This is a genomic window from Pseudomonadota bacterium (assembly GCA_026388275.1).
Taxonomy (GTDB): Bacteria; Desulfobacterota; Syntrophorhabdia; order Syntrophorhabdales; family Syntrophorhabdaceae; genus JAPLKB01.
On sequence record JAPLKB010000058.1, the window covers coordinates 116,019 to 173,689 of the forward strand.

Genomic DNA, 57,671 nt, shown 5'->3' on the forward strand with positions numbered 1-57,671 from the left:
GGTTGTTTTGGAGGCGCAACAAAAGCTCCCTTTGATATTCTCGGGGACACCCTGAGGGGGACACGCGCTGCAATGATGGACATGTATCGGCGTCCGGACATGGTTTTGAAAGCTGTTGAAAGGCTCACGCCCCTTGCTATCAGCCAGGGTGTGAGAGGTGCAACGATGCAGGGCTGTCCGGTTGTGTTTATCCCTCTACATAAGGGTGCTGACGGGTTTATGTCGGATGCACAGTTCAGAGAATTTTACTGGCCTACTTTAAAGGCAGTTATCCTTGGGCTGGCAGCCGAGGGGTGCGTGCCCTTCCTGTTCTGTGAGGGGTCATACAACACTCGGCTTGAGTATCTGAAGGAACTCCCGGAGACCTCCTGTATGTGGGTATTTGATCGCACAGATATGGCTGTAGTGAAAGAAAAGATTGGAAAGAAGTTATGCATTGGCGGAAACATTCCATCAGGGTTGCTGCTGACCGGCACCGCTGACGATGTAAGGGCATATTGCAAAAACCTTATCGATATAGCAGGAAAAGGCGGCGGATATCTTATGTGCACAGGGACAGCTATGGATGAAGGTAAAGCCGAGAATGTCCACGCAATGATTGATTTCACAAAAGAATATGGGGTATACAAATAAAAAATGGGGTAGGGACCCTGATACCGGAGGAGAGACTATGATATATAAGACGATCAGGTCTCTCCTCGCTGTAGTTTAAAATACCCCTTGTTATCTTGTCAGTGTGAAACCCCCTAATTTATGTCATAAACATGTTGGGCAGCATTGGTGGGATTAATTTGATGACAATTGTTTTTTTGCTTTTTACTGAATAAATTATAAAGGAAGGATATATGCAAATCATCGGAGAAAAAATCAATGGTACGCGCACGCAGGTCCGTACTGCCATAGTCAACAGAGATGTAGAATTTATTAAAAGCCTTGCAAAAGATCAGGTCAACGCAGGAGTGGACTTACTGGATGTGAATGCCGGTACGACTCCGGACAGGGAACCCGATGATTTAGTCTGGTTAGTGACGATGGTGCAGGAAGCAGTCGATGTCCCTTTGTGTATAGACAGCACCAACGTTGTTGCTTTAACCGAAGCGTTAAAGTATGCAAGGCAGGTGCCGATGATCAATTCTATAAGCGGTGACCCTGAACGGTTGGAAAATATGCTTCCTATTGTTGCAAAGCATAATTGTGCAGTCATTGCATTGGCTCTTGACGAATCAGGTATTCCGAAAAGCGTAGAAGACCGCATGAAGGTATTAAAAAGGGTTTTCAATGCTACTCGTGATGCAGGAATATCCGACGAAAAGATTTATACAGACCCTTTGATTATGACTATCGGCACTGATACACGGGCTGGATTGATAGCGTTGGAATCGATGAGGGCTATTAAGAGGGAGTATCCTAAAGCACACATAACAAGCGGTCTGAGTAACATATCATTTGGTTTGCCGGGCCGTGCCTTAATTAACAGAACTTTTCTGACATTGGCACTGGAAGCCGGTCTTGATTCTGCCATAATGGACCCTACGAACCAGGGTCTTCGTGAATCTCTGCTTGTATCAGAACTTTTATTGGGAAAGGATTCCTTCTGCAGGAAATATACACAAGCCTTCAGAGCAGGTTTGATAGCAAAAAACAAATAAGTATTATGCAAGAAAAAAGATTGCAACAGCAGATTTTTAAATGGATTTCCAGAAAGTGTTCACATGAACTATGCCGGAAGATGCCCTGAAGACTATTGAAGCAAAATTAGCTGAATTTTCAATAGGACCGAAGTTTTGACGAGTTCTTTCTCGTTATTATCATAACCCGTATTAATACTGCCATTAGCCCATATTTTCGATTAAATTAAGTATAGGTGTCGGTCCGCCAATGATATATCCTGGATTATTTAGTGCGGCCATTATTTCGTTGACACAGAAGGCCGCCGGTTGTATAATTCCCGACATAGAAGGAGTGTTTCCCGTAATATTTCCAAAATGAAAAGATACTATTTTTTCTATCAGGCATTGATCTGCATTGCCCCAGTGCTATTGTTGATCCTTTTCCATAAACCTGTTATTGCGTTTTCTCCAGTAACAGACACTCCAATATCTGTCAATGATGCCGCAATGAAGCTGGTGCAATTTTGTGTTGAACCAAAAGCAGGTCTTGACGAACAAGCTGTTGCCGTCCTCGTAGACTATGTTCTTGGTTCGAAGCAAAGCAAGGAATATGCTTTACCGAAATCCATGGACAGTACCGGGGCTTATTTTGAATTTGACACAAAAATATCTTTCCCCCGATTTATAGAATATTCATATCACCCCTTTATCCCGCCAGTGGTCACAAGACCGTCTTCTCTTCGGTATTCTATCTGGACAAACTCCCGAGGTGAATCTCAGAAGTTGCCGAACAGTTGGAAGCCGGTTCCTTCCGGTGGAGTTCCGGTTGTTATTCACGGCATACAGCATGAATCAGACACACCAGACCTCAATACCGGCATCTACCATGAATACGATTTGAAACGAACTTTTATCTTACTCAATTACAAAGGACGACAGGTAATGGTCTCCGTATCAAAACAGATCAGTAAATCCAATGTAGGAAAAAAAGGGATTATTCTGGGCAATGACAATAGCTGGAACTACTACTACTCTGGAGAACCGGGTTCTGCAAGAACAGGTCTTGGATGGGTCAAATCATATATTTACGATTTTTTTTCAGTTGGTGTCTATGTAGAATCAGGTGCTGCGCCTGTCATGGTCAGGACCGGTGTTTTCCAGTGGTTACGCGCCGGCTGGTCAGGAATAAATTTTGTTAAACCAAATCATATTATTGAAGGGTTAAGACGCTTTTCGCGTGACTGCAGAATGAACCTTGAATCCCCTCGTATGCCTGCTCCGAACCAGATAGCTTCCGTCTACGAATGGCTTTCTAATATGCCGGCAGAAGATTTAAACAAAAAATATGCTTCCCTACAGCAGGAGCAGCGGTCTTTGGCTGTCCAGACAGGTAAAATCAGCAAGCCTGAATCAGATGAACAAATTTCTTTTGCCGCCAATATACCAAAAGAGCAGATGCTTCAAGAGCTTATGCTGGAATACCTCAAAAAAATATTTGGAAAACCAACATTGTTCGGCATGAACTTGAGCGATACCGGAACATAAGACTATATCCCTTAAAAACTGTTGTTATAAAATAAATTCAAGGTCCCTCTTCGACAAGCAAAGGGTCCTGTTTGCTATTATACCATCTTACCACCCGTCCGGCTTCAAAATCGACGTATGAGAATCCATAGCTCCACCTGCTTCCTGAAATTTGTGTCGGAGTCCCCTGTATTGCCAGTACATCGTCCGTTGTAGAGCCTAATGTAAAGTATTCTTTTTGTATGTCAGGTGTCTTGAGGGGCGCCATCTTGATATGCAGGGGTTCAAGCTTGCTGTTATACCATCTTACCACCCGTCCGGCTTCAAAATCGACGTATGAGAATCCATAGCTCCACCTGCTTCCTGAAATTTGTGTCGGAGTCCCCTGTATTGCCAGTACATCGTCCGTTGTAGAACCTAATGTAAAATATTCTTTTTTTGCTAATATATTGTTTTTCATTTTAGTAGTAGTTGTTTTGACTGAAGGTTTACCATGAACCGCTGGTTTTACGGTTGATGGTTCAACGACATCGGATTTGGAAGATTTTATCTGATCCGGCATTAAAATAGCGGGGGATGTATTGGACTCAGGCCGTTTATTTAGATGGATTATTACGATAATTGTCAGTATGACCAAAACACAAATTACCGTAATCCATGCTAAAAGACTATAATCTTTGGCGTTGGTTCCGGTATTGCCAATCTGTGCCTCAGGATATTGCTCAGCAATTACTTCTTCCTGTGTTGCATCTGGATAAAGATGTGTGTCTAAAGTGTTATTCTTGTTTTCATAAAAGGATAATAGCTTTTCATAAGCGATATTTATTTCTTTGAGTTTTTCGGTTGCTTTTTTCTGTAAGCGGGGGTTTTCAATAAATCGGTCAGGATGCCAAACCCTGGCCAGGTCCTTATATGCCTGTTTCGTCTCTTCAAGTGAAGCATGTATGGAAATTCCGAGAACCTGAAAATATTTCTTAATCAGTGGATCCAATTTATTCCCTGTACTTGAATATGTTTCCTTTTTTTAAAGCAGTAGACTTATTATACATTATGGTGTTATTCGTATGACGATTCTTTAATCCGGTTTTTTATTTGTTCGAATATATGTAAAATAATCCAGGATAATTTGAGGGTGATCAAAGGCGATATTCACGGGTAATTCATTTTCAGAAAATGCTTCTGCTTTTTTTGCATCATCCTTCCCCTGAAGATCACCTTGTCCATTACCGATGAATACCACTGAAACGGTGTGGAAACGGGGGTCTCTGCCAGGTTTTGAGTAAACATGGAATTGTTCGGTTAATGTTACATCAAGGGATGTTTCTTCCTTTGCCTCCCTAATTGCCGCATATTCAACAGATTCACCGATTTCAACGAACCCTCCAGGGAGTGCCCATCCCGGCGGAGGGTTTTTTCGTTCAACAAGGACAATCCCTCCTTTATATCGAATAATTATATCAACGGTCAACAAAGGGGTTTTTAAATCCATTATTACTCTTTTTCAAGGACTTGCGTCCGTTTTTTTATATAGTTTGTTATTCATAGCGTTAAAGAAATGCATTGTCCTTAATAAAATACACAAAGGATCGCCGGCTCTTCTCCGGGCTATGCAAAGCTTTACAACACAATATCATTTATGCTATGCATCTTTCAACAATGAATTTTGAGATTATCATAGACAGTCATTCACACTGGGGACCTTCTATATCAATGAGCATAGATGTAACCACAGAGGAACTCCAAAGACAGCAAAAAGAATCGGGTGTGACGCATGTAGTTATCATACCGTTCCCGTCTACTGCAATTGCGGATAATGGGATTAATGTGAAGCTTCTTGACGAGACTAAGAGAATTTCAAAGTTCATACCCTACCATTATATAAGGGAAGATTATGATAAATATGGTTTTGATCCCATACCTGACTCATATTCCGGAGGAAAATGGCACTGGATGAGAGGGTGGCAGGATATGGCTTCAAATTATGATGTTCTGAATGATGAGTTTCTTCCCGGACTTATAGAAAAAATTAAAATGATAGGAAAACCTGTTATTATTGAGGAAGAGCTTAACTTTACAGAACGTTTCGTTGAGATGGCAGAGGGGATTTCCCTTATCATTCCGCATCTTGGCATGCTCGATGGTGATCCTCATTCGTTTTTGCGGAGCTTTAAAAACAAAGACAACATATACTTTGACACAGCCCTTGCTTCTCAGGATACGATTTCAAGGTTTGTACAAACAATAGGTCCGGAAAGAGTTCTCTTTGGTTCAGATGTACCTTTTGGCTCAATGAAAAGCGAGCTTTCAAAGGTGCTTGCATTGCCGATATCTTATGAAGAAAAGGAACTGCTCCTTTATAAAAATTTTATAAGGCTAACGGATTACAAATTAGAACCGTAAGTAGCCATTACCCTTCTTGATTTTTTCAAATATAGATACCATGCCGATGCATAAAGAACAGTCAGCAGGCTGTTCAATACATTATTACCGGAAATGCCTTTGATTGTTTCCGCCTGGAGACCTACCAATGTGGGGATAAATATTGAAAAGATCGAATAGAGCGAAATAGCAAGGAGATATTTTTTTGCAGTGGTTACTGCATTGGGAAGGATTTTCCATAAGGATAACCCTGCATATACACTGAAAACTGCCAATCCTATGCTGCATATCCCGTTTATGAGTACCATCTTTAATAACTCCGGATGTTTATTAAAAAAAGGTTTTGTCAGATTGGTTATAATAATAAGATTTAAAAAGATAGAGGAAGGATCAAGAATTGTCAGGCTTATGCACATAAGCAAGAGCCAGCCTTTTACGCCTTTTAGCTGCAAGTTTATTTCGTCCAACAGATTAAAACCTCATTCAATATGTATTTCATAATATCAAATTCTGAGGATCTACTTCTTCCCGCAATATCCTGAGTTCTTCAGAAGTCGGCCTTGCTGCTTCCACTGCTCTTGAAGTATCAATGTAGAAGCCTGTGTTTTCAGCGATGCTGTTGATGCTTATTCCGGGATAATATTCGGCAAGATACATCTGCTTTGTCTCTTTGTCGAATTTCATAATACAGAGATTTGTGACTACCGCCAGTGTCCCGCCTCTTTGCAGTCCGAGCCTTTCCCGTGAATCGCCTCCTTTATACCAACCAATACTTGTCATATAGTCGAGTTTTTCTACAAATCTCATTTTATCATGCTGCATAAAAACAATAACTCCTGATGCCAATGAAGCGACATCACAAGCGCCGCCGCTTCCGGAAAATCTTGTTACAGGTTTATGGTAGTCCCCTATAACAGTTGTATTTAAATTACCGTATTTATCAATTTGGGCAGAACCGAGAAAGGCAATGGTGCGGAGCTTTCTGTGTCCCACAATCGAAAAGGCCTCAATGAGCCCGGAATTTAAACAAGTTCTACTCATAACCCTTAAGTCAGATACAGCCATAGGGATTTCATCAAGGGTAGGGTCAATACCGCCTGTTTCAAAGAAAATAACTGCCTTCGGGGCACTGATTTTTTTTGCCGCAGTAGCAGCAAGCATTGATAAACCTGTTCCGGCAAATATAATGTCTCCATCTTTTATAAGCCTTCCGGCGTTGATTGCCATTATTTCATTATCGCTGTAATCCGCCATATTTATTCAATCTCCACTATCTTCTGTCAAGACCAGGTGCATACCCGAGTACAGGATTGGCTTTAATCCTGAGAAGTGTTGAAATGCCGATTTTATCAAGATATTCATCGTGCGAAGAGATGCTATACACCCATTCGTCAAGATATTGTCTGAAAAGATCGTCATCTTTTGCAGCTTTTTTGAAGATATTCAGGTGTTTAGGATCATAATCATAAAAGCCGTAACATGATGTTGGGTGTGCACCATAGGGTATTTTTACGATTGCATCAACAAAGAAAGGCGGCAGCGAATTCTGGTCCGGATCTGTACGGATGAATGTTGCAGGAACAATCTCCTCGCATGTGACGATAACAATATCTGCAGATTTAGCTTGTTCTATATCGGCAAAGGTTAATCCTTTAATGCGGACGGTGCCGTCATCCCCCACATATTGGGCATGAATTAAGGCGACATCAGGATTTAATGCAGGGAGTAGCACTATCTTATCATCATCTTCGTTAAAAGGATTTTGTGCAATAACCAGTTTCTTTTTTGCCACCTTTCTTTCTTTTCTTGTTTCTTTTGAAAATCCTTCCAGATTGACTATGTCGGTGCCTAGTCCGGATTTTGTCGCCATAAAAGGAATTCCGAGAGCGCCTGCAAAAAAACGCAAACTCATCTGATAATTTGAATAATCCTCAACTTCAATTTCGCCTTTTTCAACCGCATTCTTGAACCTTATACAGGTAGGCGCATACCTTCCATTGCCCCCGTATGCAATCTCCAGCCTCTTTACGCAGCCTGCACCAATAAGCACATCAAGCGCCTGACCATTGGAGTGGCACACAAGATGTATATTTTTTATATGTTGTCGGGTGATCTCGTATGAAAGGGCCATCGGATTCCTTGATACTGTAAACCCTCCAATAGCCAACTGGCAGCCGTCTTTGATAAACCTTGCAACGGCTTCTTTCAGAGTCATAAGTTTATCGGAAATATCATGAAAATTATCCATGTTATTGTATATACACCTTTATATCGGGGGGCTGTTTATTTAAAAGGCCACGCTCCATCATTTTCCGGTGAAGCGTGGCCTTTTATTAAAGATCAAAGTTGAAAATAATTAATACTGATAAGCAGTAGGAATTTTCTTAGCCTTTTCCTGTTTTGTCCAGTATTCGATGCGCTCTTTTACAAATTTTATCCAGCCGTCAATCTCAGCAGCCTTAAAACCCTTGGAAGTCAGATCCTTCTTATAGTCTTCGATAACAGGCTGAGCGGCCGCTATCCATTTACTATTTTCTACTTCATTGAGAGGTATGATTTTGCCGCCCTGTTTGAGAAAATATTCTTTGCCTTCAATGTCTATATTATTCCACTCAACAGTCCAGCGTTCAGTAAACTCTTTGGAAAACTCGGTAATGGTCTTCTGCACGTCCGGGGGAAGACTGGCCCATTTCTGTTTATTCATGACAACATAGAAACAATATGCACTTCCTACCCTCCATGACGCAGTGCTGTATCTCATGACTTCGCCTGTTTTAAAACCTTTCAATGTTTCAAGCGGTAGCAATGCGCCTTCAATGACACCCTTTTTGAGCGAATCATACATTTCTGGCGTAGAAACAGGAATTGGAGTGCCGCCAAAGGCTTTTACAATATCACCGAGTCTTCCTGTGCCCCTCAGTTTTAATCCTTTGACGTCTTCCGGTGTATTAACAGGTTTTTTAACAGTCTGGACTACATTTATCGGAGATGTACTGAGCATAATCACCTGATATTTATCAAATTCTTTTGGTTTATATTTGCTGTAAAAGTCATTGGCCACATGACCCGCAATCCAGGCGCTGGGAAAACCAAGAGGCAGTTCCATGATTTCCATAACCGGAAAACGTCCCCTTGTATAAGATAGATTTGAAAGTCCCATGTCGGCAATACCGGTTAGTACCCCGGCAGCCATCTTATCAGCGCTGAGCAAGGTGCTTCCTGTATACTGTGTTAACTCCACTTTACCGGCAAGCTTTTTATTAAGCTCCTCACAGTACTTACCCATCATTATTGAATTCATATGCATAGGGGGAAAATAATTAGCCATTTTAAGCTTAATGACATCGGCTGAAGCATGTGTTGAAAATAAAAACAAAACGATAAAAATAAGTAATATGCTCTTCCTTTTCATTGTGCTGCCTCCTTATAGTTTATTATATTTACTGTATTGTAACACATTGCCGCCTTTGTTCAAGTATATCTAAGTAACCACTACACTGCAACTTATGACTTTCTTAATGCTCATCTCTTTTATTTATAAAAAAGTGATGGCAGCCAGAGGGCGAGTTGAGGAAAAACAAAAAGAAGTCCCCAGACAGTTACAAGAGAAAGCAGAAACGGTGTTACACCCTTATATATCCGGCCCATAGGCTCCTTGGTTATGTTCTTTACAACGAATACACAGACAGCTACGGGCGGAATAACCACGCCGATCATGACAACAACGCCGATTACTATGCCGAACCATATAGGATCGAAGCCGAGCTTTTGTACAGCCGGGTAAAAGATAGGAGTTGCAAGGATCATAAATGCCAGGTCATCTATAAAAGACCCCCCGATCTCGTAAACAAAGCAAATCATAATCATGATAATATAACGGTTCAAGGGCAGCGACACAAGCCAGTCTGCTGTGTTTTGGGGAATATTTGTAACAGCGATAAAATGGCCAAGTATCACAGAGCCGGTTATGAGCATGAGAATCATCCCGGCAGTACGAAGAGCGTCTGAGACGGATTTGACGTATCCTTTAAAATTTAAGTTTCTTTTAGCTATTGCCAGAACAAGCACAGCAAAGGTGCCCATTGCCCCTGCTTCGGTGGGTGTGAAAAAACCTGCCATGATTCCGCCGACGACAAGGCAAAAAATAAGCAATATCCATGCAACCTCCGGCAGTGAGCGTATTCTTTCCTTCCATGTTGACCGTTCCGACATGGGTGCGATCTTTGGATTAATCTTTGCCCATGCATAAATAATCCCGAGAAAGAAAAAGGCTATAATGAGTCCAGGTATTATCCCGGCCAGGAAAAGCTTTCCTATGGATTGTTCGGTAATAACGCCGAATAGAATGAGCACTACACTGGGTGGTATGATGCACCCCAGCGTTCCTACTGTTGCGACTATACCTGTTGATAATCTTCTGTCATAACCGTAACGGTCCATCTCAGGGACCGCAACGCTGGCAAAAGTGGCCGAGGTAGCGGCAGAGGATCCGCAAATGGCCTTGAAACCGGTAGCCCCAATTACAGTGGCCATGGCAAGACCGCCGGGTATGTGGCCGACAAATTTATGCGCAGAATCGTACAATCTTACTGCAATGCCTGCGTTAAAACCTATTTGACCCATAAGGATAAAGAGAGGAAAAACCGTATATCCATAACTCGTTATGACGTCATAAATATCTCTGCCTACGAGTTGCATGGCAGGCTGGAAGCCGTTTAAGTAAGCGAAACCTGCAAAACCTATTAAGGCCATTCCGAAGCCAAGTTCTATACCTGTTGTGAAAAGAAGGAGCAGTGCAACCAGTGCTATAATACCTGCGGTGATTTCATTCATATTGACCCCCCCAGACTTTCACGATGTCGGAGATAAAGACCAGGCACTCGACAAAGCAGCATATTCCCACGGTGTATGCAATGGGGAAAAAGGGTATCTTGAGCGTGGATGAGACTTCGCCTGATGCATGAAATTCGTTGCCGACCATGAAAAGGTTATATCCTATAAGGGCAAATAGAAAGATGCACAGAACCCGTGAAAAGGTGTTCATTATGGCCTTGCCATTCTTGGGTAGTCTATCCAGGAGAATTTCCATATATACATGCCCGCGATCCAACGATACCTGGGGGATGGTAAAACCGATCACAATCGCAAGCAATAAGGACACTATTTCGTATGTGCCCAGGATGGGATGTTTGCCGGCTCTCATGAAAATATCAGAAACGGTCAAAAACATCATTAAAGTAAGAGCTGTACCGCCTATAATGTTTAGGACTTTACTCACTTTTTGAAGAATTTTATACGCTTGATCCATTATACCTCCTTATTCCTTACATTTTATCCGTATAAATGCATAGAAGCAGCCGAAAAGCATAACTGTTTCTTTGGTAATGATTCATCATATTGCTGTTATCGAGATATTTTGATATGGATATCAAATAAATTTCCTCAAAAACATAGATGAGTGTATTGTTCTATATAAATTGATCACAATCTTAATATGTTTAGTTTTAAGAAAAGCAAGGCCGCTTGTCAAGAGATATTTGTGAAATCTAAACTTAGACAAAATTATATTACCTACCCTAATGTTATATTATAACGCGCTCGGAAAGCATATCGTTGAATGAAATAGTCTTTCATAGAATGATATTACCTATGCCAAAAGATTGTCAAGTAAAAAAGAGGAGTTAGGAAATTGTCAATGAAATTAACAGGTAAACAGATACAAAAGAAAATTGTAAAATAAATATATGAAAATTAAACAAATTTAAAAAAATCATTTACTCTGCTTTTTCAGAATAACCTAATTCTTTAGAAATGATCATAGCTGTTGCCATGACCTCTTTTACTATTATCTTAAGGTCTTCTGAATCAGCAGATGATGAGATAAAACCAACTCCTAAAGAAGCCACAACATTTCCATTAAAATCACGAATCGGAGCGGAAATACCATTAATACCTTCAAAAACTGTTTCATTATCAAAAGCAAATCCTTGTTTTCGTACCTTATGAAGCAATTTTATGAATTCTTCTTTATTTGTAATGGATTTTTTTGTAAAGGCCGTCAAAGGATTCTTTTGCAAGAGTCGTTCGATTTCTTCATTGGGCAGATATGACATTAAAACTAACCCCATCATACCCCAATATGGAGGGCGGCGTGTGCCCATTTCCGAAGTGAAACGAATTGGGTTTCTCGGGTCGTCCCTTTTGTCTAAATACAGTACTTCATCACGATCAAGAATCCCCAGAAATACTGTTTTGCCCAGACTCATCTGTAATTTATTTATATGTGGAGATGAAATATTTCTAAGAGATAAAGAGTTAAAAACGATACTTCCCAATTCGAACAATCTAAAACCGAGGGAATATTGCCTTGATTGCTGATCCTGTCTAAGGAAACCATATTTTACAAGTGTTGAACAGAGTCTTAAAACTGTAGCTCTGGGTAGACTGAGAATATTAGAAAGCTGAGCCAGAGAAAGTGCATGTAAATTGTTATTAAAAACAATCAGTATCTGCAATGCTCTTTCCAATGACCTGTTGTAAAAAGCTTCATCCCTGGTTGATTGCATTATTTCACTAATTAAATAATTTGTTTACAATTTGCAATACAATTACCGGATTGTCAACAGGAAAAACAGCAGTTGTAGGTTAAGTTAATTTTTCTTGACAAAAATTTTCGAAAAGGTAATATCATTCCATGCACATCTATTTCATACACTGATATTTATTCTGGGTGTTTATTTTGTGGAAAATCACGAAGTTCTTCGGACCCATAAGGAGACGCTACGAGCAAATTCAGGCAAGGAGGTAGCTTTATATGGCGATAGAAGGTTTTACGGAATATGCAAAGGAAGACCGGGAGAAGTACAACAGATTAAGGTGGTGGCTTGGAATGACATGGGGAGATATGTTTGATAAAGCCACAGACCTTTACCCTGATAAAATTGCTCTGGTTGACGATGTGGGCCGTTGGACATATAAGGAACTACGGGAAAAGGTTGATCGCCTTGCAATCAGTTTGATGAAACTTGGCATAAAACCTTGTGACCAGGTCATGCTTCAGTTTCCTAACTGGCACGAATATATTCTGACATTTTTTGCCATGCAGAAAATTGGCGCTATTACAGTGCTTCTCATTCCGAGGCATAATCAGTTAGAGATTAACCATCTTGCCAAATTAACAAAACCTGTGGCCTGGATTCTGCCTCAAAAGTACGGTAAGATCGACTACCAGCCGATAATTGATGACGTATTGAAAGAAAATCCACAGATTAAGCACATAATCCAAGTCCGGACAGAGAAAAACAACAAATATACAACTTTAGATGCATTGATCGAAGAAGCGGAGCTGACCGAGGAAAATCTTAAAGCGTTAAATGATCGGAGGCCTGACCCTGATGAGGCCTCCCATATAATGCCTACAGGAGGAACAACGGGATTGCCGAAGGCAAGTGTACGGACACACAACTGTTATATATGCAACATAGAATATCATTCGAGGGCATGGGAAATCACAAGCAATGATACCATTATGGTCATAACGCCCGTAACGCACAGTATGGCTATGCACTGGGGAATTGGTGCGGCAATATTTAATTATGCAAAGCTTGTCCTGCTTGATTCGGTACAGGCCGAAGACATTTGCGAACGTATTGCGTCGGAAAAGGTTACGGCTATGCCTTCTGTTCCAGCCCTGATTGCCAGGATAGTTAACATGGAAAACCTCGAAAAGTATGACCTGAGTTCGTTAAAGACAATATCTGTCGGTGGTTCACCGAGTACTCCGGATCTGGTCATGGCTGTATATGACAAGTTAAAGTGTATATTTATAAACGGATTTGGTTCGTCCGAGGGCACTAATACAGCCACAAGGCCGGGGGACAGTATTGATATCATATGCAATAGTGTAGGCAGAAAAGTCTGTCCTTATGATACGATCAAAATCATTGATGAAGAAGGAAACGAAGTATCGACAGGAGTGGAAGGGGAACTTGTCTCAAAAGGTCCGGGTATTTTTACAGGTTACTTTAAATCCCCGGATGAAAACAGCCTGATATTTACCGATGACGGGTTTTTCAAAACCGGTGATAAAGCAAAGAAAGATCAATATGGGAACATTACCATAACGGGCAGGTTTAAAGACATCATCAACAGAGGCGGTGAAAAAATAAGTGCTTTAGAAATTGAGAATCTAATGAGCGCAAACCAGTATATTCGAGAAACCGCTGTGGTTGGTATGCCTGACAAGATACTGGGTGAGAGGATCTGTGCCTATGTTACCCTGAAACCAGGGATAACGCTCACCTTCGAAGAGATTATTGCCTTCCTGAAGGAAAAGGGCGCATCCGTACAACAGCTTCCCGAGAGGATCGAATTCGTTGAGATGCTGCCTTTGACAAAAGTGGGTAAAGTTGACAAGAAAGTTCTCAGAGAAGACATTAAGAAACGGATAGCAGAGTAGAAATAGAAGTTTTATAACGTTTACATTCTATTTAAGTGATACAGAAAAAATCCAGACGATTCGAGGCTGCTTGTGAACATGTGGGCCTCTTCGAGTGTATTGCCCTTTGCAAAACTGCCATGTCCTCGAACAAGAACTATTTTATGGTCTTTAAGGCATTCACTGACCATTTCTGCAGCTTCTTCCGAAGCGATAGTGTTTTCAGGAGTTGTGACAGGTATTTTTTTAAAAAGAAAAGAGCCTTCCGAATCAATCGGTGTAAGCTCATCTTTAATCATGGAGAATAGGGTAGCATAAGGCGGGTGTGCATGTATGATTGCGAGAGCGCTGGTGTTTTTGTATATAGCCCAGTGTACAACTGCCTCCGATGACGCAGAAGACAGGCCAGGATCATCCCTTTCAAGTTCCAGTTCAATGATATCACTTAATTTTAAGCGGCCCATCATAGAACCTTTTTTTGTAATGTATATCTTGTTGCCGATGCGCATACTCATATTTCCAGCATGAGAGCTTATCAAACCCCTTAAAAAAAATCTTTTCCTGTATCTCTGAATGTAGCGAAAAGGATGTTTTTCGGCAAATCAATCACCCAAACAAATGTTTATAAACAACTTGTCTGTTAAAAACATTATTTTTTATGCGGTTCTATAATTACCTTCAGGCAGTTTTTTCCTTCGCCGGCAGCTTTAAATCCCTTGGCAATATCTTCAAGACCGAATCTGTGTGTAATCATATCTTCGACATGAACATTCCCGGCCCTGATCAATTCCATGGCTTGTACATTATCGAGCGGGGCAGCGCCGTAACAGGTTTTGAGGTTTACGTCGTTTCTCCAGAAAGGATTGAAATCTATATTAAGCGTTTGTCCCGGATTAGGTACGGCAAAAAATAAAACAGTACCGCCCCGGTCAACAGACTGCAAAGCCTGCTGTGCAGCGGACAAAACCCCTGCGCAGATAATAACTTTATCTGCCAGTCGGCCGTGATTTACCTTTTGTATCAGTCCAGGTATATCTCCATCAGCATGTATTGTATGTTCAGCGCCGAATCTCTTTGCAGCTTCCAGTCTGTAATCATCAATGTCCGTTGCAATGATCCTCCCGGCGCCAAGAGAATGGGCAAGCTTAATCATAAGCAGACCGGCAATACCGCAGCCAAGAACCAACAAGGTGTCTTCGGGCTTCAGGGCAACAGCCCTCAGTCCCCTGACTATTGTTCCTAAGGGTTCAACGAATGACCCTTGCTCATAGGTCATTTCATCAGGAAGGAGCAGTGTGCCGGTATCGATGCTTTTCCCTGATACCTTCAGGTATTCTGAAAATCCGCCCGGATCAAAATTATTTTTCGTTTGAAATACCTGGCATGCTGTCTGATGGCCGGTGAGGCAGAAATGGCATTCGTCGCATGGCACATGGTGTGTTGCAAAGACCCTGTCGCCTTTTTTGAATTTTAAAACCTCTTCCCCGACCTCAACTATTTCGCCGGTCAGTTCATGCCCAAGCACTAAAGGCGCCTTTTTTATACGGTACCATTCCATGATGTCGCTGCCGCAAATGCCGCTTGCCATAACCTTAATAAGGATATCCCTTTTGCCCACCACGGGGATCGGCAATTCTTCTACCTCTACTTTGCTGTTGCTATAATACATTCCTACGCGCATGACCGGTTTATCCCTTCTTCGCTTCGTTCTTTTCGGTCAGGAAGAAATCATAAGCTGCCTTAGGATTTTCTCCTTCATGAACAACCTTCCTAATTGCTTTAATCATGGCAACAGGCGATTCTGATTGAAAAATATTACGGCCCATATCTACGCCAGCCGCACCGTCCTGGATGGCATTGTAAGCCATTGTCAAGGCCTCAAGTTCAGGTAATTTTTTGCCTCCTGCAATAACAATAGGTACCGGACAGGCGGCTACAACAGTATCGAAACCTTCAGGCACATAGTAGGTTTTTACGTATGTTACTCCGAGTTCTGCAATGATGCGGGATGCCAGACGCATGTATTTTGCATCCCGTGCCATTTCTTTGCCTACTGCGGTAACACCGAGCGTGGGAATACCGTAGCGGTTGCCCATATCCACAAGGCGGGTCATATTGTGTACCGATTGCGTTTCCATCTGTCCCCCGATGAAAACCTGAACAGCCATAGCTGAAACATTCAAACGGATGGCTTCATCAATATCTATTGCAATTTGCTCATTTGAAAGCTCGTTCAAAATGCTTGGTCCTCCGCTTGCTCTCAGAACTATTCCTTTGTCAAAGTCGGGTGGGATAATTGTCCTCAAGATGCCACGGGTAAGCATTAGCGTATCTGCATAGGGTAAAAGCGGCAGGATAGTTACATCAACACGTTCCAGGCCTGTTGTTGGGCCTTGAAAATATCCGTGGTCGATAGCAAGCATAACTGTTTTACCGGACTTAGGGTTAAATATCCTGGACAAACGGTTTTTCATCCCCCAGTCTATGTTGTTGGAGCCCTTCAGAAAAAAAGGCTCACTTTTGGCAGGTATGTCTATATAAAACTGCTTTTCCTTTTCAGATTCGTCAACTTCCGGCATAGTTATTAGCTCCTTTCAGTATTTTTTGATAATACATCCTAATCTCTGCAGGTGTTTTTTGTCAATGGAAAATCAGGGGATTTGATCATCTCTATATTCTGCTCATCGCCAATATCGGAAAGAAACTCTTTAAGCTGTTTTCCATATATTGGATGAACGATTGCAGGTTCAATTTCAATACATGGAATAATGGCAAATTTTCTCTTATGAAGCTCAGGGTGGGGTATCTTTAATAACGGTGTATCAAGCACCAGATCTCCAAAGAGCAGAATGTCAAGGTCTATTATTCTCGGACCGTTTTTTAAAACTCTTTTTCTGCCCATTGTTTTTTCTATATTGCTAAGAAAACGTAGCAGGTCAAAGGGCGAGCCATTCCACATGACACATGTTGCACAATTAATAAAGTTGTTTTGTTCTATTGTTGATACCGGTGATGTGGAATAAAGGGAAGATATGGAAATTAACCTGACCCTCTTGTCTTCTGCTAATTTCATTATGCTTAACTTGCAATTATCTGTGATGTTGCCGATATTTGAACCAATTCCTATAAACGCTTTTTGTTCCACGATGATTATTAAGAAGACTTGTCGTTAATTTTACTGTCTTTAGGGGGGGATATATCTATTGCGTCAGGTTCTTTATATGTTTTCTTGAAATTCTTAATGCTTTTACCGATTGCCTCACCTAAGCCGGGGAGCTTACCTGCGCCAAAGATGATGAATATTATAACAAGTATAATTATAAGTTCAGGAAATCCGATACCAAACATGATTCTAAAATATCACTACATGTCCGGAATAGTCAATGATATTCGTAGTAATTAATTGATGGACCAAGTTCATGTACTAATATTGTTGTTGCAAGAAAAAAAGAGGCAAGGTTGGGGGGTAACCTTGCCTCTATCTATGATAAGGAGGTATTTAAATCTTGTTTACTCTTTTTCTTATGACTCCGACTCCCATGAGTCCTGCACCTAAAAGATATATTGCAGGTGGAACAGGAACGGTGCCGGTGGTAACTAACATATCCTGTCTCTCATGGCCACTCACTCCTGCAAAGCCTTGTTCCCACAATGTTGCAACCATTACAGGATATTCACGAGTTAACCCGTTGAAATTATTATCCTTGGCATTATACTCGGTTCCAAACTTTTCCATAACCTGGTGTCTGAATGTATTGCCATCGCCAGGGTCAGATACTTCTCCTTCGAGCCACCATATCGTATTCTGGAGAGCGCTGGCAGAATTGTGTCTGCCTGCTTCTGTATTATAATCGTAAGAGCCTAAAGTACCCTGTGAAAAATAGTAATAGAGCCATGCCGCACCTTTAGACAATGAATCGCTACCGCCTGCTGCACCTCCTCCACCATATACCGCTGCATTACTGAGAACCACACTGTTAATGGTGTTTCCCCAAATGTGTTCGGGATATTCCAAACAAAAGCTTTGGAGAGCATAATTTCCGCCTATGTAGATCTTTGCTAACAAGCTGTAATTGTTGAGAAGCGGTTCTAGACCATCACCAGGCTGTAATGTAAATTCTCCTCCTTGCCCTGTCTGATACGGCCCATAGCCATTATAGCCATACAATGTTGCATTCGTGTTGCTTCCGGTAGTTGTAAGCGTATAAGCCATTGCCGTACCTGACATAAATATAGAAGCTACTAAAACCAATATTATTAAAATAGAACCCTTTAACCTCACGAATAACCTCCTTTTAGAATCTTTTATTTTTTGGTCGTTTTTTGTTATTAATAAAATGTTATACAATATGTTATACAATGTACAACAATTTAGATTCTTTGTATGTAGGATATGTACGACAGTTTGTGTAGGAAAAGTTGGAATAATTTTGTAGTTTTCAATTTTTAATTCTATTGGATGACAATACGTAAAATATTGGCTAATTATATTTATATGGATGACAAGGCTGAGATAAAATATGTAAGACTATGATTTTACAGTGGAGTTAAGTTTGTTCTGGAAAAATAATAAATTGTATTTTTCGGAGAAAAATAGAAAAACTATCACATTCAGGCAAATATTTATGGAAAAATTGATTATTCAAATGTTTACCTTGGCAAAATAAACAAAGTTATATAAATGAAGACGAATTGATACGCTATCAAAGTGCACGAAGAAGCTCTTCATAGTTTTTAATTACATGATCAGGTTTTGCAGTCAGAATATCATCCTTTACATTTTCCCCTTCTGTAATGATTATTACCCGAAGACCTGCATTTCTTGCAGCATTGATATCATCCAGACTGTCGCCCATAAAAATGGTCTTATCTTTTTTTGCCCTCAGCCATTCCATTGCCATATTTAACCCATCAGGGCTGGGCTTAAGATTCAGGACATCATTGCGGCTCAGGGAAATATTAAAAAGCCCTTCCAGGCCAAGTTTCGATAAAGCCTTTGTAAGGGTCTTGCCTCCTACATTGCTTACAAGACCGGTACGAACCCCCTTTGCTCTGATTGCAAGAAGAAAATCTTTTGCACCGGGTCGTAATGCCCAGCGTGTCAGGGCATCTTCATCGTATTGATCATAGATACAACCTATCTTCTCCTGCACTTGATCAGGATCCAAACCTATTTCAGTTGATGCCTGCATGGCCTCTTTCATCAGAGTGGAGTATCTTCTGCTTTTAATACGGTCTTTAGCAAAACCAACATCCAAGAGCATCTTCAGAGTTGTTTCAACTGCTTCGGAAAGTTTCCATTGAAAATCGACAAGGGTCCCTTCATAATCAAAAAGCATTGTGTCAATGTCATCAAAACGTATATTCATGATTACCGCACCCCTTTGAAGTATGTTCTTATAATATGTTGCAAATTAATTGCAAATCCCGATAAGGATCATATTAGTACGGCATTTTTTAGCCGGAAGCGGCCGGCACTATGTCCAGAGCTTCAAAACAGTATAACAAGTTTAGCTTGTTTACACCAAATAAAAATGTGATATAATCAGTAATATGGTATATATCAGAGAACCGGCTGTAAGTGGAATGTTCTATCCGGGCAACCCGGAAATTCTACGGAGAGATTTAGCAAAATATATGGAAAATGCGGTCTTTGATGCCGTCGAAGGAGAAGTTATCGGCATGATTTCTCCTCATGCAGGGTATGTTTATTCGGCCCCGGTGGCTGCTTACGGTTATAAGTCGTTGCTTGGCAGGATCTATGATGCTGTAATTATTATAGCACCGAGCCATAGAGTGAATTTTGAAGGAGTTGCAATACAAAACAACGGTGGTTACAGAACGCCTCTTGGAATAGTAGACATAGACGAGGATTTATCTGAGGAGATTTTAAAAGAAGGTAGTGCGGTAAATATAAATACCAAGGCACACATAGGAGAACATTCCCTTGAAGTCCAACTCCCCTTTCTGCAAGTTGTTCTTAATTCATTTAAACTTGTTCCACTTATAATGGGAACACAGGACCTGTCAGTATGTGAGGAATTGTCGAGATGCCTTTATGAAGTGCTAAAAAAGAGCGGCAAGCATTTCTTAATAGTAGGAAGTTCAGACCTTTCCCACTATTATCCATATGACGAAGCAGTAAACATTGACAAAGTTATTGTTGAGCATCTTGAAAAATTCAACACACAGGGACTGGCCGAGGATTTTAGCCGGAATAAATGCGAAGCTTGCGGTTTTGGTACGATGATAACAACTATGATGGTATCTGAAAAATGTGGTGCAACAGGTTCAAAGGTTTTGAAATATGCAAATTCTGGCGAAGTATCAGGTGATAAAAGCGGGGTTGTAGGCTATGTTTCAAGTGTATTCTATAAACCTTCTGAAAATAAGGAGAACCTTAATTGAGTCTTTCTGGAGAAGAAAAGGCAGAGCTTAAAAGGTTTGCAAGAAATGCGATAGAATCTGTTTTATTCGGAAGGCCGGAAGAGGTCGTACAAATCCCGGAAAGGTTGAAGGAAAAAGGTGGTGCCTTTGTTACAATTAAAAAGAAAGGTGATTTAAGAGGATGTATCGGCTACATAAACGCTATATTGCCTATTTTTGAGACTGTGAAAGAGACAGCGATACAAGCGGCATTTCATGATCCGAGGTTTGATCCTGTTGATATAAAAGAATGGGAGGATATCAATATAGAAATTTCTGTTTTAACCCCCATGAAAAAGATCGAAGATATTGCAGAGATAGAAGTTGGCATTCATGGTTTATACATCGAGAAAGGATACAATTCCGGGCTTCTGCTCCCACAGGTGGCTACGGAATATAACTGGGACAGGATGACTTTTCTTGAGCACACATGTTATAAGGCAGGTCTTCCAAAAAACGCCTGGAAATCAAAAGACACTATTATTTATATCTTTTCAGCAGATGTTTTTTAACTTAAATGGAATTGTCAGAAGTAACATGAAAATTGATGAATGGCATAAGAAAATAAGCGCATTAAGTTGCAATCCGTGAAAATACCCCGCAAAGCGGGCGAGAGGGGAAGTATCTTCGAGCCGGGGCACCCGCTGCGGGTCGTGAAGAGGGGGCGACCGAGTACCCGCTTGCGGGTGTCCCAGTAATAGTAAGGAGTATAAAAATGATTGATAAAAACATGTCTATTGATGATGTCGTAAAAAAGTATCCTGAGACAATCCGGGTATTTGAACAGCATGGACTTGGTTGTATCGGATGCCAGGCTGCCCTTTTCGAGAACATTGAACAAGGAGCTGAAATCCACGGGATCGATGTAAGTGTACTGATCAGCGATCTCAATAAAGCAGTAGCAAAAACCCTTTGACAGAAAGGCAGCTTTAGCTGTTAGTTTATGGCAGAACATGCAAAAAATATATACGGTAATATTGGCTGCCGGTACTTCAAGCAGACTTGGTTTTAATAAGCTTACAGTAAAAATAGACGGTCAGTCGGTAATTGCCAGGACTGTTGAATGTTTTTGTATAGAAGGTATAGAAAAGATATTTATTGTTACCAATCCTGAAAGCCTTGAAATTAAAAAAGAGCTTGAAGACTTTTTTCTCTCCTCTTCCATATCTATTGTACTTGTTAACAACCCTGATTACAAAGATGGCATGTCCTCATCAGTAAAGGCTGTGCTTCCCTTTATTGAGGACGCTGATGGTGTCTTTTTCCATCTTGGCGATAAGCCTTTTATAAAAAGGGAAACAATAAGCAGTATGCTGGATATGTATTTGAACGAAGGTCCTCGAATGCTTATTCCTGAATATAATGACAACAAGGGACATCCGGTAATGGTGAAAATCAAGCTTTACATTGAGGAGATGAAGATACTCACAGGGGACAGAGGCTTAAGGGAAATCATAGATAAACATATGGAAGATGTGGTATTTATAAAGGGTGATGAGGGAAGTGTTTTCGACATAGATACTATTGAAACAATAAATCTTTTAAAAGAAAGGGGATACAGGATTGAAAAAGGTTAAAGTGGAGGATGCGCTCGGGTTGGTGCTTGCCCATGATATTACCGAGATTATCCCCGGAAAGAAAAAGGATGTGGCCTTCAAAAGGGGAAGGATTATCGAAAAAGATGATGTAGAAAAACTTTTAGATCTTGGTAAAGGGCAAGTATTCATTTTTGATAAGAAACTTAAGGGTATCCACGAAGATGAGGCAGGCATGAGGATTGCCCGATCCATCATAGACAGCAATATGGAGTCTGTTCCTGCGAAGGAAGGAAAAGCAAATATAGTAAGTAAGGTGAAGGGCCTTTTTTATGTGAATGAAAAACATCTCTATGAAATCAATAGAATTTCCGATGTGCTTTTGAGCACCGTCCCGAACAGATACCCGGTGAAAGAAGGCGATATTGTTGCAGCAACAAGGATTATCCCCCTTTACACGAATGAGAAGGTGTTGAAAAGGGCAGAGAGGGTAGGGAAGAAGGGGATTATTTCAATAAGCCCTTTTAAAGACCTTAAAATAGGCCTTGTAATTACGGGCAGTGAGGTCTTTAGCGGCAGGATACAGGACGGTTCTTATGTTGTTGAAGAGAAAATCAGAGGATACGGGCTGGATGTTATAGGCAAGACTCTTGTTCCGGATGATGTTGAAACTATAGGAAATGCCGTTAATGCACTGCTTGAAAAGGGCGCAGATATTGTTATAACAACAGGAGGTCTTTCTGTTGATCCGGACGATGTGACAAAGGATGGGATCGAATCAACAGGAGCTAAAGTTATATTTTATGGTACGCCTGTTTTTCCGGGAGCTATGTTCCTTGTGGCACGTATAAAGGATAAATATATTCTTGGCGCGCCTGCATGTGTTTATTACAGCAAGCACACCGCGCTTGATATATTCCTCCCAAGGATTATGGCAGGGGAGGAAATACGTAAAAATGATTCGGCTAAACTTTCATACGGCGGTCTTTGTCTGCATTGCAATGTTTGCCGTTATCCTGTATGTTTTTTCGGGAAGGGATTGTGATGAACAACAGAATTCAGGATTTAAAGATAGTTATAAAGGGTGCCGGCGAGATGGCATCAGGAATTGCATGCAGACTTTTTATGGCTAATCTTAAACAGATTGTCATGACCGAGATACCCAAGCCGCTTACTGTAAGAAGAACCGTTGCCTTTTCCGAAGCAATCTATGAAAAAGAATGGACGGTTGAAGGTGTTGTTGCAGGCCTGGCGATGAATGCGGATGTGATTGAGAAAATCTGGAAAGAGAATAAAATAGCAGTGATAGTTGACCCTGAATGGAAGATCGTAGAAGAACTAAAGCCGGATGTGGTTATTGATGCAATTATGGCAAAACGGAATATCGGGACAGAGAAAGGCGAAGCACCGCTGGTTATAGGTGTAGGTCCGGGTTTTTCAGCACCGCAGGACGTCCATGCGGTAGTGGAGAGCAACAGAGGGCACAACCTTGGGAGAGTTTTTTATAGCGGCGCAGCAGAGCCGTATACAGGGATACCTGGTCCTGTAATGGGTTATACTACTGAACGGGTGTTGAGGTCGCCGCACGAAGGTCTGATAAAACATGTCAAGACAATGGGAGATCAGGTAAAAAAAGGTGAGACAGTGATGTTTGTCAATGATACGCCCGTGCCTGCTCCATTCGATGCTTTACTTAGAGGGCTGATACGCGAGATCCATGTGAAGGCAGAAGAAAAGATAGGAGATATTGATCCGAAAGCAACAAAAGAATATTGTTTTATTATTACAGAAAAAGCAAGAGCAATAGGCGGTGGTGTACTTGAGGCGATTATGCACTTTTCCTTCGCATAACATACAGAGCTGAGCATTTTGTACATAAACTTCCGGTTTCCGACCCATTGAGGAGATGGATATGGATTTATATGGGACAATTGAACAATATATTAAAAACGGACAAAAAGGTGTGCTGGCAACAGTAATATACCGGGCCGGATCAGCTCCGAGAGATATCGGAACCAAGATGTTTATAGGCGATGATGGAAAATGTTTCGGTACTGTCGGCGGCGGCCGCCTTGAATTTGATGCGCACAGAGAAGCAATGCGTATAATGGAAACAGGAGGAATGAACGTAATTCATTTCAGGATGAATTCAAAGGAAGTTGCTGAAGATGGAATGCTCTGCGGAGGGAATGTCGATATTCTTCTGGAGCCTGTAAAAGAAAAATATTTGGAGCTTTACAGGAAGATTGGAAATCTATTACAGAAAAGAGGCAAGGGCGTTGTTGTTACAGTATTTGATGGGAATAATATACGTAAGACCCTCATTGAGCAGGATGCCGGCACAACCGGTGATATACTGGAAGAAAGAGAAATGCAAAAATTCTATAAATATATTCATGAAAATCAACCTGCTGTTATTGATGGGGTTATTGTCGAACCTTTAAAAGTCTTTTCTTCATTATATATATTCGGTGCAGGACATGTTTCGCAATTTATCTCTAAAATTGCGAAAATTGTAGATTTCTATGTTGTAGTTATTGATGACAGGGAGGAATTTGCAAACAGGGAAAAGTTTCCTGAGGCAGATGAGATCATTGTTGAAGATTTTCATACAATGTTCGAAAAATTGAAATTTACAGGACAGGAATTTGTCACGATTGTTACAAGAGGGCATAAATATGATGCGGATGTTCTTGCTGAAGCGTTAAAAAAACCTTTAAAATATACGGGAATGATTGGCAGTAAAAGGAAAGTAAAGATTGTTTTTGACTTTATGAGGGAATCAGGTTTCAGTGAAGAAGCAATTGGAAAGGTGTATGCTCCTATCGGTCTTTCCATAGGTGCAGAAACGCCGCAAGAGATTGCCGTCAGTATAGTAGCCGAGCTTATTAAAATAAGGGGAGAACATTAAAGGTTTGACAGAGAAAATCTTGATTGACGAAGATAAGGATATTTTTGAAGAGGCAGCAGGAGATGAAATCTTGATTGACGAAGATAAGGACGTTTTTGAAGAAGCTGCAGTAGATGAAATCTTGATTGACGAAGATAAGGACGTTTTAGAAGAAGTAGTGGAAAAAGGTCTCCCCATACCCTTTGACCCACTTAAAAAATATCTTGCAGAGGTATCAAGATACCCTGTTTTGTCAAGAAATGAGGAATTGGAAATTGCAGTAAAGATACATAATGACAAGGACAGGGATGCTGCGCAAAAGCTTGTTATCTCCAACCTCAAGCTTGTTGTAAAGATTTCCCTTGAATATTACAATACCTATCTCAACATTCTCGATCTTATCCAGGAAGGTAATGTGGGGCTCCTTCATGCAGTGAAAAAGTATAACCCGTATAAGGGTACAAAATTTTCAACATATGCTTCCTTCTGGATTAGAGCCTACATACTGAAATATATCATGGATTCATGGAGCCTTGTAAAAATTGGCACTACGCAGAGCCAGAGGAAGCTTTTTTATAGACTGAATAAGGAAAAACAGAAGCTTGAAGCCTTAGGTATATTTCCAGCCCCCCAACTCCTTGCAAGCACCCTTGATGTAAAAGAAGAAGAAGTCGAGGATATGCAAAAAAGGTTGTTTTATTCGGACATTTCTCTTGAAACTCCCCTTGGCGATGAGAGCGATGATACCATTCTGGATATGATAAAATCTGATGGCAATGTCGAGGAAATTGTTGCGAATAAGGAAAAAAATGAAATTTTGTCAATAAAAGTTGCTGAATTCAAGAAGACCTTAAACAATAAAGAGATATTTATTTTTGATAACCGAATTATGACAGATGAACCTCTTACATTACAGGATATAGGCACTAAATTCGATATATCACGGGAAAGGGTCAGGCAGATTGAAAACAAAGTGCTGAAAAAGTTTAAAGAGCAATTTAAGGGCGAATTGAAAAAGCTTGATTTCTGATTCCTAAAGCATAATAAATACTGATATTACAATGTGTTGTAATAAATATAGCATATATTACATTAGATAAGTTAGATAATATATTGTTAATATATGATAAAAAAATACTGTCAATAGCGGCTTCCAGAACATAGCATGATTCAGATTTTCTGTCTAATCTGAATTTATCACGGATATCATTGGCAAACCGACAAAGATACTTATCCTGATTGAGAACATGGGTTTATTTTTTAATATATATTTACTTAATAGGAGGAGCATGAGATGTCCTCTATGCAACCAAGCTTCTTGCCAGGCTTCTTTCTTATCTCTGAACCCATACACTTCTTGCAATATGGACTCAAGCTGAAATATGTATATTATGAAAGTAAGTGAAAAGAAGGTGGCTTTTAAAAAAATGGCGGAGGGAGTAGGATTCGAACCCACGGGGCGCTTGCACGCCCAACGGTTTTCAAGACCGCCGCTTTCGGCCGCTCAGCCATCCCTCCGGTCTAATCAATATTAAATATCATTTTTGAGTGATGATTTAAAGATATTTTAATGGTTAAAACGTATAATCAATACTCAAAACCTTTGTTACCACTTAATAAGGCTGCTGCCCCATGTAAGGCCACCGCCGAAGGCTGTCAGAAGAACAAGTTTGTCCTTCACTATTGTATTGTTTCTGACAGCTTCATCAAGGGCAATCGGTACTGTAGCGGATGAAATATTCCCGTATTTCTGTATAGTCAGATATACTTTGTCCATAGGTACCTTCAATTTTTTTGCCATAGCCTGGAGAATCCGGATATTTGCCTGATGCGGTATAATAACATCAACGTCATCTATCGTATAGCCGTTTGTTCCGGCAGCTTCTTCACATGCTTCAGCAAATCTTCCCACAGCTACCTTGAATGATTTATTCGCTTCAATCATCTTCAAAAAATGCAGCCCCTTATCAACACTTTCATGAGATATAGGGGTGGTCATGGAACCGCCGCCAGGCATTAAAAGTGTGTCGCCGCTTGCTCCATCGGTATGGATGTGTGTTGAAAGAATTTTAGCTCCCGAATCAGATTCTGTTATGACTGCTGCGCCTGATCCGTCACCCCAGAGAATACAACTTTCCCTCTCCTTCCAGTTTATCACTCTGCTCATGATTTCGCCTGCAACTACAAGGGCGGTTTTGTTTGTGCCCGATCTGACAAGTGTTTCAGCGACATGCAGGGCAAAAATAAAACCTGAACATGCAGCCGTTATGTCGAAAGATACGGCATTTTTGCATCCCAATTTGGCTTCGAGCCAGTTTGCCCCTGCAGGGCAATGCGTATCCGGCGTAATAGTGCCGAGGATAATCAAATCAATATCATCCGGCTTTACTCCAGCCACTTCCATAGCTCTTTCGCAGGCAATTTTGCACAAATCGGAAACTGCCTGGTTTTCTTTTGCAATCCTTCTTTCTTTTATACCTGTCCTTGAATAGATCCATTCGTCGGATGTGTCCAGGAATTTCTCAAAATCACAGTTTGCCATAATATGTTCAGGAACATATGAGCCTGTTCCTATAATACTGATTTTCTTCATTCAGAACCCCTATTTGTTAATATGGTGTAAGTTAAATGCAAATATAATTGAGTTTTAAGTATAAATAGAACAATAAAGGGCAAATAAAGTCAAGGAAAAGATACCTGTATCAATCAACCGTTATTTTCTTTAAACTCCCGATCCTTTTATGATATTTTATCTCAATGTTTGGTATAGGTTTCCCAGAACTTATCGTAATTATGATTGTAGCCCTTCTTGTAGTGGGTCCTGCAAAGCTTCCGGAGCTTGCCAGGTCAATCGGCAAGGCTCTCCTGGAATTCAGACGCATGGCTGATGAAGTTAAGGAAACGATAAATGAAGAGGTTATAAAAGAGGAAGAACCGAAAGAAGAAACCAGAAAGAATGAATTGCTCAGTAAAAAAGATACTCAAACTGAGGGGGAAAATAAACAGCACGATACGCAGCATGAACTGCATAATGAAGTATTAACGGAAAAAGAAAAATCCATTACGCATCACCTAAAGGGCTGACAGTAATGGCGGGCGGAACCGGGATAGATGAAAAACAGCCCTTTATTTCACATCTAATTGAATTACGCAACAGGATTCTCATTTGTGCTGCTGCTGTCGGCATAGCTTTTATTTTCACTTTTTATTTCAAAGAAAAAATATTTGATTTCCTTATGCAGCCCTTTATCAAGGTAATGCCCGAAAAAAGCTCTTTTATATTTACTTATGTTACAGAGGCATTTATTACTTATGTTAAGATATCGATTGTTGCCGCAGTTTTTGTGACATTTCCGGTAATCCTCTATGAATTCTGGATGTTTGTATCGCCAGGTCTCTATCAGAAGGAGAAAAGGTATCTCTTGCCTTTTATTATTTTCGGAAGTATCTGTTTCTTATGCGGAGCATCGTTCTGTTATTATGTGGTGATGCCCGTTATATACAGGTTTTTTGTAAGTTATGCCGGTGAGTATGTTATCCCCATGCCCGATTTAAAGGCATATATGAGTCTTACATTACGCATGGTTGTTGTATTTGGTTTTATATTCGAACTTCCTCTTGTTGCATACTATTTATCGAAGATAGGGATAATAAACCACAAACTCCTCATTTCAAAAAGACGGTACGCCATCCTTGGAATATTTATTTTAAGTGCCATTATAACGCCGCCGGATATTACAAGCCAGATATTAATGGCAATTCCCTTGTGCGGACTCTATGAATTGAGTATCATTATAACGAGAATATTTGGAAAAAAGGTGGTAAAAAATGAAAAAGCTTAATATTGTCATACTTGCTGCAGGTAAAGGCGAAAGGATGTTGTCGAAAAAACCGAAGGTCATGCACGAAGTTATGGGCAAGCCTTTGATAGGCCATGTTGTGGAAAGAGCAAAGGAACTTTCCCCTGTTGAAATTGTTGTGGTGACAGGCTTTGGCAGGGAAGAGGTTGAGGCATATCTTCAAAATCAGAACGTAAATATATCGGTTCAGACTGAACAGAAAGGTACGGCCCATGCTTTGCTTACTGCGGAAAAATTTATAAATGGAGGAGATGTCCTTGTTCTTTACGGAGATGTGCCTTTAATTGAAGACTCTACATTGAATGATTTTCTCTCCTTTTATAGTAATTTCAACAGCATTTCCTTTTTAACAACCCAGGTGGGCAATCCACAAGGTTATGGCAGGGTGATAATGAAAAATGATGAAATTCTGGATATTGTCGAAGATGCCGATGCTACTCCGGAAGAAAAGCTGGTAAACGAAATCAATACCGGTATTTGCATTATCCCCGAAGATTGTTTGCCCCTTCTCAAACTTATCGAACCGAACAATAAAAAGGGTGAATATTACCTGACCGACATCTGCAAGGTTGCAAAAAAGAAAGGCTTGAATATAAAAGGTTGCCGACATGGTGAATCAACTGAGGTTCTTGGCATTAATAATAAAAAAGAACTTCTTAATGCTAACATTACCATGCGGGACAGGATACTCGACAAGCATATGCTGAGAGGCACAACAATGCTTGGCAGGAATATATATATTGAGAGTGATGTAATTATAGGCAAGGAAACGACTGTTTTCGCGAACTCTTACATACTTGGCAGCACTATAATAGGCGATGACGTAGTAATAGGGCCGAACACTTTTATAAAGAATTCAAGAATAAATAGCAGCGTACGCATTGAAGGTTTTGCTTTCATAGAAAATTCCGAAATCAAGAAGGATACAGTTGTCGGGGTGTTTTCACAGATTAATCAGGACAATGTTTTATGAAAGCTTGTATGAATTGTATGTTTTATGTATATTGAAGACATCGTAATTATTAAAAATTTGCAGCAAATAGAGCTTCTGTATCAGTAAGGGATGTGTTAAGAAGGTTGTCAAAAAAGCGATATAATTATTTTAACGATGTTGACTTGGGGAACAAAAAACGTAAGCTAAAGATGCAAGAACAAATAAAATAAAAAGGAAAATATTATGTGTGGAATAGTTGGATATATCGGAAAAGAAGAGGCCTGCGACATACTCATCGAGGCCCTGAAAAAACTTGAATACAGAGGATATGACTCTGCCGGTGTAGCCATCTGGTGCAATAATAAAATAGCAACGGCAAGAAAAAAAGGCAAAGTTGACGAATTGAGGAAGGTCGTTTCTGAACATGTTTTTAGCGGTACAATGGGGCTTGCCCATACAAGGTGGGCTACGCATGGAATGCCTTCGGAAAAAAATGCACATCCACATAAAGCAGGCGACGTGGTTGCGGTCCATAACGGTATTATTGAAAACTATGTTGAGTTAAAGGAAAGGCTGAGAGGGGAGGGTCGCAAATTTCTGTCGGATACCGATACGGAAGTTGTTCCTCATCTGATTACATCTTACATAGAGAAAGGTAATGATTTTCTGGAGGCAGTCAAGTTAACCCTTAGAGAGCTAAAAGGTTCTTATGCTTTGGGCATTATGAGGGAGAAGGAAAGGGTAATTATTGCTGCAAAAAAAGAAAGTCCTCTTATAATCGGTATCGGAGACGGTGAATATTTTATCGCAAGCGATGCGCCGCCTATTCTCAACAGGACAAACAGGCTCATATTTCTTGAGGACAACGATATTGCTGTTTTCAAGGATGATACATTCATGATTATCGACCAGGATGGAAATAGTGTGGAGAGAAATATTCACCAGGTAAGCTGGTCAGGTGCTATGGCAGAGAAAGGCGGTTATAAGCATTTTATGCTGAAAGAGATATTCGAACAACCCAGAGCAATTGCTGAAACCCTGATAGGAAGGTTGGATGAGGAGAGAGGACAGATTGATTTTGATGAACTGAAGATGCCTGATTTGAAAAAGATAAAAAAGATATGGATGGTGGCCTGTGGTACTTCATACCATGCATGTATGATTGGTAAATACGTGATCGAAGCAAATTTACGCATACCCGTCGAGACTGATCTGGCTTCCGAGTTCCGTTACAGAGACCCTATTATAAGCAGGAGCGACATGCTTATCCTGATTTCACAGTCAGGGGAAACTGCAGATACTATTGCTGCCATGAAAGAAGGAAAAAAGAATGGCGCCTACACCTTATCAATTTGTAATGTCCTTGGCAGCACACTTGCCAGGGACGCCGACGGTGTAATATTCACCCATGCCGGTCCGGAAATAGGAGTCGCCTCGACAAAGGCGTTTACTACACAGATTTCTGTACTTTTCATGCTAATGCTTTATATGGGCAAAAAGCTGGGACTTATGGATAGCAACACTTTAAGGGAGAAAATAGGTGAAATTAAAAAGATTCCTCACAAAGTGCAGATAATTCTTGATAAATCAAAAGACCTTGAAGAACTTGCAAGGAAATATATTGGATTTAAGGATTTTCTCTATATTGGAAGGGGGATAAATTATTCAACAGCCCTGGAAGGTGCCTTGAAGCTTAAAGAGATTTCCTATATACATGCTGAAGCATATGCAGCAGGGGAGATGAAACATGGCCCTATTGCACTGATTGATGAGAATTTACCGGTTGCAATTATATCACCGAACGACTCAACATATCATAAGACATGCGGCAATATTGAAGAAGTAATGGCAAGGAGAGGGAGGGCTATACTTTTCACGGATACAGATACACATGAAATGGCGGATAGGGCGGATGCCTGCTTTATCATTCCTTCAACCATTTATGAGCTCCAGCCAATTTTATCTGTGCTGCCGCTGCAGCTTCTCGCTTACTATATTGCCAATCTGCTTGGCACGGATGTGGATCAACCACGCAATCTGGCGAAAAGCGTAACGGTAGAGTAAACTCCATCACAATGTCTTGATTTATTTGGAATTATAATAAAATCACTATCTATATTCATCTCATTATCAAGTAAAAAATGTGAGCAATATTATATGAAATATTGTATATTTGTATAGGTAATCACTGCTCTTTTGGGAGTTATAAAGTGGGTAAAAAAGAAAGCAATGAGCCGTTTCCTGTTGAACTTACTGCGTTACGCAGGCGTATCGCAGAGCTTGAAAGAAAACAAACTAGAGACATCGCCGCACGTAAACAGGCAGAAAAGGCTTTGCAGGAAGCGAACGAGTGGATGGAGTTTGCCCAGCGGTCGGCCAAAGCCGGAATCTGGAATTGGGATATCAAGACAGGGCAACTTGAATGGTCGCCGGAGTTATTCAAACTTTTCGGGTTGGACAGCCATCAAACAGATGCATCATTCGAGGCATGGGAGTCCGTTATTCATCCGGATGATCTTGAGGCTGCCAAATCCAGGATTGATCTTGCGCTGAAGGACTCTTCGTTCCTGACAAACGAGTACCGGATAATACGTCAAGATGGGCAGGTGCGATGGATTAGTGCATTGGGTCAAGCTAGCCCTATCCGCATGAGCGGTATATGCATTGACATTACCGACCGCAAACAAGCTGAGGATGCACTCCGTAAGAGCAATGAACGACTAGGCATCCTGTCTGATATTGCCAGAGAACTGCTTGCAAGCGATGCGTCACAGACCATTATAGAAGAGCTATGCCAAAAGGTGATGACATATCTCAATTGTGATGTTTTTTTCAATTTCCTGGTTGATGACGAGAAACAACGACTTCATCTGAACGCCGCTGCAGGCATATCCGACAAGTCTGCTAAAGAAATACAGTGGCTGGATTTTGGGGTAGCGGTCTGCGGAACAATGGCCCGCGACTCCTGTCGAATAGTGGCCGAACATATTCCCACTGCAATGGGTCCAAAGACTGATCTGATAAGCTCTTTCGGCATCAAGGCCTATGCTTGCCATCCGTTACTGTCTTACGGCAAGGTGATCGGCGCTCTTTCATTCGGCACCAGATCGAGGCTCTTTTTTTCGAAAGACGACCTGAACATGATGAAGGCGGTAGCTGACCAGGTTGCCCTTGCAATAGAGCGGAAAAGAACGGTTGAGACACTCCGTAAGGCCCGTGAAGGGCTTGAACAGCGGGTCGCGGAAGGAACATTGGAACTAAAGCGTCTGGCAGAATTACTCGAACTCGCACATGACGCCATTATTGTCATAGACGTAAAAGGAAAGATCTCATTCTGGAACTCCGGTGCTCAAAAAATATACGGCTGGACAAAGCAGGAAGCCATCGGCAAAATATCTCATGAGCTTCTCCTTGCCAAATTTCCTGTTCCTTTGAAGAATATTATGGCAACCACCTTACGGAAAGGCCGTTGGGAAGGCGAACTTATTCATACCACAAAAGATAAGAGAAAAATTACTGTGTTAAGTCGATGGGCTATGGAACACGGCAATGAAAAGAGATCCACAAACGTCCTGGAAATAAATAGTGATATTACGGAGCGTAAGCAGGCAGAGGATGCCCTGCGGCTTACCAATACTTACAATCGAAGCTTGATTGAAACAAGCCTTGATCCTCTTGTCACAATAAGTGCTGAAGGTAAAATAAACGATGTAAATACCGCTACCGAAATGGTAACGGGATTTTCTCGGGATGATTTGATCGGAAGAGATTTTTCCGACTATTTTACAGACCAGAAAAAAGCTCGTACCGGATATAAGTTAGTGTTTAAAGAGGGTTTTGTCCATGATTACGAGTTAGAAATCCGACACAGAGATGGACACATTACCCCGGTAATCTATAACGCATCGGTATATAGAGACGAGGCGGGCCGTGTGAAAGGTGTCTTTGCGGCAGCAAGGGATATTACAAAACGCAAGCAAGCGGAGGAAGAGCTGGTACGTCTTGCGGCTGCAGTAGAGCAATCTGCCGATGGAATAACCATAACTGACCCGAAGAGAATAATACTTTACGTAAATCCTTCATTTCTCGTACAAACAGGGTACTCCAAGACAGAGCTCATCGCTCAAAACATTGAAATAGTGAGAAGCGGTAAGGATGGAGAAGGCATCTACCGGGATATGCGCGACAAAACAGCCCATGGAAAGGTTTGGTCCGGTGAAGTGACCAATAAAAGGAAAGACGGGACGCCCTATGATGCCTATATGACTGTCTCCCCGGTTAAAGACCCGGCCAACAGGATCACCAACTACGTGTCAATTATCAATGATATTACGGAAAAGAAAAGGTTTGAGAAACAACTACGGGAAGCCCAGAAGATGCAAGCAATCGGTACATTGGCCGGTGGTGTAGCTCACGATTTTAATAATATTATTGCGGGTATTATAGGTTTCACAGAGATGGTGCTTGAGGACGCTCCTGCAGAAAGTCCTTCCCGGCGAAGGTTGCAGCTCGTACTCAAGGGGGCTTATCGCGGTCGAGACCTTGTAAAACAAATACTTGCATTCAGCCGGAAGGGTGAGCACGAAAAAAAACCTGTTTCTCTGAATCATGTTATTGAAGAAGTATCCCTCTTACTCAGAGCTTCTCTGCCGACAACCATCGAAATAAGGGAAAATCTTGTCCTCGAGTCGGATACTATCATGGCTGATCAGACCCAAGTCCATCAAGTAATCTTAAACCTTTGTTCAAATGCTGCCTATGCAATGCGCGAGAAAGGTGGAACACTAAGGATAGAACTTGCAGAGGAAAGTTTGGGTCCAGAAGATCGCAGACTATATCCGGAGTCAAGACCAGGCCAGTATGTGAGACTGACTATAAGCGATACAGGCTGCGGGATCGAGCAAGAACATATGGACCATATTTTCGAACCATTTTTTACCACTAAAAGCCCTGGTGAAGGAACCGGCCTTGGTCTTTCAGTGGTACATGGGATCATAAAGAATCATGATGGATTTGTGAGAGTTTACAGCAAACCGGAGAAAGGGTCATCATTTCATGTGTTCTTGCCTAAAACTAAGGAACAACGATTGCCTGAATCGGCTCAAATTGATTCGGTGACAGGCGGCAAGGAATCCATTCTGTTTGTGGATGATGAAGAATTATTGGTTGAAATGGTGCAGCAGAGGCTGGAACGCCTGGGATACAAGGCAGTGGGCACGACAAATGCACTAAAGGCGCTCGATATTTTTCGTGCCCAGCCGGATATGTTCCATCTTGTCATAACTGATTATACTATGCCCCAGATGACAGGCCTTGATCTATCAATTAAGCTGCTTCGCATAAGACCGGATATTCCGATTATCATGTGTTCCGGATTAAACGATCCCGTACCAATAAAGAAATTGAAAAAAGCAGGCATAACAAGACTAATTACCAAGCCCTTCGGGAAAAAGGAGTTTTCTCAAACTATTCGAAGTGTACTCGATAAGAAAAAAACAGAAAACAGATAGAGGAATGCGATGGCGAAAGTCCTTATTATTGATGATGATGAAATATTTTCTGAGATGATTGCCGATATTGTGCTACGTGTCGGTCACAACCCATCACGTTCTTTTAATCTCAATGATGGATTGAAAAAGGTATTTGCCGAACCCTTTGATGTAGTTTTTCTTGATATATTTTTGCCTGATGGTAATGGACTGGAAGCTCTTCCGCAAATCAGAGAGGCGGGATATTTGCCTGAAATAATCATTCTCACGGGGTTTGGAGATGCCAATGGCGCTGAGTTGGCTATTAAAAACGGCGCCTGGGATTATATTGAAAAACCTTCTTCAATCAAAGAAGTTACACTTTCTCTTATCAGGGCTCTTGAATACCGGAAAGAGAAAACGACGAATAAATCTCCCGTGGCGCTGAATCGTGGAGCGATTATCGGCAACAGTTCAGGCATAAGGGCGTGCATAGACCTTCTTGCCAAAGCTGCATCGAGTGACATAAATGTAGTAATTACCGGAGAAACCGGTACAGGCAAAGAGCTTTTTGCATCGGCAATACACAGCAACAGCTCCAGGGCTCATAAAAACTTCGTTGTAGTGGATTGTGCTTCCCTACCTCAGACCCTTGTGGAAAGCATCCTTTTTGGCCATGAAAAAGGATCATTTACCGGAGCCGACAAAACACAAACCGGTCTCATAAAACAGGCTCATGGAGGAACGCTATTTCTTGACGAAGTCGGTGAATTACCGCTCTCCCTCCAGAAGAATCTATTACGGGCTCTCCAGGAACATCGTTTTCGTCCTGTTGGTTCTGAATTGGAGATAGAAAGTAATTTTCGTCTCATTTCTGCAACAAATAAGGATCTGAATAAAATGGTAGAAACAGGACAGTTCCGGGAAGACCTCCTTTTTCGTCTCCGCTCACTCACTATTGATCTTCCCCCGTTAAGAAAGCATCCGGAAGATATCAAAGAATTACTTGTATCTTTTATTACAAAGCTCTGTGATCGTTATGGAAAGGGAATCAAAGGGTTTTCGCCTGAATTTCTTGAAGCTCTTGAAAAATATGAATGGCCGGGGAACGTGAGGGAATTGTTAAGCGCTGTTGAGAGCGCTGTCTCTGAAGCGCTTGAGGAACCGGCGCTGTTTCCCAAGCACCTACCGTTGAACATAAGGATCAGTTTGAAAAAGGCATCTCTACAGAAAGATGTGAACACCGTTAATGGCGAAGAAAACAATTTACATTTAGCGGCTTCAATCCCTGTGCTCAAAGATTTCAGGGATAATGCGATTGCTAAGGCTGAAAGGACATACCTCGAAAATATTTTGGCTTCTACCAGTAACAATATTATAGAGTCTTGCCGGATTTCCGGTTTGTCGCGGCCAAGGTTGTATGCACTTTTGAAGAAATATAACCTTATAAAACGATGAATACAAACTCCAGGCCACAGAAAGTGAATATCAAATACTTTCATTTGGACGCCTTTGTTGTCTTATGAAATAAGACATAATATTGCTTCGCAAGACAACTTATCGACCGGCAAGACAAAACCCCACTTTATTTTTTTGGCCATAACATCGAAAAGATGTGGATCTATTTAATATCATACACAATATTGAATCAATATCTTTATGTGTATACTCCGGCACAATTCTTGTATTAAGTGTCTGTCATGCAGGAACACTTAAGGAATAAAATAATTGAAAATACAGTAATTTTTTACAGTAAAAAAACTGGTAAAAAAGAAATAGAGCTTCAAAAAACCGTAGCAAACACAGTGAAAGATCAGAAAATAGAAATCTGTAAAACTGTTGAAGATTTATTTACAAAACTCCGTTTTATAAAACGCGACAGAATGATTCTAATTCTTTTGGTTTCGGATGAGGACGACTTCAGAGATATCCTTACAATTAAATCATTATTGGATGATATGCGCATTTTGCTCATTCTTCCCAATGCGGGAGATGAAATAGTTGCCATGGGTCATAGCATTCATCCACGGTTTTTGAGCTATATAGACGGCAATTTTCAGGAAGTGGCAGCAGTTCTGGAAAAGATTGAAAAACTAAGAGTATAAACAAGAGGCAAATAATTATTCCATAGAGGGAGGTATCAAATGGCAAAGGAAATAAAAAATCAATTTAATTTCAAAAGTCAATTTAATTTCAAAAGTCTTCCGTCGTTTATTTACAACAGGGAAATTAAACCGAAAGAAACGGATATCAACGATATTATCAACGCAACCAGCTCAATATTGCCCCAGCACATAGAAGACGAGGGCATTAAAATAAAATTTAATCTTACAAATGAAAGATTAAATATTATGGCCGATATTTCCAGGATGCAGGAAGCCCTACTGAATTTGATTAAAAATGCCCGGGACGCAATGCCCCTTGGCGGAGTGTTGACCATTGCTACAAAAAAAGCGAATTTCAACAACGGAATCTATCCATATAGAAATGATAAATTGTCGGCAATGTGCGCTGTCTGTTCAATATCCGATACGGGTTATGGCATGGATGAAATTACATTGAAAAGAGCCTTTGAGCCCTTCTTTACATCGAAAAACAGCACCATGCAAAAGGGTCTTGGCTTGCCCATAGCATATCACATTGTTAAAGAACACAACGGGAGCATATCCATGGAAAGCAGTCCGGGAAAGGGGACAACAATTAAGCTTTACCTGCCTTTGTCAGAACGCGGTGTAGAGAAAGTTGAGCCTATACCCCTTCCTCCATCTGCCGGAATAGGATTGATGTTTAATGAAACTTTTTTTAGTGGAAATAACAATGAACTGGCAAGTTTGTGAGCTTCTTGCAGGAGACAACAGAGAATGATGCAGGTCTTTGCTTTGGAAGAAAACTGGTGTCTTTCATAACATTAAAAAGATAAAGGAGGTGTTAATGAAAATAAGAATTAATTCTCATCTTTATAATAGCTGTGGGAGTTGTGAAGATATTTGTCCTGAAGTTTTCAGAGTGACACATGATTTCGTTCTCAATATGCTGGGTAGAACTTAAGACTTACCTGATTTTTTTGAGAATGCCTGCAGGGACGCTGCTGATTACTGTCCGGTTGATGCTATTCTCATTGAAGAGCAATGGAATAAAAGAGCTATGTGTGCTTAGAATTGAACAAAACAGGAAAAGATGGAGGGTTCAAAGGATATTTGCCTGGTTGAGCAAGGAACTCGAAAGAAAAGACTATATCAACCGGCGGTTTTTAATACCTCTTTAAGGGCGGTAAATACGTTTCTGTTATTCTATTAATGAAAAGGAGGTCCATATGTTTTCACCAAAAAAGATTCTTGTACCAACAGACTTTTCCAAGTACTCGGATAAGGCACTTCAACAGGCGGCTGACATTGCAAAGGAGCATAACTCCACAATCTACCTTTTTCACGTTATCGGAATAATCCAGCAATGTGCTGTAGATTATTGCCTTGACAACCAGATAATAGAAGAACTTGAGAAAAAGAGTATCGATTCATCCAAGGAGATGATGAAAGAACAAATCAATAAAATTGCTGAAGCAAAGTCCTTAAAAATAATCACAGATGTCAAAAAAGGCACTCCTTACGAAGAAATACTTAAGGAGCAGGCAGAAAAAAAGATAGATCTGATCGTTACTGCATCCCATGGCAAAACAGGTCTGATGCATTATTTAATGGGGAGTGTGGCAGAAAAGGTTGTAAAGGGAGCAAAGTGCACTGTAATGTTGGTAAAAGCCTGATCAATAATAAAGTGTACTTGTAAAAATATCCTTGAGGAACCGGCACGGGAAGATAATTCACATGTGAAAATGATGCCTGAAATTTGCAAAAAACTGAAAAAGAGTAAACCATTTAAAAATGGATTTCCATAAAGTAAAAAGGGCAACGCAAAGAAGCAGGGCCGAAATACAAATCAGCGGAGGTATGAAATGCTGCCTATAGGGCCTTTAATGATCGAACACCGTCTTATAGAGAAAATGATTCTGGCAATAAAACAAGAAGCCGGGAGACTTGAGACGGGAGGCGAACTCAATATCGATTTCCTTGAACTCATTGTTGATTTTATTCGCACCTACGCTGATCTTTGTCATCATGGAAAAGAAGAGGACATCCTCTTCAAGGAACTCCAGAAAAAAGATCTCTCTGACGAGCAAAAGCGTATAATGAGCGAATTGGTTGAAGAACACATAATTGGGCGTGTTACGGTGAAGCGACTCTCAGAGGCCAGAAATAAATATATTGAAGGCAAAAAAGAAGAACTGTCGATTATTGTGAAGCTCATGGTGTTTCTGGCAGATTTCTATCCGAAGCATATTGAGAAGGAGGACAGGCACTTTTTTATCCCTGTCATGGGCTACTTCACTTCTGAGGAAAAGGATGCCCTTTTAGAACAGGGTAACGAGTTTGACAGAGATCTTATCCATCATATCTACAAAGAAAAATATGAGAGTGCTTTAAAGCTGCTTTCAATTGGTTCATAGGCGATAGCGCTATATGAATACCATCCATGATTTTATACTTAATATTAGGAGTTGCGGCTGTAGCCTTAAGCGGATTCATAGACATTGGCGAAGGAGCTATTATCATGCCTGCCTTTGTCTTTTTGTCCGGATTTTTTTAACATCAGACACGGGGTACCGGGTACCACGCTGTCTCTTCTCATTCCGCCTATTTCGGTTCTCGCTGCAATGATGTACTATCGACAAAGATTATAGATGTGAAAAAGGCGACCGCAATCTGTCCCGGACGCATTTTCGGTAGTTCTTTCAATGCAAAGTTTGGGATGGGGCTATTAAACATAGCGTTATAACGAACATTTGGGGTGGCATTGTTTTTCATTGCATTAAAGATCATATTAATGAAATAATTATATTTATTGTCTTCATGGCCCATTTTTGAAAGCGACAAAATGGTGTTGCCCGGTATTGAAGAAGATTCATTAGGGTTATCAGTGATAACATAGATTGGTCATGCAGCATGAAAGTTTGTGAAACTATAGTGATTTAAATATGATCAAATCAATAAATGAATTATATGCTTTTTGGGCGCTGTCTCCAAATACTTTGCTTACCCGCCTTCAGGCCACAATCGATGGTTTGACCGGGATTGAGGCACAAAAACGACTTCAAACCTTTGGCCCTAATACCCTGAAACCAAAGAAGAGGAAAGATTCACTTGCACTTATCCTTGCACAGTTCAAAAGCCCGATCATTATAATACTACTTTTTGCGACTGGACTCTCCTTTATACTTCATGATGTAACCGATGCATTGATCATACTGGCAATAATCCTGGTTAGCGGCCTGCTTGGATTCTTCCAGGAACGTGGAGCGGTTAATGCTGTTCAGAAACTCCTTTCCATTGTCCAGGTCAGAACAATGACACTTCGTGACGGAGATTTCATGGATGTGCCAATCGAAGAAGTGGTACCGGGCGATATAATCAAATTAAACGCTGGAGATATTATCCCTGGTGACTGTATGATCATTGAATCCAAGGACCTTTTTCTTGACGAAGCAACATTGACAGGAGAGACCTACCCGGTGGAAAAGGAAACAGGGATCCTCAACGAGGCAGCCCCTCTCAACCGGAGAACAAACACGCTTTTCATGGGTACCCATGTTGTGAGCGGCGACGGAAAGGCGGTTGTTGTTCATACCGGGAAGGATACGGAGTTTGGAAAGATATCTGAACAGCTTAAATTCAGGCCGCCAGAGACGGAATTTGAACATGGTGTCAGTCATTTTGGCTACCTCCTGTTAGAGGTTACCATGATACTGATAATATTGATCTTTACTATCAACGTATATTTCCACCGGCCAGTGCTGGAATCGTTCCTTTTTTCCCTTGCCCTTGCGGTAGGGCTCACGCCTCAGCTTCTACCGGCAATTATCAGTATCAACCTTGCCCACGGTGCAAAACGGATGGCTGGCCAGAAGGTTATCGTAAAACGGCTTGCATCGATTGAGAACTTCGGAAGCATGAATATCCTCTGTTCCGATAAAACCGGCACCTTAACCGAGGGCCTGGTACAATTGCACACTGTCCTCGATATAGAGGGCCGGGAGAACGAAAAGGCCCTTCTCTACGCATATATCAATGCATACTATGAAACAGGCTTTACAAATCCTCTTGATGAAGCAATCCGCCAATATCGGCAGTTCGACCTTTCACATATGAGCAAGCTTAACGAAGTGCCCTACGATTTTATCCGCAAGCGCCTTACCATACTTGTGGATAATGACAATGCTCATCTCATGGTAACAAAAGGTGCACTTTCAAATGTACTCGCTGTTTGCTCCACCGTTGAAATTTCCGGGGGGGAGGTTGCTGATATAGGAACATTTCAGGAGAAAATCAATCAGCAGTTCATTGACCTAAGCAATAAGGGTTTCAGGACTCTTGGCCTCGCATATAAGGATATGGGTTCTCAATCTTCTATGACAAAAGATGATGAGATGCACATGACCTTTCTTGGTTTCCTCGTTTTCTTTGACCCTATCAAGGAGGGTATCATCGAAGTTATCAAAATCCTTAAAGAATCCGGTGTCACGCTGAAAGTCATTACCGGAGATAGCGAGCTTGTTGCCGCCAGTGTAACTGAGCGTATGAATTTCCCGAACCGTAGTATACTGAACGGTTCCAGTATTCGTGAAATGAGTAATGAAGCACTGATGAAAAAGGTCAACAGCGTAGATATCTTTGCTGAGATTGAGCCGAATCAAAAAGAGCGTATCATCCTTGCTTTGAGGAAATCGGGAAATGTAGTCGGATACATGGGAGACGGCATCAATGACGCATCGGCATTACATGCTGCAGATGTAGGAATTTCGGTAAACAGCGCGGTAGATGTGGCTAAGGAAGTGGCCGATATCGTACTTCTCGAAAAAGACCTCCGTGTTCTGGCAAATGGTGTACTGGAGGGCAGGAAAACTTTCGCAAATACGCTTAAGTATGTCTTTATGGCTACAAGCGCCAACTTCGGCAACATGTTCAGCATGGCAGGGGCCTCACTTTTTCTTTCTTTCCTTCCTCTACTTCCAAAACAGATTCTATTCACGAACCTATTGACTGATTTTCCTGAGATGACAATTGCCACCGACAGCGTTGACCAGGAGATGCTCAATCAGCCCCGTAAATGGAACATCAAGTTCATCCGTAACTTTATGCTTGTTTTCGGTTTACTTAGCTCTGTTTTTGACTATCTTACCTTTGGCGTCCTTCTTCTTGTTCTCAATGCATCGGTCGAAGAATTCAGGACCGGCTGGTTCATGGAATCCGTTATTTCTGCTTCAATGATCGTGCTGGTCATACGAACCCGGGGACCTTTCCTGAAAAGTAGGCCGGGTAAGGCTTTATTGACTGCCACTTTCCTTGTCGCCGTGGTTACAATCCTTTTCCCTTATACACCTATGGGAACGCTCTTTGGATTTGCACCTATACCGCTGCCATACATTTTGACGCTCCTTCTTATTGTCGTGCTCTATATCATTTCAGCAGAGGTAGCAAAAAGGTTCTTCTATAAATGGGCAAAGTTATGATGAAAGACCGGCCTTGAAAACAGGAGATTATATAATGTCTTTGCACCAGCAGTTACTCGAAATCTTATCACAACGTCTTGATTTTTCAGTCTGTGAATGTTACTGTTATCATTGTTAATACTATTATTCTATTGATTATCGGAAGGTGCTCTGTATGAAGAAATTTAAGGTTCTTGTCACGGATAATATTTCAAAGAAAGGTGTCAATATACTGGAACGTGAAGGCAATACCGAAGTTGATATAAAAGCCGGCATCAAGGCAGATGAACTCAAAAAGATTATCGGTGAATATGATGCTATTGTTACGCGAAGCGGAACAAACGTTACTGAAAGCTTGTTGGAAACCCCGGGTAAACTGAGGATTATAGGAAGAGCAGGCGTTGGTGTTGATAATATAGATATTGAAGCTGCGAGCAAAAAAGGTATTATTGTTATCAATGCTCCCACCGGAAATACCCTTGCAGCAACTGAGTTGACAATGGGACATATCCTGGGCGCTGCAAGGAAGATACCCCTTGCAAATAGTTCCCTTAAATCAGGCAAGTGGGACAGAAAAAGTTTGGGTGTAGAACTTTATAATAAAGTGCTTGGTATTGTGGGACTGGGCAGGATTGGAAGTAACATTGCCATAAGAGCTAAAAGTTTCGGCATGAAGATAATCTCCTATGACCCTTACATCAAAAGGAGCAAAGCCGATGCCCTTGGGGTGACACTATACGATAAGCTGGATGATTTACTCAAGGAAGTTGATATAATTACATTCCATACCCCTTTGACGCCTGTTACAAAAAACATGATTACCGCCAGAGAGATAGCCTTGATGAAAGACGGTGTCATTATTGTTAACTGTGCAAGAGGTGGAATAGTAAATGAAGATGATCTGTATAATGCCTTAAAATCAGGGAAGATATTTAGTGCCGGTATAGATGTTTTTGTAAAAGAGCCTCCCGATAACAGCAAACTGTTGGAGTTGGAAAATCTATTTGTAACGCCGCATATCGGGGCCAATACAACAGAGGGACAGGAGGCGGTTTCTGTAATCATAGCCGAACAGGTTCTAAATGCCCTGAATAACAGACCATGTCTTAATGCTATCAACATACCATTCATGAAATCACAGCTTCCGGAAACTATGCAGCTATATTTTAACCTTACCGAAAAGATGGGAAAATTTGCTGCTCAGATTTCAGAAGGAAGACCTGAAATGATAAAGATTATCATGGTCGGTAAAAGCTTCGAGGAAGACCTTTGTGAAAGAAGATTTGATGTTCCCTTCAGCTACCAGCCTTTTACCATTGCAGGTCTCAAAGGGTTTTTTGAAGTAAACCATAAGGGGGCTGCTACCTATATTAATGCTCCATATCTGGCAAAAGATGGAAATATTTTTATAGAGGAGACAAAGGCATCACAGTTTGATAAATTCAATGATCTTATTTTATTTATCATCAAGACCGATAAAGGTGAAACATCAATCGGCGGAACGGTGTTCCCGGATAAACTGGGAAGAATTGTTTTACTTGACCGCTTTCATCTTGATATGGTGCCGGAAGGTGCCTTTATACAATTCAGAATTTTTGACAAACCCGGTATTGTCGGAAAAGTAGGAACAATACTAGGCAATAACAATATCAATATTTCAGGTTTTGGTATGTCCAGGCAAAAAAGCGGGGAAGAGGTTGCCTTTGTTTCTGTGGATGACCATATTAGCAGTGAAGTGCTTGATGAGATTTTGCGCATAGATGGGATGATTGAAGCAAAGGTTATATATTTATAGATTCTCAATCTTATAGTAGTTTTAAAATAACAGCAAAATGTATTTCCATAGGAGATAAATGAAATATCAAACCGGTGAAGTCGGCAGGGTCATTGTTGCGAAGTTTGAAGATAGCGACGATATTATTAACAATATTATAGGCATTGCGAAAAAGGAAGTAATCAAAGCAGGCATTTTTTATCTTCTTGGCGGCATGAAGAATGCTAAGATTGTAGTAGGTCCTGAAAAAGATGAACTCCCGCCCATACCGGTATGGCGCGAGATGAAAGAAAGTCATGAGATTATCGGAATCGGAACAATTTTCTGGCATGAAGAAGAACCGAAGATACATTTTCATGGGGCCTATGGCAAGCATGACAAAGTTAAGGTCGGGTGTCTCCGTGAGATGGCTGATACGTTTATTGTGCTTGAGTGTATCATTCTTGAAATAAAAGGGATAGATGCAATAAGGAAGCTTGATCCTGCTTCAGGGATGGTGCTTCTCGATCTTCCGTAATTATTTATTTGTTTTTTTAGACACCGGAAACACCTCGATGGCAGATTTTCCTTCTAATGGACATTTATTTTCACAAATTCCGCACCCTATGCATAATTGGTCTGCAATATATGGTCTTTTCAGGACGGTCCTTTTACCTTCGTAATTCTTTTCTGTGAATAACTCAAATTTTATTGCCTTTTCCGGAACCGGACAATGTTCTTCGCAGACGATGCAATTGATCTTTTTTGCATAAGGGAGACAGTGGTTTTTGTCAATTACGGCAGTGCCTATAACGCTTTTTTTCTTTTGTTCCAAGGGAAGATTCGGGATGGCCCCTGTGGGGCAGACCTGGCCGCAGAGGTTGCAGTTGTATTCGCAATATCCAAGACGGGGTATAAGAACTGGCATAAAAATCCCGTAAATGCCTGTCTGAAATAGGGCAGGGTACAGAGCATTTCTCAGGCAGACCTTGATACATTCGCCGCATCTCACGCATTTTTTAAGAAATTCACCATCATTAAGCACCCCGGGAGGCCGCAGGGATTTATCCTGTATGGATGGGAAGTGAAAGGAGAAAACTCTTGAAACAAAAAAACCTGACAGCATTCCTCCCAGAAAGACCCTTCTGCCTGCTGAAACAGGTGCTTTCATTAATTTGGACGTAGCTTTGGCAGAGGTTGCCCTGGCGAAGGGTAGTTTCATGGCAAAATTTACCCTTTTAAAATTGCATTTGAGACGGCAATCCATGCAGAGAATACAGTCCTGTTTCTGTAGTGTGTCTTCATCGAAACCTGTGGGGCAGGTTGTTTTGCAAGTTTGGCAATCACGGCAGATATGTGACGGGATCCTTTTGAATATGGAAAGTCTGCCCAAAAGACCCAGAAGTGTTCCAAGGGGGCACAAATTTTTACACCAGTTCCTTTTTTCGTATCTTTCGAGGAAAATAATAAACAGAAAAAACATGAAAGAGATAAAGGCAAGGGGGTAAAAGGTTTCTCTGAAAGGCAGGATATAGTCCTTTAAAAAAGCATATACTGGTGCTGCATAATCACGATTTTCCCCTGCTATATGATATAAACCAGACCATCCTGCTTTTACAGAGTATCCCAGTAGAGGATGAAGAAAGAATGTCATGGCTCTTACGAGTATGGCAATAGGGTCAAAAATCCCTGCGATATTCACATTAAAAAATGCAGCAGATAGAAGTGTAAAAAGGAAAAAATACTTGAAATTTGTCTTCAAAATTCCGACAGGCATTGTTTTTTTAATTTTATTGGTAATCAGGTCAATAATTGTGCCCAAAGGACATATCCATCCGCAGAAAAATCTGCCGAGTAATGTTGAAAAAATCAACATTAATACCCCTGGGAAGAGAAGCAGCGTAAATGTCTTGGCGGCAAGTAGAAAGCTTAAGACAATAAGAGGGTTAGCCCTGAAAAAACTATTAACAGCAAAGGATATCTCATCCTTCCCTCTATATTCTGTATTAACAAAAAAGATCAGGAATATCGCAAGGAAGATTAACTGAGATATACGGGAAGTTGTTATTTTCATATATTAAAAGTGATGTTCATTTTTACCCTTTTAATATCCTTACCTTACTAAGGTTAATTTCTCCCAGACCTCTTCTGTGCGCAGAAACAGTGGTTGATATATCATGTGGGTTAAGACCAAAGAGGGTTGTGGCATATGCATCGGCCGAGACAATATCTGCAGAGGCAACGACCGTATTCAGCACCCTTACATCTTTAAGGTTCCCGCCCTGTGGTCCATGATTTAAGAGAATACGCGTTGCATCAATGATTGTCAGATGACTTTTCATAAAGACATTAACATCAGAAAGGGCTTCATCTATATTTCTGTGGATGTATCCTCTGTTGCCACCCATGATGCCCATGATGTTTTTTAAGCCAAGAGTGAGACGAGTAAGACTATGATGTTTTGCTATGGGTACATTGATAAAAACATCGGCAAGAAGAGCTTCGTCGTATAGTTCCCATTCTTTAAGAAAAATGCCGTTAATTTTTGTGTTTTTAAAACGTTCGCTTTCAATGTGCTTTAGCTCAACATTTGTTAATCCCCTTAACGTTGCTTGAATACCACTGTTTTCGTAACACCTTCTTGCATCATTACAGGTGTTGTCAAAAATCTTAACTTTTTTTGCCCCGGCTTCCAGACAATCTTCAACTATAGCCTTTACAACTGCAGGATGCGTGGTTGCGCCATATTCCGGCTTTCTGTCCCATCCTATGTTCGGTTTTACAACGACTATATTGCCCTTTTTTACAAATTTGCGGATGCCGCCCAATCCCGCAATGGCGTTCCTTGTTGTGGCTGCATAATCCTTGCCTTCTGCAACCCCCAGAACAGAGGGCTCCTTTGCAAAGATGTTTTTGTGAAATCCGGCTAAAAGTAAAGATGATGCAGTAAACTTCAAAAAATCTCTTCTTTTCATAGAGATAATTTTAACTATTCTATGTGGTTTGTCAATGGACATGATATAATTAATATATGGACAGGCGCAATTTCATAAAGTTTCTATCTGTTCTTGGTATTGGCTTTATACTTCCCCACTCTACGCTTTCTGCAAAGGAGGTTGAGAAGATATTGGAGAACGAGGACAGAGAAGGATTTTATATAAGGTTTTATAAGCCCTTTAAACCTGTTGATCATAATAAATGGACTTTAAAAGTCGGTGGTTTGTGTGAAAATCCAAGGACATTAAACCTTTCCAATATTAAAGAACTCAGGAAAGAAACTCAAGTTTCGCGGATGACATGCGTTGAATCATGGTCGAGCAAGGCAAAGTGGGGAGGCTTCAGCCCGAAAACACTTTTTGATATTGTAAGGCCTGGAAAGGAAGCAAGATTTGTATATTTTTATTCGGCAGATGATTATTATGAATATATTTCGCTTGATGACCTTTTAAAGAAAAGGGTGCTTTTTGTCTATGAGATGAACGATAAATTTCTCCCCGATATACATGGGGGTCCGCTTAGGCTGATAATGCCCTTCAAGTACGGATACAAAAGCATAAAGACTATAGTAAAAGTTGATTTTGTAAAGAACGAAGGTACGGGTTATTGGTCAAATTATGGCTATTCCAGGGATGCAACCATAAAAAAGGGTGAAGATCATGCCCTTGATTTAAGGGAATACAAAATACTGAAAAACGAGGGTGAACCGGATTACTAAACTAACACCGGCCGACATCGATTGAGGGTCAATTTTCTATTATCCGCTCCATTCTATAGTATAAGAGCAGGTCAATAAATTCCTTTGACTCTACAGGATTTTTTTCCATGTAAAAAAGATGTGAATCGCAGTCGCAATCCGAAGAGCCGAAATCTTTTATCCGGCCATCTGAAATTTTACGGAAAGACCCTGCTATTTTGCATTCAAGACGGGACGAAGAACGTATTGGAAGGGCATGAATAAGGACGGCTTGTTCTCTCAGATAATCAATGTGCCAGAAAAGATTTTTTCTTTTTCTCTTATGTCTCTCTATCCTTGCAGTGAGGTCTTTCATTGCAGAACCGATATATATATAAAAACCCTTTTTAAAGAAGATGCTGCCAAGTTTGCCTATTGTAATTTCCTTGTCATTGTCAAGGTTGAGAATGAGCATATAGCTTCCGCAGTCCGCACCTTCTTTTTCATATATATGCCAGGGAATTTCAAGCTCATTTGTTTTGTTTTCAATGGAAAGATCATTTTCCCAGGCAATGGATACGGCTTTTATGAATATATCATTCCGAAAGGTATGGAGTGTTTTTGAAAACTCCGGGTCAATATGATATTCAGGCAGAAAATATTTAACGGAATTGGAATGAACGGCAAAGAGAACACCGCCATAATAGGAGGAAGCAGCTAATTCTGTGACGTGCCTTCGTCCTCTGTCCGTCACTGCATCAGGAAACATAGCCATACTGTTATGAAAGAGAGTGCAGGATTTTACCTCAAGGAGCATTCTGTCATTACCTTTTTTAAGTAGAAAATCGAATCTGCTTCTTCCTACGGTAAACTCAGGTTTTTCAATAGAATAGTCCTCAAGACCGGATATGGCCTGCTTTTCAATGAGCCATTTGACGACGGTATTTGTATGGTGTGTATGGAGGAAGACAGGCACTCCTTTTTTTTCAACTGCTATAACGGTATAATCCGTACGTTTTTCCGGGCTATGAGTTGTTTTGGTAATGTAGATGGTTTTGTTTTTCTGCAAAAGCTCCCAGAGCCTGCCGGGGTTCGGAAGATATGCCGTGATTATCCTGCTGTTGTGAAGACAGTTAACGATAAACCTGTTCGGCCTTTCAATAAATACTGCGGTTTCAAAGTGACTGAAAATGTTTAATTTCGTAATTCTGTCCGTTTGGTTATAATTATTTGGATCATAATAATTGTCTCACATTGACTTTTGCATGAATTTCAAACATGAAGGATAGGTCCTTATTTTGTGCATGTCTGATCATGCCTTTTTTCTTTTACGAGAACCGGTAAACCATATGATCCACGATAATAGTCCTCGTTATTTATAACACAAAGTTTATCGGGAAACATGCTAAATGAGAATCAGCGTTATTTATTAATGCGATGAAAAGTTAGTATAATGATATTATGGCATAAGTACTACTCGATTATCTATAATAGATGCAGGAGAATTCACAAGATAAAAATGAGTAACATCGGAGATATGCTGAACCCCAAAACGATTCTGACAATCATTAAATTATCAATTTTTGCAAAAAGCTTGGCTTTAAATTGAAGTGGCTGTCCAGAGGTGTGTCGAAAGTTACTTTAATCCTCAAACATTAGATGGAGCTAAAAGCTGTAAGTCCATGATCGGTATACACCGGCCTGAGATTCCCACAGAACTAAAATATATACAAGATGGAGTTCAGGCCCAGGGTTTCTCCGTATAAAATATTTAATATTAAAGGCAAATGAAAAAAGGTGGGAATATTACGGTAACGAATTTAGCGTAGAAGGTAAGATTTAATAGCAGTTTAGGGGGTAGGACCTCCGGCATCAGGGCAGTTTCTGACCCGGAGGTCCAGGAGAATGAGATCTACCTGCTTCCAGGAGCACTTGATTGACTCATAACTTTTTAATTTATTTCAATTGTTCAATGTCATACCTTCTTTAATTTCAATAGTCCCCTGTGTACCATCTACTCTTATGATATCTCCATCCCTGATTATTTCCGTTAGTCCGGATATACCTATCACTGCCGGGATACCATATATCCTGGCAAATTCCACTGCATTAGAAGCCTGACCGCCATTTTCCGTAGCTATCGCATTCGCTTTAGATAATATTATTGCAAGTTTAGGTGAAGCTGTTCTGGAAACAATCACCATGCCATCTTTTACCTTTAATATATCCTCATCTTTTTTTATTACCACAGCTCTGCCCATAGCCACTCCTGATGCTGCTGCTGCTCCATGTATAGCCTTTCCATTCAAATATCTTGCTAAAACGTTTGCCCTGCTTCTGCGACCCTCCAGATCCGATATATATTCTTCGGAAAACTGATCATGCTGTACTAATTTCGTTTCCATTGCTTTTCTCCTTTTTTAATTACTATATTATTGTTTATATTTGATAAGTCGTATGTTTACAGCACAACCACCATTTAAATGTGCTTGAGTCGTTGTTCCTCCCTATCGTCCTACACGTTTACAACCTGAGCCAGTCGAGAAACATCTTCTTTTTTCCTCATCAGCTTATCCAAAACTTCAACGCTTCTTTTAGCAAAGACAGGATCGTTGATATCTGTATCTATCTCCTCAAAGGGAATTATCGGATTTAAAACACTCTTCAGTACATCGATGAACACCTGATCTGCCTCGTGGTCGTAAAGCAGCTCCCCTGGCTTTGAATATTCAGAAAACCCTTTCTTCGGTATAAGAACATAGTTTAAATCCGGCGCCTTGTTGAGTTTTTTGCCGATAATCAGTGCGACTTTGCGCATGTCCTCAACAGCAGTCCTGATAAGAATCCGGTAATCGTAGTGCACAGTAGGTCTTGACAAAAGCTTTGTCGGCGCAGGACAAGAGGGGGTAAAACCAAAAAAATCAATCCCGCCAGGTGCAAAAACAAGAGGAACTCCCATTTTCCCAGCCGTCTCCAGGCGATCAGGGCCTGCTCCCTTACTGAAACCTTCATAAAACTCATCCACTAACTCGCGAGGTGTAATATCGAGAACACCTTCTATTCTGCCCTCACCGATAAGCTCCTCAAGCGCCATACCGCCGGTACCGACAGCATGGAATGCCATCATCTCGTATTCCTTCTGTAAAAGGGGCTCTTCAAGCTGAAGTACGCAGGGAGAAGTGGGACCGCATGCTGTAACCCCTATCATCGGTATGTTTTTTTGGGGTTGTTCTCTGTCCATCATACCGCAAACAGCATGTGTAGCCTGCGCCAGGAGGTGGCGCATGAAATCATTGAGGCCGAGAAGGTCTCCAACAGAATGAAACATCACGATGTCTTTGGTTTGAACGTATTCTCTGACATCCCTTGACGCCACGGTAGAGAGCATTACCTTCGGGATACCGAAAGGCAGGGAACGCATAATGTAAGTAGCCATCCCTGTTCCTGATCCGCCTCCTATTGAGAGAACGCCATGCAACCTCCCTTCTGCAAACAAACGGTTTGCAATGACGGCCCCACCCTCTCGTATGGCATAACTGATACGTTGTTTATCCCATGTCCCTGCTGTGTCGTCGAGATCAACGTTAACTGCCGCGGCAATGTCCCTGTTTGTCACGTCCGGCTTTATTTGGGACGTGTTGAAAGTGCCTATATCCATGAGTATCGGATGTACTCCGAGATTTAAGGCAACATCTTTAATGAATGCAGCTTCTCTGCCTTTTGTGTCAAGAGTGGTAATAATGAGAAGCTGTTTTTTGTTCGTACCATATTTTCTTGTAGAGCCCGAACGTAATAGCGCTTGCTCTAAATTTGAAACATGCCCTGATCCGTGTTCCATAGTAAACCCCCTTTTTTTACTTGTATCAACACCATCTTTGTGGTCGTTGACATCATAATATGTAAAATAAACTGAAACGGTTTTAATTAAAATGGGAAATAAATACTATAAAGTATGAACCTAATGTTCCTATATAAGCGGAAACGAGCAGCCGGACTTCACGAGGATTATAATTGATTAAGTGTGCCGTGAACGCTATTGAAGAGATTAACGATGAAATGAAACTGGAATAATAGGAACATCCGGGTCATACTTAAAGCAGAGAAGGACTGTAAATATGGGACATTTTTTTAATTTATATTATCCAATAGGATAAGCAATGGTGCCAATGGCATATCCGGAGTAAATTTAACTCCATAAACGTCAGGGAAGATACTGAACAATTGTATGTGAAATAGATAACTGCGGTTACAGTCTAAAGGGAAAGCAGCAGTGATCGTAAATTGGTTTTGTCATTATTGACACCCAGTTTTTTTCTTATGATGAACCTCTGTTTATCAATGGCATCTTTGGTCGCGCTGAGAAGCTCAGCAATTTCCTTTGTAGTTCTGCCCTGTTTTATCAAAGAGACAATTTCAAGCTGTCTTGGGGTAAGGTTGAAATTACGAACGTTATAACGAAAGGGTGAAAGGATTTCCCTGAGATTTGTTTCTATTAATCCAAGTGTTGTGCGCTGCAAACCATCCAGTCTATTTTTTTTCAGCTTCTCAACATATGGGAGTACAAGCTCGTTCACATTTGACACGAATCTTTGTTCGAGTTCCTCCTTGTCCTTTTCCCGTTGCCTCAGCAATACCTTTAGCGCGATATTCGCTTCTTCAAGGCCCTGCCGCTCAGTGTACAGTGCTTTTTCTGCCTCTGTCCGTGTTTTGATTTCTTGCTCGAGTTTTTGTTGAACTTCAATGCGCACAATGATGTTGCCAAGCTGACCGGCGAGAAAGTCGAGACTGATGATCGCCTGCTCCGATATTGTCTCTTTTACCCTGGAAAATAGGTTGAACGAGGCGATTACCCGCCCGTCATGGAGTATGGGGATGGTTGCGGAATATTTGTAGCCTTCTTCGTTCGATGTTGGCATTGATTCACTACTTGGGATTATCAGGATGTGCTTCTCATTCATCATCCGTTTCCAGGGTGATGATCCGGCCGCAATAACTCTGACCTTTGTCTCCATTTTTGGTGACAGGCCTATTGAAGAAATAAGCTCCAGATCTTCTCCTCCGTGCTTTTTTAGCCAGATACCCCCGCTTTCCATGCCCGATGCCTTCACCGCGGTTTCCAGGATAAGGGTCAGCCCTTCACCCACATCCCCTGTTTGCGCCAGCTTTAGAGCAAGATCCCGTTGCATAAGGATTTGGTCTACCATGTTCTTCTTTTCCGTGATATCCTGCACAGTACCTTCATGGTAAAGTACCTGTCCCGCTTCATCACAGACGGCTCGCGCATTGATCAAAAACCATGCAATGCTGCCATCCTTTCTGTACATACTCCAGAGGTGGTCATGCACATGACCATTCTTGCCTATCATCTCGAGATACTCATACCAGGTTTTGACATTGACATGCAGTTGTTTACCGACATCCATGCAATTTTCTGACAGTTCTTCAAGTGAATCAAATCCGTGAAGGCGGACAAGGGCAGGGTTGGCATTAAGCAAACGGCCCTCAGGTGTAACCTGAAAAATGCCTTCTGTCGCATTGAAGAAGATATTCCAGTATTTGTCCTCTGCCTGTTTTTTCTCCGTTATGTCTTCTAAAGTACCTTCGTAGTAAAGGATGCTGCCATTATTGTCTTTTTCAGCCCTTATATTCATGCGGACCCATCTTGCACCACCATCCCGTGTATGCATCTGTGTTTCCAGATTTAGGGCCTTTCCTTTGTCGCGTAGCAGTTTGTTTATACGTTTACGTTCCTTTGGATCGGCATAAATGTTTCCGAAGTTCAAACCTTTTTTGATGAGATTATCTGGCCAGTCAAAGCCGTACATCCTGGCAAATGCAGCATTGGCGCTGATAAACCGTCCGTCAGCGTTCGCCCGGAACATCCCCTCTACGGCGTTTTCGTAGACGCTTTTGTAATTATCTTCTTTCTTACTGATATCCTTTGTATGTTTGTTCACCATTTATTCCAAAGCCTTTTGGTGTACCTCTGCCTTATATTTAATCTCTTTGGAGGAGGGACTTTCTGCATCTATATATTAAACTTTTTGACGACTATTGCAACTTTTTTCGAGGTGTGCTGAAAATAGGTTCCCTTTCGTATTTCCAGCTGCCAAAGCGACCCTGCGTCAGGTATCAGCCACGACTTTGACCGTAGAAATCTATGGCAAAAATATCGGTTTACGGGTTATCCTGAAAGAATAAATGTGGACCAGACTTAAATCTTTCCTTACCTTCCCCATTCTTGCTGCTTTATTCTGTTTCTCCATGTTCTACCGGGTTACAAACGCCGTCATTGCGCCGGACCTTGTGCGGGAGTTCAATCTTGACGCCGAAAGATTGGGTTTACTCGGTAGTGCCTTTTTTTACACCTTTGCCGTTTTCCAGATACCTATGGGGGTGCTACTCGACAGGGTAGAGCCCCGCAGGATCATATCCTCCTTTTCCCTGGTAGGGGCATCCGGGGCCATAGTTTTTGCATGTTCAGGCAGTTTTTATACAGCCCTTCTGGGGAGGGCGCTGCTTGGCATAGGCATGGCATCTGTGCTTATGGGCAGCCTTAAAGTTTTTGCCACCGGACATTCTCCGCACAGATTTTCCACACTTTCCGGGACCCTTATCGCTATCGGAACCCTGGGGAATTTCCTTGCCACCTCACCGCTGGTATATATGAATTCTATTATCGGATGGAGACTTACATTTGTCTGCTGTGGTTTTATAACGGCTCTACTAGCTGTCCTTATTTTATTTGTATTAAAAGAAGTGACTGCTGATAAGCAAGAAAACACGTTACATACATTTTACCCGGAACAGATGACAGGAGTACTTAAATCAGCACAAATGATTTTGAGCAACTTTTCTTTCTGGCAGATAGGCTCTATAGCGTTTTTCAGATACGGCACCTTCGTGGCTTTGCAGGGAGTGTGGCTTGGCCCTTATCTGATGGTCATCAAAAGATTTACTCCCCTTGCAGCGGGGAATATTTTAATGATGCTCTCTTTTGGCATGATTTTAGGCTCGCCTGTTGCAGGATATCTTGCCGACAGGGTTTTTCGCACGACAAAATCCGTTGTTCTGCTGGGTTTGAGCTGCTATGCATTATGCCTTATCCCTCTCACGGGGATTTGGAAGATTGAGAGTGCTATCACCTATTCTGTACTTTTCATATTCCTTGGTTTCTTCAGCGGGTTTGGTATGCTTGCCTATTCGCATATCAAGGAACTCTTTCCTTTAAATATGTCGGGAACGGTCATTGCCGGGATAAACTTTTTTGTTATGGCTGGTGGTGCATTTTTCATACAGATCATCGGGATAATTATCTCTCTTTATACAGGCACGAGTAATGACTATCCATCAGGAGCCTATCATTTAGCGTTCATCATATGTCTTATAGGGATGATCGGGAGCCTCGCTTTTTATGGTTTTTCGAAGAGCAAGCAGGAATGAGAACGACGTTTTTTGAAGGTGGATATAACCGGCTGGCAATTGGGACATTTAGCGGATAACGCACTCTCAGGACCATAAAACAACCGAAAAAAACACTTCCTTAACTCATCCTAAGCATGCATATTTCGTTGCATCAAGGTGTGACTTAGATTATTTTAAAAAGTTTCTTAAATCTCTCAGCTTTTTCACTGTAATTTTGATAGAGTTTCATATTGCCTTCTGTCCTATGGTTTTCCGCAAGCTCAAAGCACACTGTTATTCTTAAAGGAAAAAACGGGGCGTATTTATAAAGAAAATTATCAATATCGGTTAGTATTGTAATAGCCTCGGCAATTCTTCCTGTTGCCTTGTAAAATCTTGCCATTTCAATTTTATAAAACTGGTTGTAAGGGAAGAGATTCACTGCTTTAGTAAGATACTTTTCAGATAATCCGGACCTGGCGGTTTTGTAATAAAACTTTGCAATGCCGACATATATTTCACCATTAACACTATTTAATTTTAGTGCCTTTAAGTAGTACTTTTCTATATCTTGCTTCAACTGATCATTTTTTAAGTTAGAAGATGACATATAAATCTGGTTTAAAAAATCGGCCATACTTTCCTGTACCATTGATGAACCGTAACTAAAAGTGGATGCGTACAATAAATACCTGTACGCACTGTCTATATCCTGACTTTTTATGGTTTTCTTTGCTTTATCAAAATAATAAAAACCGATATATTGCGGAACAATCAAGGTTAAAAAGAAAATCAAAATTAAATAATTTGCAGCCCTTTTCATCCATGACTTGACTTCAATATAATTAATCCTGCTATCCGTTTCTGAAATTATTAAAGCAGATAGGGTATAAAATAATGCCTGAAAGGGTGGGGCAGGGAAGTTGTATTCATACATATTATGTAATAAAAAGGACAAAAGAGATATTTTAAGTAAAAAACGGGAAGAAAAGAATGGTCCTTTGAAAATTATAAAAAGAAAAAATAAAAATAATATAAAGCCAACAAGGCCAAGCTCTATGAGTATATTGAGGAATATATTATGCGCATGCACGTGTGATTCCATATCGATAAGAAAAGGATTTGCTACTGTGTTAAATAAACCTCTTATAGAATTAATACCATGGCCAAACAATGGGGCATCCGAAAACAATTTGATGGTTTTTTCAAAGATGTAAAACCTGTAAAAAGATGATAACATGCCTCCCTCTGCAGAAGGTATGGATGGGGACTGTATAAGAAATCCTATAACGTACCTGAAAGTAATATATAAGGCAAAACCACTGAATATTGTTAAAAGTATACTTTTTGCCGTCTTTTTATCCTTTTTAATAAGAAAATATATTAAAATAACAATAAGGGCTAATAACATAGAAATCATTCCAGCCTTTGAATTTGATAAAAGATTTGAGAAAATCAAAAAAGAAGTCATATACAAAAAAACAGTTTTGCTTGATCTGTGATAAAGGTAAATGGATATAGGGGCAAGAGGTGTTAAAAAACCGGAGTAAGGATTTCTATTATAGAATAGACCAATAATATCATTACCGTTACATAACTGAAATATTCCAAAAATACCATTTATAACACCACAATAAACAAGGACAAAGAGAAGTTTATTCCCCAGATCTTCATAATTCCTGAGTATTAAATACAATAACGCTCCGGAAATTAAGGAAGACGAAAACATTATCGAAGCCCATTTATCCTCAGCCCATAAGGTTGATGCTACAGCATAGAGAGAAAATATCAGGACAATAAACGCATCTTTTTTTATCTCTATTGTCTGAGAAAGCCATAAAAATAAAATAATTGTGAGAACAAAAAATATTAGAATCCCATTCGCCGGTGACAAATAACCGCCTAAAAGAGAAGCATATGCGGTAATGGATATGAGCATAATATTTTTCATTTACGCCTCTTAATAAAATAAATGGATAAAGAGATACCAATCAATGTCAAAAGTAGGCCTGAATAAAATGAGACAGGAATATACTTAAAGACAACAACATGCTTGCCCTTTGGAGCTTCTATTGCCCTGAAAGCAAGGTTCGCATTATATATTTTGGTCTGTCTTTTATCAATGTATGCCTTCCAGCCTGGATAGAATGTATCGCTTACATATAAAAACATATCTTTATCAGATTCATATTCCAGAACAACCTTGTTAGCCAGGTATGATACCAGCTTTACGTTGCC

The 57,671-nt window shown here is 40.8% G+C and carries 53 protein-coding genes and 1 tRNA gene (2 of these 54 cut by a window edge); 28 read left to right on the forward strand and 26 right to left on the reverse strand.

The window, feature by feature from the left end:
• From NT010_13670 to NT010_13680, 3 genes are all read left to right on the forward strand, one after another.
• Positions 1-633: the 3' portion of a uroporphyrinogen decarboxylase gene (locus NT010_13670; GenBank protein MCX5807087.1), read on the forward strand. The gene continues 705 nt to the left of window position 1, outside the view; only the last 633 of its 1,338 coding nucleotides appear in the window; the start codon falls outside the window, past its left edge; its stop codon occupies positions 631-633.
• Between the two features lie 212 nt (positions 634-845).
• A complete protein-coding gene (locus NT010_13675) occupies positions 846-1,649 on the forward strand; it encodes a dihydropteroate synthase (GenBank protein ID MCX5807088.1) in 804 nt (267 codons plus the stop codon).
• 468 nt (positions 1,650-2,117) lie between these two features.
• Positions 2,118-3,155: a hypothetical protein gene (locus NT010_13680; GenBank protein ID MCX5807089.1), complete on the forward strand. Its 1,038-nt coding sequence runs from the start codon at positions 2,118-2,120 to the stop codon at positions 3,153-3,155.
• A 37-nt stretch (positions 3,156-3,192) separates the two neighbouring features.
• On the opposite strand, the gene NT010_13685 is transcribed toward NT010_13680, so the two are convergent.
• A complete protein-coding gene (locus tag NT010_13685; protein ID MCX5807090.1) occupies positions 3,193-4,125 on the reverse strand; it encodes a J domain-containing protein in 933 nt (310 codons plus the stop codon).
• An 84-nt stretch (positions 4,126-4,209) separates the two neighbouring features.
• Positions 4,210-4,623 (reverse strand): NUDIX hydrolase, encoded by a 414-nt coding sequence (locus NT010_13690; GenBank protein MCX5807091.1) that lies wholly within the window; start codon positions 4,621-4,623, stop codon positions 4,210-4,212.
• Positions 4,624-4,790: 167 nt separating this feature from the next.
• Here NT010_13690 and NT010_13695 point away from each other — a divergent pair, with 167 nt between their 5' ends.
• Complete coding sequence (locus tag NT010_13695) at positions 4,791-5,534, forward strand: amidohydrolase family protein (protein MCX5807092.1); 744 nt, start codon at positions 4,791-4,793, stop codon at positions 5,532-5,534.
• Here NT010_13695 and NT010_13700 read toward each other — a convergent pair.
• From NT010_13700 to NT010_13730, 7 genes are all read right to left on the reverse strand, one after another.
• Positions 5,516-5,980: a DUF2569 family protein gene (locus NT010_13700; protein MCX5807093.1), complete on the reverse strand. Its 465-nt coding sequence runs from the start codon at positions 5,978-5,980 to the stop codon at positions 5,516-5,518. The genes NT010_13695 and NT010_13700 overlap by 19 nt on opposite strands.
• 28 nt (positions 5,981-6,008) lie before the next feature.
• Positions 6,009-6,767 carry a ketoacid-CoA transferase gene (locus tag NT010_13705; protein ID MCX5807094.1) on the reverse strand — a complete coding sequence of 253 codons (759 nt, stop codon included), beginning with the start codon at positions 6,765-6,767 and terminating at the stop codon, positions 6,009-6,011.
• A 16-nt stretch (positions 6,768-6,783) separates the two neighbouring features.
• Positions 6,784-7,761 carry a CoA transferase subunit A gene (locus NT010_13710; protein MCX5807095.1) on the reverse strand — a complete coding sequence of 326 codons (978 nt, stop codon included), beginning with the start codon at positions 7,759-7,761 and terminating at the stop codon, positions 6,784-6,786.
• A gap of 108 nt (positions 7,762-7,869) precedes the next feature.
• The gene (locus NT010_13715) at positions 7,870-8,925 is read right to left on the reverse strand and encodes a TRAP transporter substrate-binding protein (protein ID MCX5807096.1); all 1,056 of its coding nucleotides are present in this window, start codon (positions 8,923-8,925) and stop codon (positions 7,870-7,872) included.
• 119 nt (positions 8,926-9,044) lie between these two features.
• Positions 9,045-10,346 carry a TRAP transporter large permease gene (locus NT010_13720; protein ID MCX5807097.1) on the reverse strand — a complete coding sequence of 434 codons (1,302 nt, stop codon included), beginning with the start codon at positions 10,344-10,346 and terminating at the stop codon, positions 9,045-9,047.
• On the reverse strand, positions 10,339-10,821 hold the full coding sequence (locus NT010_13725) for a TRAP transporter small permease (GenBank protein MCX5807098.1): 483 nt from the start codon (positions 10,819-10,821) through the stop codon (positions 10,339-10,341). Before NT010_13725 ends, NT010_13720 begins: the two co-directional genes overlap by 8 nt.
• A gap of 466 nt (positions 10,822-11,287) precedes the next feature.
• Positions 11,288-12,079, reverse strand: a complete 792-nt coding sequence (locus NT010_13730) for an IclR family transcriptional regulator (GenBank protein MCX5807099.1) — start codon at positions 12,077-12,079, stop codon at positions 11,288-11,290.
• A 248-nt stretch (positions 12,080-12,327) separates the two neighbouring features.
• Between NT010_13730 and NT010_13735 the strand changes: the two genes are divergently transcribed.
• On the forward strand, positions 12,328-13,971 hold the full coding sequence (locus NT010_13735; GenBank protein MCX5807100.1) for an AMP-binding protein: 1,644 nt from the start codon (positions 12,328-12,330) through the stop codon (positions 13,969-13,971).
• A gap of 20 nt (positions 13,972-13,991) precedes the next feature.
• Here NT010_13735 and NT010_13740 read toward each other — a convergent pair whose 3' ends face one another.
• The 7 genes from NT010_13740 to NT010_13770 all read right to left on the reverse strand — a co-directional run bounded on the left by NT010_13740 (position 13,992) and on the right by NT010_13770 (position 19,319).
• Entirely contained in the window at positions 13,992-14,525 is a 534-nt protein-coding gene (locus tag NT010_13740; protein MCX5807101.1) for a class II aldolase/adducin family protein, read from the reverse strand.
• 74 nt (positions 14,526-14,599) lie between these two features.
• A complete protein-coding gene (locus tag NT010_13745; GenBank protein MCX5807102.1) occupies positions 14,600-15,631 on the reverse strand; it encodes an alcohol dehydrogenase catalytic domain-containing protein in 1,032 nt (343 codons plus the stop codon).
• 7 nt (positions 15,632-15,638) lie between these two features.
• On the reverse strand, positions 15,639-16,529 hold the full coding sequence (gene lsrF, locus NT010_13750; protein ID MCX5807103.1) for a 3-hydroxy-5-phosphonooxypentane-2,4-dione thiolase: 891 nt from the start codon (positions 16,527-16,529) through the stop codon (positions 15,639-15,641).
• 38 nt (positions 16,530-16,567) lie between these two features.
• Positions 16,568-17,095 (reverse strand): 2-amino-4-hydroxy-6-hydroxymethyldihydropteridine diphosphokinase, encoded by a 528-nt coding sequence (gene folK / locus NT010_13755; GenBank protein ID MCX5807104.1) that lies wholly within the window; start codon positions 17,093-17,095, stop codon positions 16,568-16,570.
• Between the two features lie 8 nt (positions 17,096-17,103).
• Entirely contained in the window at positions 17,104-17,298 is a 195-nt protein-coding gene (tatA, locus tag NT010_13760; GenBank protein ID MCX5807105.1) for a twin-arginine translocase TatA/TatE family subunit, read from the reverse strand.
• Between the two features lie 151 nt (positions 17,299-17,449).
• The gene (locus tag NT010_13765; protein MCX5807106.1) at positions 17,450-18,232 is read right to left on the reverse strand and encodes a hypothetical protein; all 783 of its coding nucleotides are present in this window, start codon (positions 18,230-18,232) and stop codon (positions 17,450-17,452) included.
• 421 nt (positions 18,233-18,653) lie between these two features.
• Positions 18,654-19,319 carry an HAD family hydrolase gene (locus NT010_13770; GenBank protein ID MCX5807107.1) on the reverse strand — a complete coding sequence of 222 codons (666 nt, stop codon included), beginning with the start codon at positions 19,317-19,319 and terminating at the stop codon, positions 18,654-18,656.
• Between the two features lie 184 nt (positions 19,320-19,503).
• On the opposite strand from NT010_13770, the gene amrB reads away from it, so the two are divergent.
• The 8 genes from amrB to NT010_13810 all read left to right on the forward strand — a co-directional run bounded on the left by amrB (position 19,504) and on the right by NT010_13810 (position 25,831).
• Entirely contained in the window at positions 19,504-20,358 is an 855-nt protein-coding gene (gene amrB, locus NT010_13775; GenBank protein MCX5807108.1) for an AmmeMemoRadiSam system protein B, read from the forward strand.
• Positions 20,355-20,888, forward strand: coding sequence for an AmmeMemoRadiSam system protein A (amrA, locus tag NT010_13780; protein MCX5807109.1), 534 nt, complete (start codon positions 20,355-20,357; stop codon positions 20,886-20,888). Before amrB ends, amrA begins: the two co-directional genes overlap by 4 nt.
• 203 nt (positions 20,889-21,091) lie before the next feature.
• Positions 21,092-21,292: a DUF1858 domain-containing protein gene (locus NT010_13785; protein ID MCX5807110.1), complete on the forward strand. Its 201-nt coding sequence runs from the start codon at positions 21,092-21,094 to the stop codon at positions 21,290-21,292.
• Between the two features lie 37 nt (positions 21,293-21,329).
• Positions 21,330-21,953: a nucleotidyltransferase family protein gene (locus tag NT010_13790; GenBank protein ID MCX5807111.1), complete on the forward strand. Its 624-nt coding sequence runs from the start codon at positions 21,330-21,332 to the stop codon at positions 21,951-21,953.
• Complete coding sequence (locus NT010_13795; protein ID MCX5807112.1) at positions 21,940-22,956, forward strand: molybdopterin-binding protein; 1,017 nt, start codon at positions 21,940-21,942, stop codon at positions 22,954-22,956. Before NT010_13790 ends, NT010_13795 begins: the two co-directional genes overlap by 14 nt.
• Positions 22,956-23,762: a selenium-dependent molybdenum cofactor biosynthesis protein YqeB gene (gene yqeB, locus NT010_13800; GenBank protein MCX5807113.1), complete on the forward strand. Its 807-nt coding sequence runs from the start codon at positions 22,956-22,958 to the stop codon at positions 23,760-23,762. The genes NT010_13795 and yqeB overlap by 1 nt, the downstream gene beginning before the upstream one ends.
• A gap of 61 nt (positions 23,763-23,823) precedes the next feature.
• Positions 23,824-24,822 carry an XdhC family protein gene (locus tag NT010_13805; GenBank protein MCX5807114.1) on the forward strand — a complete coding sequence of 333 codons (999 nt, stop codon included), beginning with the start codon at positions 23,824-23,826 and terminating at the stop codon, positions 24,820-24,822.
• Positions 24,823-24,826: 4 nt separating this feature from the next.
• On the forward strand, positions 24,827-25,831 hold the full coding sequence (locus NT010_13810) for an RNA polymerase factor sigma-32 (protein MCX5807115.1): 1,005 nt from the start codon (positions 24,827-24,829) through the stop codon (positions 25,829-25,831).
• A 398-nt stretch (positions 25,832-26,229) separates the two neighbouring features.
• On the opposite strand, the gene NT010_13815 is transcribed toward NT010_13810, so the two are convergent.
• Together NT010_13815 and NT010_13820 are read right to left on the reverse strand one after the other, a co-directional pair.
• Positions 26,230-26,319 (reverse strand) — tRNA-Ser (locus tag NT010_13815).
• An 88-nt stretch (positions 26,320-26,407) separates the two neighbouring features.
• On the reverse strand, positions 26,408-27,394 hold the full coding sequence (locus NT010_13820; protein MCX5807116.1) for a ketoacyl-ACP synthase III: 987 nt from the start codon (positions 27,392-27,394) through the stop codon (positions 26,408-26,410).
• A gap of 164 nt (positions 27,395-27,558) precedes the next feature.
• Between NT010_13820 and tatB the strand changes: the two genes are divergently transcribed.
• The 13 genes from tatB to NT010_13885 all read left to right on the forward strand — a co-directional run bounded on the left by tatB (position 27,559) and on the right by NT010_13885 (position 44,894).
• Positions 27,559-27,885 carry a Sec-independent protein translocase protein TatB gene (gene tatB, locus NT010_13825; protein ID MCX5807117.1) on the forward strand — a complete coding sequence of 109 codons (327 nt, stop codon included), beginning with the start codon at positions 27,559-27,561 and terminating at the stop codon, positions 27,883-27,885.
• A 5-nt stretch (positions 27,886-27,890) separates the two neighbouring features.
• Positions 27,891-28,643 (forward strand): twin-arginine translocase subunit TatC, encoded by a 753-nt coding sequence (gene tatC / locus NT010_13830; protein ID MCX5807118.1) that lies wholly within the window; start codon positions 27,891-27,893, stop codon positions 28,641-28,643.
• Positions 28,630-29,634, forward strand: a complete 1,005-nt coding sequence (locus NT010_13835) for an NTP transferase domain-containing protein (GenBank protein ID MCX5807119.1) — start codon at positions 28,630-28,632, stop codon at positions 29,632-29,634. The genes tatC and NT010_13835 overlap by 14 nt, the downstream gene beginning before the upstream one ends.
• Before the next feature lie 204 nt (positions 29,635-29,838).
• The gene (gene glmS / locus NT010_13840; protein ID MCX5807120.1) at positions 29,839-31,659 is read left to right on the forward strand and encodes a glutamine--fructose-6-phosphate transaminase (isomerizing); all 1,821 of its coding nucleotides are present in this window, start codon (positions 29,839-29,841) and stop codon (positions 31,657-31,659) included.
• Between the two features lie 146 nt (positions 31,660-31,805).
• Positions 31,806-35,105: a PAS domain S-box protein gene (locus NT010_13845; GenBank protein ID MCX5807121.1), complete on the forward strand. Its 3,300-nt coding sequence runs from the start codon at positions 31,806-31,808 to the stop codon at positions 35,103-35,105.
• A gap of 9 nt (positions 35,106-35,114) precedes the next feature.
• The gene (locus NT010_13850; GenBank protein ID MCX5807122.1) at positions 35,115-36,521 is read left to right on the forward strand and encodes a sigma-54 dependent transcriptional regulator; all 1,407 of its coding nucleotides are present in this window, start codon (positions 35,115-35,117) and stop codon (positions 36,519-36,521) included.
• Between the two features lie 242 nt (positions 36,522-36,763).
• On the forward strand, positions 36,764-37,168 hold the full coding sequence (locus tag NT010_13855) for a hypothetical protein (GenBank protein ID MCX5807123.1): 405 nt from the start codon (positions 36,764-36,766) through the stop codon (positions 37,166-37,168).
• Positions 37,169-37,207: 39 nt separating this feature from the next.
• Positions 37,208-37,900 (forward strand): ATP-binding protein, encoded by a 693-nt coding sequence (locus NT010_13860; protein MCX5807124.1) that lies wholly within the window; start codon positions 37,208-37,210, stop codon positions 37,898-37,900.
• Positions 37,901-38,376: 476 nt separating this feature from the next.
• Positions 38,377-38,823, forward strand: coding sequence for a universal stress protein (locus NT010_13865; GenBank protein MCX5807125.1), 447 nt, complete (start codon positions 38,377-38,379; stop codon positions 38,821-38,823).
• A 189-nt stretch (positions 38,824-39,012) separates the two neighbouring features.
• Positions 39,013-39,564: a hemerythrin domain-containing protein gene (locus tag NT010_13870; GenBank protein ID MCX5807126.1), complete on the forward strand. Its 552-nt coding sequence runs from the start codon at positions 39,013-39,015 to the stop codon at positions 39,562-39,564.
• 528 nt (positions 39,565-40,092) lie between these two features.
• Positions 40,093-42,624 carry a magnesium-translocating P-type ATPase gene (gene mgtA / locus NT010_13875; GenBank protein MCX5807127.1) on the forward strand — a complete coding sequence of 844 codons (2,532 nt, stop codon included), beginning with the start codon at positions 40,093-40,095 and terminating at the stop codon, positions 42,622-42,624.
• A 154-nt stretch (positions 42,625-42,778) separates the two neighbouring features.
• On the forward strand, positions 42,779-44,398 hold the full coding sequence (gene serA, locus NT010_13880) for a phosphoglycerate dehydrogenase (protein MCX5807128.1): 1,620 nt from the start codon (positions 42,779-42,781) through the stop codon (positions 44,396-44,398).
• A gap of 58 nt (positions 44,399-44,456) precedes the next feature.
• Complete coding sequence (locus NT010_13885; GenBank protein MCX5807129.1) at positions 44,457-44,894, forward strand: DUF296 domain-containing protein; 438 nt, start codon at positions 44,457-44,459, stop codon at positions 44,892-44,894.
• Here the strand turns inward: NT010_13885 and NT010_13890 are convergent, their stop codons facing one another.
• Both NT010_13890 and NT010_13895 read right to left on the reverse strand, forming a co-directional pair.
• Entirely contained in the window at positions 44,895-46,430 is a 1,536-nt protein-coding gene (locus NT010_13890; protein MCX5807130.1) for a 4Fe-4S binding protein, read from the reverse strand.
• Positions 46,431-46,452: 22 nt separating this feature from the next.
• On the reverse strand, positions 46,453-47,331 hold the full coding sequence (locus NT010_13895; protein ID MCX5807131.1) for a DUF362 domain-containing protein: 879 nt from the start codon (positions 47,329-47,331) through the stop codon (positions 46,453-46,455).
• Positions 47,332-47,387: 56 nt separating this feature from the next.
• Between NT010_13895 and NT010_13900 the strand changes: the two genes are divergently transcribed.
• Entirely contained in the window at positions 47,388-48,071 is a 684-nt protein-coding gene (locus NT010_13900) for a molybdopterin-dependent oxidoreductase (protein ID MCX5807132.1), read from the forward strand.
• Between the two features lie 28 nt (positions 48,072-48,099).
• On the opposite strand, the gene sfsA is transcribed toward NT010_13900, so the two are convergent.
• The 4 genes from sfsA to NT010_13920 form a co-directional block, all read right to left on the reverse strand.
• The gene (sfsA, locus tag NT010_13905; GenBank protein MCX5807133.1) at positions 48,100-49,191 is read right to left on the reverse strand and encodes a DNA/RNA nuclease SfsA; all 1,092 of its coding nucleotides are present in this window, start codon (positions 49,189-49,191) and stop codon (positions 48,100-48,102) included.
• A gap of 799 nt (positions 49,192-49,990) precedes the next feature.
• On the reverse strand, positions 49,991-50,434 hold the full coding sequence (locus tag NT010_13910; protein MCX5807134.1) for a PEP-utilizing enzyme: 444 nt from the start codon (positions 50,432-50,434) through the stop codon (positions 49,991-49,993).
• A gap of 110 nt (positions 50,435-50,544) precedes the next feature.
• Positions 50,545-51,867, reverse strand: a complete 1,323-nt coding sequence (locus NT010_13915) for a Tm-1-like ATP-binding domain-containing protein (GenBank protein ID MCX5807135.1) — start codon at positions 51,865-51,867, stop codon at positions 50,545-50,547.
• A 415-nt stretch (positions 51,868-52,282) separates the two neighbouring features.
• Positions 52,283-53,989: a PAS domain S-box protein gene (locus tag NT010_13920; protein ID MCX5807136.1), complete on the reverse strand. Its 1,707-nt coding sequence runs from the start codon at positions 53,987-53,989 to the stop codon at positions 52,283-52,285.
• A gap of 241 nt (positions 53,990-54,230) precedes the next feature.
• Here NT010_13920 and NT010_13925 point away from each other — a divergent pair, with 241 nt between their 5' ends.
• Positions 54,231-55,472 carry an MFS transporter gene (locus NT010_13925; GenBank protein ID MCX5807137.1) on the forward strand — a complete coding sequence of 414 codons (1,242 nt, stop codon included), beginning with the start codon at positions 54,231-54,233 and terminating at the stop codon, positions 55,470-55,472.
• Positions 55,473-55,617: 145 nt separating this feature from the next.
• Here the strand turns inward: NT010_13925 and NT010_13930 are convergent, their stop codons facing one another.
• Positions 55,618-57,384: an O-antigen ligase family protein gene (locus NT010_13930; GenBank protein ID MCX5807138.1), complete on the reverse strand. Its 1,767-nt coding sequence runs from the start codon at positions 57,382-57,384 to the stop codon at positions 55,618-55,620.
• A protein-coding gene (locus tag NT010_13935) for a YfhO family protein (protein MCX5807139.1) crosses the window boundary here: on the reverse strand, positions 57,381-57,671 show its 3' end. It continues 1,851 nt past the right edge of the window; the window shows 291 of its 2,142 coding nt (coding positions 1,852-2,142); its start codon lies beyond the right edge, outside the window — the gene reads right to left on this strand; it ends in the stop codon at positions 57,381-57,383. Before NT010_13935 ends, NT010_13930 begins: the two co-directional genes overlap by 4 nt.

What these genes read in the sequence shown, in the direction of transcription:
- NT010_13675 (MCX5807088.1), top strand. Translation starts at nt 846, where the DNA reads ATGCAAATCATCGGAGAAAAAATCAATGGTACGCGCACGCAGGTCCGT.
- NT010_13680 (MCX5807089.1), top strand. Translation starts at nt 2,118, where the DNA reads ATGAAGCTGGTGCAATTTTGTGTTGAACCAAAAGCAGGTCTTGACGAA.
- NT010_13690 (MCX5807091.1), bottom strand. Translation starts at nt 4,623, where the DNA reads ATGGATTTAAAAACCCCTTTGTTGACCGTTGATATAATTATTCGATAT.
- NT010_13695 (MCX5807092.1), top strand. Translation starts at nt 4,791, where the DNA reads ATGAATTTTGAGATTATCATAGACAGTCATTCACACTGGGGACCTTCT.
- NT010_13705 (MCX5807094.1), bottom strand. Translation starts at nt 6,767, where the DNA reads ATGGCGGATTACAGCGATAATGAAATAATGGCAATCAACGCCGGAAGG.
- NT010_13710 (MCX5807095.1), bottom strand. Translation starts at nt 7,761, where the DNA reads ATGGATAATTTTCATGATATTTCCGATAAACTTATGACTCTGAAAGAA.
- NT010_13715 (MCX5807096.1), bottom strand. Translation starts at nt 8,925, where the DNA reads ATGAAAAGGAAGAGCATATTACTTATTTTTATCGTTTTGTTTTTATTT.
- NT010_13720 (MCX5807097.1), bottom strand. Translation starts at nt 10,346, where the DNA reads ATGAATGAAATCACCGCAGGTATTATAGCACTGGTTGCACTGCTCCTT.
- NT010_13725 (MCX5807098.1), bottom strand. Translation starts at nt 10,821, where the DNA reads ATGGATCAAGCGTATAAAATTCTTCAAAAAGTGAGTAAAGTCCTAAAC.
- NT010_13730 (MCX5807099.1), bottom strand. Translation starts at nt 12,079, where the DNA reads ATGCAATCAACCAGGGATGAAGCTTTTTACAACAGGTCATTGGAAAGA.
- NT010_13735 (MCX5807100.1), top strand. Translation starts at nt 12,328, where the DNA reads ATGGCGATAGAAGGTTTTACGGAATATGCAAAGGAAGACCGGGAGAAG.
- NT010_13745 (MCX5807102.1), bottom strand. Translation starts at nt 15,631, where the DNA reads ATGCGCGTAGGAATGTATTATAGCAACAGCAAAGTAGAGGTAGAAGAA.
- lsrF (MCX5807103.1), bottom strand. Translation starts at nt 16,529, where the DNA reads ATGCCGGAAGTTGACGAATCTGAAAAGGAAAAGCAGTTTTATATAGAC.
- tatA (MCX5807105.1), bottom strand. Translation starts at nt 17,298, where the DNA reads ATGTTTGGTATCGGATTTCCTGAACTTATAATTATACTTGTTATAATA.
- NT010_13770 (MCX5807107.1), bottom strand. Translation starts at nt 19,319, where the DNA reads ATGAATATACGTTTTGATGACATTGACACAATGCTTTTTGATTATGAA.
- amrB (MCX5807108.1), top strand. Translation starts at nt 19,504, where the DNA reads ATGGTATATATCAGAGAACCGGCTGTAAGTGGAATGTTCTATCCGGGC.
- NT010_13785 (MCX5807110.1), top strand. Translation starts at nt 21,092, where the DNA reads ATGATTGATAAAAACATGTCTATTGATGATGTCGTAAAAAAGTATCCT.
- NT010_13790 (MCX5807111.1), top strand. Translation starts at nt 21,330, where the DNA reads ATGCAAAAAATATATACGGTAATATTGGCTGCCGGTACTTCAAGCAGA.
- yqeB (MCX5807113.1), top strand. Translation starts at nt 22,956, where the DNA reads ATGAACAACAGAATTCAGGATTTAAAGATAGTTATAAAGGGTGCCGGC.
- NT010_13805 (MCX5807114.1), top strand. Translation starts at nt 23,824, where the DNA reads ATGGATTTATATGGGACAATTGAACAATATATTAAAAACGGACAAAAA.
- NT010_13820 (MCX5807116.1), bottom strand. Translation starts at nt 27,394, where the DNA reads ATGAAGAAAATCAGTATTATAGGAACAGGCTCATATGTTCCTGAACAT.
- tatB (MCX5807117.1), top strand. Translation starts at nt 27,559, where the DNA reads ATGTTTGGTATAGGTTTCCCAGAACTTATCGTAATTATGATTGTAGCC.
- tatC (MCX5807118.1), top strand. Translation starts at nt 27,891, where the DNA reads ATGGCGGGCGGAACCGGGATAGATGAAAAACAGCCCTTTATTTCACAT.
- NT010_13835 (MCX5807119.1), top strand. Translation starts at nt 28,630, where the DNA reads ATGAAAAAGCTTAATATTGTCATACTTGCTGCAGGTAAAGGCGAAAGG.
- glmS (MCX5807120.1), top strand. Translation starts at nt 29,839, where the DNA reads ATGTGTGGAATAGTTGGATATATCGGAAAAGAAGAGGCCTGCGACATA.
- NT010_13850 (MCX5807122.1), top strand. Translation starts at nt 35,115, where the DNA reads ATGGCGAAAGTCCTTATTATTGATGATGATGAAATATTTTCTGAGATG.
- NT010_13855 (MCX5807123.1), top strand. Translation starts at nt 36,764, where the DNA reads ATGCAGGAACACTTAAGGAATAAAATAATTGAAAATACAGTAATTTTT.
- NT010_13860 (MCX5807124.1), top strand. Translation starts at nt 37,208, where the DNA reads ATGGCAAAGGAAATAAAAAATCAATTTAATTTCAAAAGTCAATTTAAT.
- NT010_13865 (MCX5807125.1), top strand. Translation starts at nt 38,377, where the DNA reads ATGTTTTCACCAAAAAAGATTCTTGTACCAACAGACTTTTCCAAGTAC.
- NT010_13870 (MCX5807126.1), top strand. Translation starts at nt 39,013, where the DNA reads ATGCTGCCTATAGGGCCTTTAATGATCGAACACCGTCTTATAGAGAAA.
- mgtA (MCX5807127.1), top strand. Translation starts at nt 40,093, where the DNA reads ATGATCAAATCAATAAATGAATTATATGCTTTTTGGGCGCTGTCTCCA.
- serA (MCX5807128.1), top strand. Translation starts at nt 42,779, where the DNA reads ATGAAGAAATTTAAGGTTCTTGTCACGGATAATATTTCAAAGAAAGGT.
- NT010_13885 (MCX5807129.1), top strand. Translation starts at nt 44,457, where the DNA reads ATGAAATATCAAACCGGTGAAGTCGGCAGGGTCATTGTTGCGAAGTTT.
- NT010_13890 (MCX5807130.1), bottom strand. Translation starts at nt 46,430, where the DNA reads ATGAAAATAACAACTTCCCGTATATCTCAGTTAATCTTCCTTGCGATA.
- NT010_13895 (MCX5807131.1), bottom strand. Translation starts at nt 47,331, where the DNA reads ATGAAAAGAAGAGATTTTTTGAAGTTTACTGCATCATCTTTACTTTTA.
- NT010_13900 (MCX5807132.1), top strand. Translation starts at nt 47,388, where the DNA reads ATGGACAGGCGCAATTTCATAAAGTTTCTATCTGTTCTTGGTATTGGC.
- NT010_13910 (MCX5807134.1), bottom strand. Translation starts at nt 50,434, where the DNA reads ATGGAAACGAAATTAGTACAGCATGATCAGTTTTCCGAAGAATATATA.
- NT010_13915 (MCX5807135.1), bottom strand. Translation starts at nt 51,867, where the DNA reads ATGGAACACGGATCAGGGCATGTTTCAAATTTAGAGCAAGCGCTATTA.
- NT010_13920 (MCX5807136.1), bottom strand. Translation starts at nt 53,989, where the DNA reads ATGGTGAACAAACATACAAAGGATATCAGTAAGAAAGAAGATAATTAC.
- NT010_13925 (MCX5807137.1), top strand. Translation starts at nt 54,231, where the DNA reads ATGTGGACCAGACTTAAATCTTTCCTTACCTTCCCCATTCTTGCTGCT.
- NT010_13930 (MCX5807138.1), bottom strand. Translation starts at nt 57,384, where the DNA reads ATGAAAAATATTATGCTCATATCCATTACCGCATATGCTTCTCTTTTA.